Here is a 54,563-nt window from a genome sequence, read left to right as displayed (position 1 = left end):
GGGCACGGGGCTATGTCGCCTCGTGTCAGCCAAGGAGACTCCCCGTGGGTGAATATAAGGACAAAGCCAAGGGCCTCGCCAACGAAGCCATCGGCAATACCAAGCAGGCGATCGGCAAGGCGACCGACAATGAACGTCTGCGCGCCGAAGGCGAAGCGCAGGAGCGCAAGGGCGAAGCCCAGAATCTGAAGGGCAAGGTCAAGGGCGCGCTCGGCGACAAGATCTGACCAACGACGAAAAGGCCCCCGGACATATCGGGGGCCTTCTTCCTTCTTTGCGCTTACGGCACCCGCTTGAGCGGCGGCGGCGTCCAGCGTCCTTCGAGCGCCTCGCGCCGCGGCAGATAAAGCCGCAGGTTCATCGTGAACGGCCCCTCCGGCGCGGGCAGCCAGTTGGCCTGCTTGTCCGCGCCCGGATTCTCCTTCTGGATATACAAGTCGAGCGAGCCGTCGGCGTTGAAGGCCAGCTTGTCGCGGTCGCCGATCGCGAAACGGTCGATCGGGTTGGCGACGAAGAACTGGTCGGCGCCGTACATCGTCAGCGACCAGAAGGCGTCGGCGGGCGGAATCTGGTCCTTGTCGAAATGCAGGACATAGCGTGCCGCGCCGCTGAGCGGCTTACCCGCGCCGTCGAGCGGCACCATCGGATAGATAGCTTCCTCGGGCGGCAGCGCGCCGAGCCCGGCGTATGCGATGAAGGCGCGCTGCAGATAGTCGTTGCCATAGACGCCGAGCGCATTGCCGAGCGCGACCCAGCCGTTCCTGGTCAGATCGAGTCCCTTGCGGCGGTTCAGGATTCGCGCATGGGCGTCGGCTGCGGCGCGGGTGAGGCCGCGCTGCACCGCGGGGTCGGCGGCGGCGAGGTCGAAGCTCTGCCCCGGCACCAGCCCGACCCGCTCCATGCGCAGCAGCACCGCGTAATCGGTCGCGTGCGGCGGGTTGCGCTTCAGCGTCTCGGCGAATAGGGCGAAGAAGGCGCCCGGCGCCATTTGCGCGACCTGCTCGACCGGCGGCGTCTTTCTATCGATCGACGGATCGGCCTGCGCCTCTGCCGCGGCCTGCGGTTTGCTCCAACCCGAGAGTGGCGTCGCGGCGTAGCCCGCCTGCAACTGGTGGACATGGTCGTAATCGGCGGCGCTGTTGGTCTGGATGCGCCCGATGATCCAGCCTTGCTCGGTCGGACTGCGCACCATCCGCATCCCCTGCGGCAGACCGCCCTGCCAGTGCGGGCCGACGAGTGCGACGGTGCCGCCGTCGTTGCCGGTCGTGCGCGTGCCGAGCGTCGCGAACACCTCTGTCCACATGTCCATGATCGGCACGACATGATAGCGGCCCGCGGTGTCGGGCAGGGTCAGGATCAGCGGTTCCTTGCCGACGTCGAACCACAGGGTCGAATAGAGGGTGTCGGCGTTGGGACGCACCACGTCCCGGAAACTCGCGTCGGGATAGGTCTTCATGTGCGAAAAATGGTTCATCGGCGCGTGCAGCCGGCCTTCGCCGGCATTGGTCGACACGCGCCGCGTCACTTCCATCAGCACCATCGGATAGGCGTAGGTATAGGCTTCGAGGCCGATGGCGTAGGCGTCCTCCTCGGTTACCGGCGTCCCTTGGGGCGCTGCCTGCGCCGGGCCGGTCAGGAAGGCGGCCGCCATGGCCAGCAGTGCGAGCAGTGGTTTCATGCAATGACTCTCCTCTCGATCATTCCCTGCCGCTACGCCGTGCCGCGCCGCCCGTCTGTCATCCAGCCGACAATCTCTTGGGATTTTCGGACGCGGGGCATAGAAGCCGGCAGGGAAGGGGGAGGAAAGCCATGTCGACGAGGCCGCGCGCGGACAACTCGCCCGGGCAGTGGGGGCCGGACGAGCGCCTGCACGCGCTGCGCCTCTGCCCGCTGTTTCGCGACTGGCCGGAGGCGCGGCTGGTCGAGGTCGCGGCCATCGCCCGCGCCCGATCCTACGCGCGCGGCACGGATGTTGCCGCGCACCGGCGCGACGTGATCGTCGTCGCCGCGGGCGGGCTCGAGATCAGCAGCGGCTCGGCGGCGGGCAAGCGATTCGTTCTTGGCGTCGCGGGCGCACATGAGGCGCTGGCGCTGGTGCTGCTGCTGTCGGAGGTGCGGCTGCCCTATGATCTTCGCGCCTATGCCGACAGCGTGCTGCTCCACCTGCCGTGCGACGCGCTGACCGCGATCCTCGATGCCGAGCCGATCCTGTGGCGCGACGTCGCGCTGCTTCTCTGCACGCGCCACGGCGACAGCCTGCGCCTTCTCCACGATCAGACGCTTGGTTCACTGGAGCAGCGCATGGCGACGACGCTCGCCCACCTCGCGCGGATTCACGGCATAGAGGTGGAGGGCGGCATCGAGGTCGGATTGCGCCTGCCGCAGGAGCAGCTTGGCGCGATGCTGGGGGTGACGCGGCAGAGCGTCAATCGCGTGCTGCGAGACATGGCACGCGCCGGGGTGATCGACATCGACTATAACCGCATCACGATCCGCGACGCGGTGGCGCTGGATGGGATCGCCGCGCGGCAGGTGTGACCTTTACCGTCCGCCCGAAGCCACCAGGTCGACGTCGGTCATGCCGCCGTCGCGGCGGGCGAAGATGACATAGGCGAAATCGCCGTTGGTGCCGCCCAGCATATGCTCGTTGCCGCGGACGCGATGGTCGCTGGTGTAGCCGGCGCGCAGCGCCAGCGTGTTGTAATAGTCGAGCACGCCCTGCAGCGAGGCCGCGGTCTGGAAGTTGACGACGCGGATGTTGCACTTGCCGCCCTTGACGCCCGCTGCCTCGCGCACCGTCGCGCGCGGATAGACGCGGAAGGCGGCGGGCAGGCGATTCGCCCAGTCGTTCGAGTAGGTCAGCTTGGCGTCGCAGCTTCCTTTCGACTGCTCCTCGGCGAGCGCGCCGATAGTGGCGGGGCGCTGCTGTGTAGCGCAATTGCCGTCGCAGGCGGCCTCTTCGAAGGGGAGCGCCTTGGGCGCCTTGACCAGCTTGCCGGCCTTCAGCGCGGCGGCGGCCTCGGCGGCGATCGCGGCGCGACCGGCGGGGATGGCGGGGACGCCGCCGTCGACCGGACGGTTGCCGGGACCGGCGGCGTTGCGGTTTGCCTGCCCTGCCAGTTTCGGGTCGACCATGATCTTGTCTTCGAGCGCGCCCTTGATCGCGGGGTCGGCGGCCAGCCCGTCGTCGAGCGCCAGCGCAGCCTTGTCCGGGTTGTCGCGGCAGCCCCCGAGCCCCGCTGTCGCCACCAGCAGGCCGGCAACCAGCCATTTTCCGCGCACGATCATCGCTAACACTCCCTTAATCCATCCCCCGGACTAGCCGAAGTCTGGTTAAGAAGATGTGAGAAAAGATCGTTAATCGGTAAGGCTTTGTTAGCCGAAACCTGTCCCGGTGCGAGACGCATTCCTTACTGGAAGGGTGTGAGTCCTCAGCCGAACCCCCCGGTTTCCGCCGATCCCGGCGCACAGCGGATCAGGCGCGAGGTCTCGACCGCGGCCTGCCGATGGACCACGGCCTCGCGATAGACGGGGTCGGTGACCATCGCCATGAAGGCGCCGCTGTTCGGATATTCGGCGACGAAGACAGCGTCCCACGTCTCGGCTTCGGGGCCGATGACCATCGCTTCCATCGTACCGCGCCAGACGATGCGGCCGCCCAGGCGCTGGAAGACCGGACCGCTGTCGCGGCCGTAATGGGCATAGGCCTCGGCGCCGCTCAGCCCTTGCCCTGCCAGCGGATGATCGGGGAGATAGGCCGCCTTGCCGCGAAAGCGGACGAGGTTGAGCATGTGGATCACCGTGTCGCGCGGCAACGCCTTGAAGGCGTCGAACTGCGCGCGCTCGGGGTCGATGTGATGGTCGGTCACAGGCGGAACTCCTTGCGTTTGGCGCGCCAATGATCGGCGCTCTGCGTCCAGGCGTCGACGGGCGCGTCCTGGAAAGGGGCGGGGAGGCGGGTCGGCCCGCTGTTGGTCGCGCCGAGCCGCCGCGCGAGCGCCTGCGAGCGGCTGTTCGCGGGGTCGATACTGTGCATCAGCTCGTTCCATTTCAGGAATTCGACCGCGAAGTCGCACGCGGCGATCGCGCCCTCGAACGCATAGCCGCGCCCGGCGAATTTCGCGCGCACGCCATAGGCGATCTCGGGTCCGGGCCAGCCGTCTGGCTGCCATGGGCCGAGGCGGCCGACCCATTCGCCGGTGTCGCGCTCGATCACCGAAAACATCGAAAAGCCGCGGATGTGCCACGCGCCCGCGATCGTGGACCAGTGCCGCCAGGCCTGCGCGCGCGGACAGGCGCCGCCGAGATAGGTCATCGTCTCGGGTTCGGCGCACATCTCTGCGAACGCGTCGAAATCCTCGGCCGCCGGCGGGCGCAGGATCAGCCGTTCGGTGACGAGGAGGGGGCCGTTGAGCATCGCACATCCTTTCCGGCACGGGGCAGGCGATGCTTGTGGGACAGGATGGACGCGGGGGCAAGGGCGGGAAGTCGCATATAGCCCTCTCCTTCAGGGGAGAGGGATGGGAGACGGGGCCGTAACGCGCCCGTCCTGCCCCTCTCCACTTCGGCTAGCGAGCGAACTCGCAAGCCTGCGTGTCTCTCGGCAGCAATAGATCGAGGGCGCCGATCTTTCGATCGACGCCCTCTCCATCACGAGCCGCGGGTGGAGGGGTCTCGGACCCGCAACCGCAACGGTAGGCTGTCCCGCTCAGCGGCAGCGGTACTTGTCTTTGTCGATCTCGCGGCCGAGCAGCGCACCGCCCGCGGCGCCGAGTACGGTGCCGAGCAGCTTGTCGCCGTCGCCGGCGATCTCGTGGCCGGCAAGGCCACCGACCGCGCCGCCGATCAGCAGACCGGTGGTGCCATTGTCCTTCTTGCAGCGATAACGGCCGTCGCTGCCGCGCCAGATGCGGGTGTTGGAACTGACACGCTGGTCGCGCGAATAATTCCGGTGATGGCGCTTCTTGCGATAGAAGCCGGCATCCTGGTCGGCCTTGAACAGGCCTGGAGCCTGCGCCGGTGCGGCGGTCGAAAGGCCGGCATAGGCGGGGGCGGTGGCAGCGACGCTGATCGCGGCGAACGCGCCCAACAGGCCCTTGGTAAGATGACGCATGAAAAATCCTTTCCTGGTTCTACGCCGCAATGCCGTGGCGGTATCCGGCGCTTCGGTGGGGGAACGAGCCAAGGATGATTCGCGTTGCATGAACCCAAGGCAACAAGACGGAGCGAGTGCTGACGGCGACGAACCGAAAGGCTCTTGCCGGGCCCCGGACGCCGTGCGACATTGGCGCCATGCTCAATATCGCTTCGATCCTGATCGGCATCATCGCCCTGATTCTGGCCATCCCGGCCTTCATTCCCTTCCTCGGCTGGGCGAACTGGCTGGTGATTCCGATCGCGGTCGTCGGGCTCGCGCTCGGTGCGATGTCCGACCGCAACGCCGGGCGGAACCTCAACATCGTCGTGATCGTCGTCGGCGTCCTACGGCTGATGCTGGGCGGCGGCATCATCTGACCGCGACGAACGGACAGTCCCTCCCGTGACCCGATCCTCGGCCCCTGCGGCTGGCGAGCCGCACGGCGGCCTGCCCTATGCGCTCGGCGCCTATGTGATCTGGGGTTTCGTCCCGCTCTTCTTCAAGCTGCTCGATAGTGTGCCGCCGGTCGAGGTGCTGGCGCAGCGCATCCTCTGGTCGCTGCCGCTCTGCTTCGTCATCATGGTCTTCCGCCGCCAGATCGGCGACTATCTGGTGGCTCTGCGCGACCCGCGAACGCTCCGCATCCTGTTCGCCAGCGCGCTGCTGATCGCGCTCAACTGGCTCGTCTATATCTATGCAATCGTGTCGAACCATGTGCTCGCCGCCAGCCTCGGCTATTATCTCAATCCGCTGATCAACGTGATGCTGGGGATGGTCTTCCTCGGCGAGCGATTGTCGCGGTTGCAGATGCTGGCCGTCGCCATCGCCGCGGTCGGCGTCGCGCTGCTGCTCGCCGGCGCGCTCGATACGCTGTGGATCAGCCTGGCGCTCGCGTTCAGCTTCGGCCTCTATGGTCTGCTTCGCAAGGTTGCGCCCGTCGGATCGCTACCGGGATTGGCGATCGAGACGACGTTGCTGTTCGTGCCCGGCCTCGGCATCGCCGTCTATTATGTCGTGGTGGGCGATGGGGTCGGTTTCGGCGCCGCGCCGGACATCACCTGGCTGCTCGTGTCGGCGGGCGCGGTCACGGCGGTGCCGCTACTGCTGTTCGCGACCGCGGCGCGACGGATGAGCTACGCCGCTCTCGGTTTCTGCCAATATCTGACGCCCAGCCTGGTCTTCCTCCTCGGCCTCTTCCTGTTCGACGAACCGCTGCGACCGGCGCAACTCTTCTGCTTCCTGCTGATCTGGACCAGCATCGCGGTGTTCAGCTTCGATATGTGGGCCAAGGCGCGCGGCGCCCGCGTGCCGCCCGCCCCCTAGGACGGATCGATATTTAGTTCTGGCGGCCTGCAAATGGCGACTTTCCGCACTTCCGGTGCTCACGTGCCATCAGCACGCTGCGCTCCGGTTCGCGAAAAACCACCATTTTCGGCTCGCCATCTTCTAAATGTCGATCCGTCCTAAACGATTCGCCAGCCGAGCGTTTCGCCCGCATGGAAGGGCACGACCTCGCCGATCCGTTCGGGAACGCGCGTTTCCCCGCGCTCGAAGGTGACCGTGCCGTCGTTCAGCGGCAGGCCGTAGAAGCGCGGCCCGTGCTCGCTCGCAAAGCCCTCGAACCGGTCGAGAGCGCCATCTTCGTCGAAGGCGGCGAGATAGGATTCGAGCGCGAAGGGCGCGTTGAAGATTCCCGCGCAGCCGCAGGCATTTTCCTTCGTATCGACCGCATGCGGCGCGCTGTCGGTGCCGAGGAAAAATTTGGGCGAGCCCGAGGTGGCGGCGGCGCGCACCGCGAGCCGGTGCCGCTCGCGCTTGGCGACCGGCAGGCAATAGGCGTGCGGGCGGATGCCGCCGACCAGCATCGCATTGCGATTGATGTGCAGATGCTGCGGTGTGATCGTCGCGGCGACGGTCGCCGGCGCGTCGGCGACGAAGGCCGCCGCCTCGGCGGTGGTGATATGTTCGAGGACGATCTTCAGCGCCGGGAAATCGCGCACCAGCGGCGCGAGCGTGCGCTCGATGAACACCGCCTCGCGGTCGAAGATGTCGACGTCGGCATCGGTGACCTCGCCGTGGATCAGCAGCGGCATGCCGATCGCCTGCATCCGTTCGAGCACGGGCCGGATCGCCGCGATATCGGTGACACCGTGCGCGCTGCCGGTGGTGGCATGAGCGGGATAGAGCTTCGCCGCGGTGAACACGCCCTCGGCATGGCCGCGCGCCAACTCCTCGGGGTCGGTCCGGTCGGTCAGATAGGCGACGATCAGCGGCGTGAACTCCATCTCGGAGGGAATCGCGGCCGCGATACGCTCGCGATAGGCGCGACCCTCGGCTACCGTCGTCACCGGCGGTGACAGATTGGGCATGACGATCGCGCGCGCGAACTGCCGCGCGCTATAGGGCGCGACATGCGCCAGCATCGCCCCGTCGCGCAGATGGACGTGCCAGTCGTCGGGGCGGCGGATGGTCAGGCGGTCGGTCATGGCGGCTTTCGGACAGATCGTGGCTTGGCTTTGGCTGGGGCGTCCCTAGATTATCACCATGGCCAATACCACCCTCAACGATCGTGCCCTTGTCCGCCTGTCGGGCGAGGATGTCCCCGGATTCCTGCAGGGACTCGTCACCAACGACGTGACGGGCAACCTGCCGGTGTGGGCGGCGCTGCTGACGCCGCAGGGGAAGGTGCTGTTCGATTTCCTGATCTGGGGCGACGAGGACGACCTGCTGATCGATTGCGAGCGGGAGGCCGCCGACGATCTCACCAAGCGCTTGACCCTCTATCGCCTGCGCCGCGCGATCAGCATCGCGCGCGAAGACGGGCTTGCGGTGCATTGGGCGCCCTTCGGCGACCTCGGCGAACCCGATCCGCGACTCGCCGACCTCGGCCAGCGCTGGCTCGGCCCGGCCGATGAAGGGGAGGGCGCCGATGCCGACTGGCGCGCGCACCGGCTGCCGCTCGGCGTCACCGAGGGACGCGGGGAACTCGGCAACGGGACGACGCTGTGGCTCGAATGCAATGCGGCGGAACTGAACGGCGTCAGCTTCTCCAAGGGCTGTTATGTCGGACAGGAGAATACCGCGCGGATGAACTGGCGGCAGAAGGTCAACCGGCGACTCGTCGTGGTGCCGATCGCGGCGGCGGAACCGGCGCGGCAGGTCATCGCCTATCCCGAGCTCGGCTGGTCGGTCGAGCATCGCCGGGTCGAGGCGATCGACGCCGGACAAGCGCCCGGTTGGCTGCGCGAGGGGCTGGCCGCATCCGGTTCATGACCGATGCAGGCGGGCATGATAGGCTGACCGCCATGCGCATCCTTGCGACTCTGGCCTTCGCGGTTGCCGCGGCGTGTGCCGTTCCGGCGCAGGCGGCCTGCGACGCACCCGTGCCAGCCGTCGAACCTGCGAACAGCCAGCCGATCGTACCCGGCAGCGAAGCCGAGCCGCTGGCGCCGACCCCGCTCGCCGAGCTGGCGGCCGATTCGCCGTGGCGCGTGGGGTTCGAGGCGGCGGCCGATACGCTGTTTCCGGCGCTGCAATCGCGCGATCCGGCGCGCTGGCAGCCGCTGCTCGGCGGCCGGTGGCTTGGCGCGGGCGAGCGCGGGGCGGTTGCGGCGCTGCTCGCCGACCGTTGCGGCGTCTTCGCACCGCTTGCCGCCGCCGACGGCCCGGTCGCGCGGCGGATCATGGGCTGGCAGGTACCCGCGACCTATTCGCCCGCCGAGCGCGCCGGCATCGCGGCGCGGCCCGAGGCGGAGGCGCTCGTCTGCTGGTCGGCCGCGACCGCGCCCCGCTGGCCGCGCATCGCCGTCGAGGCCGACAATGCGCCGCGCCGCCCCTATGCCTGCGCGCGCATCGTCTATTCGGTGCGCGAGGGGACGCCGCGCTGGCGCGCCTTCGTCGAGACCCCCCGGCCCTAATCATTCCTCAACCAGAGTCTGCGATATCGAACGTCATGTTGGGGCGCATCCTGGGCATGGCCGCGGTGATCGCGGTCGCATCGATCGGCATGGCGAGCATCGCCAGCCGCACCAGGGATGCGCGCGAGACCGAAGTCGTTGCCGCCGCCGCCGATGCGAACAGCAACTGGACCACTCGGCCGCGGCAGAAGGGCGGCTGGTCGTCGGCGCCGTCCGCCACCGGCGCATCGGGCGATGTGCGCCTCGACCGCGCCGGGGATTCGCATTTCTATGCCGAGGCAGAGATCAACGGCCAGCCGATGCGGATGCTGGTCGACAGCGGCGCGTCGATCATCGCATTGACGCGGCGCGATGCCGAGGCGGCGGGGATCGACGTCGACGCGTTGCCGGTCGCGGGAAGCGCGGCGACCGCGGGCGGTGTGGTGCCGGTGCGCCCGGTGATGCTCGACAGCGTCGACGTCGGCGGCATCGCGGTGCGCGGCGTCGCGGCGGCGGTGCTCGACGCCGACATGGGCGTCTCGCTGCTCGGTCAGAGCTATCTCGCGCGGCTCGACACGGTGAATGTCGAAGGCGACACGATGACGCTGCGGTGAAAGGCGGCCTTGGGGTGGAGTCCGCATACGCACGCTCTGGATTCCCGCTTTCGCGGGAATGACGAAGGTATCAAATGCCGATCGTCGCCTTCCGATGGAAGAGAGGGCGCACGTCGTGGATGACGGTCGCTTGGCGATCCCCGGCTTTCGTCGGGGGTCCCGTCGGCTATGGCTGCAATCGGCCGCCTTCGGCCGTTCCCACCCTTCGGTCCGATCTGGCGACCGGGGCAGGCGATGACGTCCCGCCCTTGCCATCCCCGCCACTTTTCCCCACATCACCGGCCATGAACGCTCCCAATCCGCCGCTTCGCGCCGCCGTCGTGCCCGTCACCGCATTCCAGCAGAATTGCACCCTGCTCTGGTGCACCGAGACCAACAAGGCGGCCTTCGTCGATCCCGGCGGCGACCTCGACAAGCTCAAGGATGCGGTGAAGCAGACGGGAGTGGCGGTCGAGAAGATCCTCGTCACCCACGGCCATATGGACCATTGCGGGCAGGCGGGCGTGCTCGCGAAGGAGCTTGGCGTGCCGATCGAGGGGCCGCACGAGGACGACCGTTTCTGGATCGAGCGGCTGGGCGAGGACGGTGCCCGCTTCGGGATGAGCGGCGAGCCTTTCGAGCCCGACCGCTGGCTGAACGACGGCGATACGGTGACGGTCGGCCACCTGACCCTCGATGTCATCCATTGTCCGGGGCACACGCCGGGCCATGTCGTCTTCCACCACCCGCCGTCGAAGCTGGCGATCGTCGGCGACGTGCTGTTCCAGGGTTCGATCGGCCGCACGGACTTTCCGCGCGGCGACCACCGGCAGTTGCTCGATTCGATCACGCGGAAGCTGTGGCCGCTCGGCGGCGACACCGTCTTCCTGCCCGGCCACGGCCCGCACAGCAATTTCGCGCACGAACGGCGGACGAATCCCTTCGTCGGCGACGCGGCGCTCGCCGACTGAACTCAGTTCGGCGCGACGACCTCGGTTTCCTGCACTTCGGTCGCGACGATCCCCGTCGGGGTCGTATAGACCGCGGTGAGGGCCGTGATCGCCAGGCCGAGCTGGGTCAGCATGGTGATGATCGCGCCGGCCATCCGGCCCCACATCATCCCGTCCATGCCGATCGCGTGGAGGATGCGGCCGACCAGATAGAACGCGCCCGCGCTCCACAGCCAGATCGACGACCCCAGACCCAGCTCGACGAGAACGAGCAGGATCAGCACCAGCGCCGTATTCTCGATGAAATTGCTGTGCGCGCGCATCCGGCGGATCACCCGTTCGTTGCCGCCGTCGCCGACCCAGACCTCTTCCTGCCGGCGCGCGCGCGAGACCCGCATCGCAAGCCAGATGTTGAGCAGCGCCGCCCCCGCGGCGATCGTCAGGCTGATCGGCAACATCATCATCGTCTTTCCCCTGCTTCGCCCTGCGGCTGTTCCGTCGATGTGGCATTGTCGGGCGTGGCGGGCAAGCATTGCGGCGGCGAGATTGGAAACGGCGCCTGAATCGGTCTGCATTGTCACTTCGGACTCGTTCGGGGGCTCCGCTCGGCAACGTCGAAAAGCGGGGCCCCGGATCGAGTCCGGGTTGAAGAGGAGGGTGGCGCGATTTCCAAGGCCAAACCGCGTCGCCCCTCGCATCGCTCGGGGGCTTGCCTTTGCGGGCAAAAACGCTATAGCCGCGCCCGATCCGGCACCCGACACCATCAGGCGTTGAGGCACCTTCCGGCGGAAGATTTTCCCGCATATCCCAAGCGGGGCAGCCTTCGGCGCGGCGGGCGGGCCAGTCGTTTTCCGACACAGGGGAAGGCGACAAATCCGGGTTCGCCGATTCGATTGAACTTTTTGAGAATGCAGGAAATATCATGGCCGTCCCCAAGCGAAAAACCTCGCCCTCGAAGCGCGGCATGCGTCGCAGCCACGACAGCCTGAAGGTCGAAGCCTATCAGGAATGCCCGAACTGCGGTGAGCTCAAGCGCCCGCACAACCTCTGCAACGCCTGTGGCCACTACAATGGCCGCGAAGTGGTGTCGGTCGCCTGATATTTAGCCGGAGGGCGTCCAGATGAGCCTGACACCGCGAATCGCAATCGATGCGATGGGCGGTGACGTCGGCGTGCGCGTGATGTGCGCGGGCGCCGCGATGGCGCGTCATCAGCACGACGGCCTCCGCTTTCTGCTCGTCGGCGACGAGACGCGGATCAAGACCGCGCTCGACAACCATCCGAACCTGCGCGCGGCGTCGGAAATCGTCCACACCGACAAGGTCGTGTCGGGCGAGGACAAGCCCAGCCAGGCGCTCCGCAACGGGCGCGGCAGCTCGATGGGGCTCGCGATCGACGCGGTGAAGCGCGGCGACGCCGGCGGCGCCGTCTCGGCAGGCAACACCGGCGCGCTGATGGCGATGGCGAAGCTGGCACTGCGCACGATGCCGGGGATCGACCGGCCGGCGCTCGCGGCGCTGCTTCCGTCGCTCGGCGACAATGATGTCGTGATGCTCGATCTGGGCGCCAACACCGATTGCGATGCGACCAACCTCGTCCAGTTCGCGGTCATGGGCGCCGCCTATGCGCGCACCGCCATGGGGCTGGAGCGGCCGCGCGTCGCGCTGCTCAATATCGGCACCGAGGAATTGAAGGGCACCGACGAGATTCGTGACGCCGCGGCGATGCTGCGCGGCGCCGGACATCTGCCGATGGAATTCACCGGCTTCGTCGAGGGCGACAAGCTGTCGCGCGGTCACGTCGACGTCATCGTCCACGATGGCTTTTCGGGCAATATCGCGCTCAAGACCATGGAGGGGACGGCGCGCTTCGTCACCGACCTGTTGCGCCGCGCCTTCACCTCGTCGACGCGCTCGAAGATCGGTTTCCTGATCTCGCGCCCGGCGACCGAATTGCTGCGCCACCATCTCGATCCGAACAATCATAACGGCGCGGTGTTCCTCGGCCTCAACGGCGTCGTGCTCAAGAGCCACGGCAGCGCCGACGCGAAGGGCGTCGCCAATGCCGTCCATCTGTGTGCCGAACTGATCGAAAAGGATATCACGCGTCAGGTGACTGAGGATCTTGCCAATTTTCGCCGGGACAGCGCGGCATGACGCGTCGCGCGATCCTGAAGGGCACCGGCTCGGCGCTGCCGCGCACGCGCGTGTCGAACGACGAACTCGCGAAGCGCGTCGACACCAGCGACGAATGGATCGTCGAGCGCACCGGCATCCGTTTTCGCCACATCGCAGAGCCCGACGAGACGACCGGCACGCTCGGTGCCGACGCGGCGCGCGAAGCGCTGAAGGCCGCGGGGCTCGATGCCGCCGACATCGGCCTCATCATCGTCGCGACCGCGACCCCCGACAACACCTTCCCCGCGACCGCGACCAAGATCCAGGCGATGCTCGGGGCACCCGACTGTATCGCCTTCGACGTCGCCGCGGTGTGTTCGGGCTTCCTCTATGCCCTTTCGGTTGCCGATTCGATGCTGCGCACCGGCGCGGCGAACCACGCGCTGGTGATCGGCAGCGAGACCTTCAGTCGTATCCTCGACTGGGAAGACCGCGCGACCTGTGTGCTGTTCGGCGACGGCGCCGGCGCCGTGGTGCTGTCGGCTGAGGAGGTTGGGGACGACCGCGGCATCCTTGCGACCCGGCTCCACGCCGAGGGGCAATATTGCGACATGCTCTATGTGGACGGCGGTCCGTCGACGACCGGAACCGTCGGTCATGTCCGGATGCAGGGACGCGAAGTGTTTCGCCACGCGGTGACCAATCTCGCCTCGGTGCTCGGTGAGGTGATGGCCGACGTCGGGCTGCCGGCCGACGCGATCGACTGGATCGTCCCGCACCAGGCGAACAAGCGCATCATCGACGCGACCGCGAAGAAGCTGGGCCTGCCCGCCGAACGCGTGGTGCTGACCGTTGATCAGCACGCCAATACCTCAGCAGCGTCGGTCCCGCTGGCCCTCGACCTCGCGGTGCGCGACGGGCGTATCAAGCGGGGTGACCTCGTCGTGCTCGAAGCGATGGGCGGCGGTTTCACCTGGGGCGCGGCGGTGCTGCGGGTCTGATCTGGCCGCCGGGCTGCACTCGTCGCGTCAACTTCTCCATCCATCCGTTTCAGTTTGGCGGATTTCTTCGCTTTTGTTACAAAAAGGTTCGGGACTCGTGACGGTGGGGGCCTTCCGGGAACCGGCTTCGGCTGTCGCTTCAGGAGGGGAAGGAAAACAATGACTGCAGGAACGCTTACCAGGGCCGATATCGCGGCGCGGATCAACCAGCAGATCGGGCTGTCGCGCAACGAATCGGCGACGATCGTCGAATCGATCCTCTCGCACATGTCGGACGCGCTCGCGGGCGGGCAGAATGTGAAGATTTCGGGCTTCGGCACCTTCGTGCTGCGCGACAAGGCGCAGCGCATCGGCCGCAATCCCAAGACGGGCGTCGAGGTGCCCATCCTGCCGCGTCGCGTGATGACCTTTCGTGCCAGCCAGACGATGCGTAGCCGCGTCGCGGGCGGCTGATCCGGGACCGGGGCATGTCCGATCATAGCGAGGCGGAAGGCAAGATGGCGGGCGCGATGCTCGCCATCGGCGAGCTTGCCGAGCGCATCGGGGTGCCGACCCATGTGCTGCGCTATTGGGAAACGCGCTTTCCGCAGCTCAAGCCGCTGCAGCGCTCGGGCCGCCGCCGCTATTACCGGCCCGAGGACGTCGCGCTCGCGACCCGCATCCACCATCTGCTGCACGTCGAGGGCTTCACCGTCGAGGGCGCGCGCAAGGCGCTGGCGGGGCAGGGCGAGCGCGCCCCGCTCGACACCGCGTCGCCGCCGGTTCCGGCGTCCTCTAATGGTGTTCCGCTGCAGGCGCTCGTCGCATTGCGCCAGCGCCTCGCGACTGCGCTCGACCGGGCCTGACTATCTGTCATCTCCGTAGTCCTGAGCCTGTCGAAGGGCGCTTCTCGTCGATAGACGCCCTTCGACAGGCTCAGGGCTACGGTTCAGTCTGAACGGGACAGCCTCTAATCCGTCCCCGGCGACAGCGCGGGATCGAGGTCGCGCGGGCGGATGAAGGCGGCGAGGCGGGCGTGGCCCGCGTCCACCGCGCGCCAGTCGTCGATATCGAGGTCGAGCCGCGCCAGCGCCGCGGTCGGCAGCTTTTCCTCGACATCGGCGCGCAGGCGATCGCCAAGGTCTTCGGGGGCGCCCTCGGGGACGAGCATCAGCACCAGATCCTCCAGCCCCGGATTATGCCCCGCGATCAGCAGGTGCTCCGCGTCGCGCCCCGCATCGCGGATCACGTCGAGCAGCGTCGCCGCCGAGGCGAGGTAGATGCGCCGGTCCCAATGCGGTTCGAGGTCGTCGAGCCCCGCCGCGGGCCGGAAGATGTCGAGCGTTTCGACGACGCGCACCGCGGGCGAGGCGACGATGCGGTCGACCGCCAGCCCCTGGCGCTTCAGATACTGGCCGATCAGTTCGGCGCCGCGCCGCCCCCGCGCATTGATCGGACGGTCGAAGTCGCGCTCGACGGGCGCGTCCCAGCCCGATTTCGCGTGGCGCAGGATCGTCAGCGTCTTCAAAATCTCTCCCCACCGCGTCGGTGTCCCTGAATCACCTTGCCTTGTGCCGGAAACTCATGACGGTGGGAAGGCGGCATATGCCCGCTTGCGCCGTTCGGCGTTGGCGGCGGCGACATGGTTCACCGCCTCGTCGAGCGGCAGGCGGCGGATCGGCGTGCCGGCGGGAAAGGCGGAGAGCAGCCGCGAGGGAAAGCTGGGCGATAGCATCACGAACTGGCCGAAATCGTCGGCGCGTCGGATCAGCCGGCCGAAGGCCTGACCGATGCGGCCGCGGATGACCATGTCGTCGTAACGCGACCCGCCCTGCGCGGCGCGGCGCGCGGCGTGGAGAATTGTCGGGCGCGGCCACGGCACCCCCTCCATGACCACGAGCCGCAGCGATTCGCCGGGCACGTCGACTCCGTCGCGCAGCGCATCGGTGCCGAGCAGCGACGCATGCGGGTCGGCGCGAAAGATATCGACGAGCGTGCCGGTGTCGAGCGGGTCGACATGCTGCGCATAGAGCGGCAGCCCGGCCCGCGCGAGCCGGTCGGCGATCCGCGCGTGGACGATGCGCAGCCGCCGGATCGCGCTGAACAGCCCCAGCGCGCCGCCGCCCGACGCTTCGATCAGTCGGCTGTAGGCGCCGGCGAGCGCGGACAGGTCGCCGCGCGCGATGTCGGTGACGATCAGCACCTCCGACTGGCGCGCATAGTCGAACGGGCTGGGGACGGCGAAATGCCGGACGCCGCCCTCAATATGGCGCGCGCCGGTGCGGATGTCGGCGTCGTGCCAGTCGCTGCTGCTGCGCAGCGTGGCCGAGGTGACGAGCACCCCCTGCGCCGGCCGATAGACCGTCTCGGCGACCGGGCGCGCGGGGTCGAGCCAGTGGCGGTGCAGCCCGGCATCATATTCTCGCCCGTCGAAGCGGTCGACCGCGAGCCAGTCGACGAAATCGGGATCGGCCGGCCCGCCGATGCGGCCGAGCAGCGACAGCCAACCGCCGAGCGTGTCGACGCGGGTGCCCAGGCTGTGCCGCGCCCCGTCGACGCGTGCCCGCGCCTGGCCGTCAAGCCAGTCGGGCGGGGCCTCGACCAGCGCGTCGAGCCGCTTGCCGAGCGCCATCAGCGGACGCAGCAGCGCCTCGATCGCGTCGCTCGCCGCCGCCGCTGCGGCGACAAGCTCGGGGTCGGGATCGGCGAGCTCGGTTTCGAGGCCATAGCCGCTGTCGGCGTTCTTCGGGTCGGCGCTGCGCGCGTAGACCATGGCGCGCGCGGCAGCGAGAAGCTGCTCGACCGCGCCCCACGGCTGATTCTCGGCAAGTCGGGCGAGCCAGCCGTCGCCGGGAAGCTCGCCCGCGGCGCGGACCGCGGCGTCGATTGCTTGCGCCCCCGCCTCGTCATAGCTCGCGACGTCGGCGAGGCGCGCGGATAGCCCGCGGCGGCGACCGCGCGACTTGCCCTCCGGCCCCAGCACCCAGCGGCGGATCTCGATCGCCTCCTGCCCGGTCAGCGCGGCGGCGAACATGCTGTCGGCGGCGTCCCACAGATGATGCCCCTCGTCGAAGATCAGCCGCGTCGCAGGTGCGCCGCTGTCGCGCGGCCGCGCCGCCTGCACCATGGTCAGCGCGTGATTGGCGATGACGATATCGGCCTGCGCCGCCGCGCGCGCCGACCGCTCGATGAAGCATTTGCGGAAATGCGGACAGCCGGCATAGATGCACTCGCCGCGCCGGTCGGTCAGCGCGGTGGTGCCGTTGCGGCGAAAGAGGGCGGGGAGCCAGCCGGGCAGGTCGCCGCCGATCATGTCGCCGTCGCGCGTATAGGCGGCCCAGCGCGCCACGAGCTGCGCGAGCACCGCGGCTCGTCCCGAAAAGCCGCCCTGAAGCGCATCCTCCAGATTGAGCAGGCAGAGGTAATTCTCGCGCCCCTTGCGAACGACCACCTTCTCGCGATGCTCGGCGGGGTCGGGGTAGAGCCGGGCGGTCTCGCGCGCGAGCTGGCGTTGCAGCGCCTTGGTATAGGTCGAAATGCAAATGCTGCCCGCCGCCGCGTCGATCCACTGCTTGGCGGGGGCCAGATAGCCGAGCGTCTTGCCGATCCCGGTGCCCGCCTCGGCGACCAGCAGGTGCGGCGCGTCCCTGCGCTCGCGCGGCGCGAAGATCGCCGCGGCGCTGCGCGCATAGTCGCGCTGGCCGGGACGGCGCTCGGCCCCGTCGCCGGTCAGCCGGTCGAGCCGCGCCGTCACCGCTTCCTCGTCGAGTATCACCTGCCGCGGCTGCGGACGCGGCGGCTGTTCCTCCCATTCGGGCAGGCGCGCGAACAGCCAGCGGTCGGATCGGTCGGGGACATCGAGGCGCGGCTGGACCAGCGGCGCCCACGGCCAGCGTTGGCGTGCGAGCGCCTGCAGGCTGTGCCACGCGCCCTCGCGCTCGGGCCACGCCGGATCGTCGAGGCTTGCCAGCATCGCCGCGGCGGCGCGCGGCAGAAAGGCGGCGATGGCGTCCTCGTCCGTCGGCGGCGGCAGGCCCAGCACCGCGGCGAGTCCGGCCGGCGTCGGCACCGCGAAGCGCGCGGGGAAAAGGAAAGCGAAGAGTTCGAGCAGGTCGAGCCCCGACAACTCGGGATAGCCGAGCCGGTCGCCGGTCAGCGGCGCGCCGAGCAGCAGGTGCGGCGTGCCCGCCACCGCCGCGATCGCCTCGCCGCGCCCGACGCGCTGCACCCGCCCGCTCGCATCGGCCAGCCAGATGCCGACATGGCTCGCATGGATCGCGGGCAGGGAAAGCGGATCGGGCGTCATGGCCCGACGCTAGGGACAAAGGAGGAACGCGGCAAGATGAAGCAAGCACCCCTCCTCTTCAGAGGAGGGGCTTCAAAAGCCTCAGCTCAACCCCCGCCGTCCGAACCCCACGGGCCGCATCGCGCGGAAGATCTGCGCCGGGGCGGTCGGCACCGCGCCGCGCGCGTATTCGAGGGCGGCGTGGAGCGGCCCGTGGCTCAACTCGTAGGGAAAGCGCACCCCCATGCGGTCGAACTCGGACCACATGACCACCGCATAGATGGTCTGCCCGCCATAATGAATCTCGCAGCGCGACCGCGCGGGCAGGCTCGCTCCGTCGATCCGCGCGCCGCCTTCCGACAGGTCGGTGATCCGGCCATCGACATGATTGAGGACGCCGTTGACGATTACGTCGAGATCGACGGCGATACGCTTGTGGTCGCGCGCGACGCGAGGCGATGAGCTGGTCATACGGCGACATTAGCCGATCATGGTAAATATTCGGGTAACGATGATGGCTGGCCTCCGTCGTCACGCCGCATGGGGCGATTATCGGCGGCGACGTCATCGCGCTGTGGTGGTGGCGCAGTCTGGATCCGGAAGGCGCAATTCCCTGTCTCGTCACCCCGGATCAAGTCCGGGGTGACGAAGAAGGTAAATCACGCTCCTGCTTTCAAACTGCGTCACGGCTCACGACAGCGGACCTTATCATAAAGTCGCGCGGAATTCCGCCCTTCTTCCCATTGGGCCTTCTTGCCGCTATGGGCGCGCCATGACCGACTTGCATCTTCATCCATCGCTGCGCGAACCCGCGCAAACCTCCAAGGCCTGGCCGTTCGAGGAAGCGCGCAAGCTGGTCAAACGCTATCCCGACGGCAAGCCGGGCGGCGAGGCGATGCTGTTTGAGACCGGCTATGGTCCCTCGGGCCTGCCGCATATCGGCACCTTCAACGAAGTGCTGCGCACGACGATGGTGCGCCGCGCCTATGAGGCGATCACCGGCGGCGCGTCCACGCGGCTCGTCGCGTTCAGTGACGATATGGACGGATTGCGCAAGGTGCCCGACAATGTGCCGAACGGCGACATGCTGCGCGAACATCTGGGCAAGCCGCTGACCGCCATCCCCGATCCGTTCGGCAAATATGAAAGTTTCGCGCATCACAATAATGCGATGCTGCGCGAATTCCTCGACCGCTTCGGATTCGAATATGAATTCGTCAGCTCGACCGAGCGCTACAAGGCGGGCGCCTTCGACGATGCGCTGAAGAATGTCCTGCGTCACAATCAGGATATTCTCGACATCATGCTGCCGACGCTGCGAGCCGAGCGCGCGGCGACCTATTCACCGGTGCTGCCGGTCAGCCCGAAGTCGGGTATCGTGCTCCAGGTGCCGGTGACCGTCGTCGACGCCGACGCCGGGATCGTGTCGTTCGAGGACGAGGGCGAGACGATCACCCACAATATCCTGTCGGGTGGTGCCAAGCTGCAATGGAAGGTCGACTGGGCGATGCGCTGGGTCGCGCTCGGCGTCGACTATGAAATGTATGGCAAGGACCTGACCGACAGCGGCATCCAGTCGGGCAAGATCGCGAAGGCACTCGGCGGGCGCAAGCCCGAGGGGCTGATCTATGAGATGTTCCTCGACGAAAAGGGCGAGAAGATCTCGAAGTCGAAGGGCAATGGCCTCAGCCTCGAACAATGGCTCGACTATGGCAGCGAGGAAAGCCTCGCCTTCTACATCTATCGCGAACCCAAGTCGGCGAAGCAGCTCCACATCGGGGTGATCCCGAAAGCGGTCGACGAATATCTGCAGATGCGCGGCAATTATCCGGCGCAGGAAGCCGACAAGAAGCTCGGCAATCCCGTGCATCATGTCCATGTCGCGCGCGGCGAGGATATGCCGGAAGCGGTGCTGCCGGTCACCTTCGGCCTCCTCCTCAACCTCGTCGGGGTGATGGGCGCCGACGCGTCGAAGGATCAGATCTGGCGCTACCTCGGCCAATATGTCGCGGGCGCGAATGCCGACAGCTATCCCGAGCTCGATCGTCTGATCGACAATGCGATGGCGTATAACCGCGACTTCGTCGCGCCAACCTTGCAGCGCCGCAAGCCGCAGGGCGGCGAGGGCGCGGCCCTGCGCGACCTCGACGACAAGCTCGCGGCGCTCCCCGTCGACGCCTCGGCCGACGATATCCAGAATATCGTGTATGAGATTGGCAAGAACGAAGCTTATGGCTTTGAAAATCTTCGCGATTGGTTCAAGGCGCTCTACGAGACCCTGCTCGGATCGAGCGCGGGCCCGCGCATGGGCAGCTTCATCGCGCTGTTCGGGATCACCAACACGCGGCGGCTGATCGCCGAGGCTTTGGCCTGATATTGTTCGTCATTGCGAGGAGCGAAGCGACGCGGCAATCCAGAGCAGGCGCTGACTCGCTCTGGATTGCTTCGCTTCGCTCGCAATGACGAAGCGAAAACCCGGAAGGTTCATTCCATGATCGACATCTTCACCACCGGCGGAACGATCGACAAGGTCTATTTCGACGCCCTGTCGGAGTTCCAGATCGGCCCCGCGGCGATCCCCGACATGCTGCGCGAGAACAATGTCCACGTCCCGCACCGCGTCACCCAGTTGATGCGCAAGGACAGCCTCGAGCTCGACGATGCCGACCGCGAGGCGATCCGCGCTGCGGTGGCGGCGAGCGATGCGGCGCGCATCCTGGTCACCCACGGCACCGACACGATGGTCGTCACCGGGCGCCTGCTCGCCGCGATCCCGGGCAAGACGATCGTGATAACCGGGGCGATGCAGCCTGCGTCGGTGCGCGCCAGCGACGCCGAATTCAACGTCGGCTTCGCGCTTGCGGCGGTTCAGACGCTGCCCGCGGGTGTCTATATCGCGATGAATGGCCTGCTGTTCGATCCCGCGACGACGGTGAAGGACCGCGCCGGCGCGCGCTTCGTCGCCGCGGGATCGGAATAGGGTTTAGCGGTCGATCACCAGGCAGGACTGCCCGCCCTGCTTCATCGTCGCGCAAAAACTTTGCGCCTCGGCCTTGCTGGCGAAGCCGCCGGCCTGAAGGCGGGTGAGTTTGGCGCTCTTGACCAGATAGGGCTGGCGTGCCGCGAGCTTCGGATATTTCTTTTCGAGGCTCTTCCACAGCTTGCGGGCATTGCCGTCGACTGCGAAGGCGCCGAGCTGCGCGCGCCACGGGCTGGCGGCGGCGGGCGTCGAGGGCATCGGCGCGGCGCCGGCGTGCACCACGGGCGCCGCGGGGGCGGGCGCCGGAACCGGTTTGGCCGGGCGCGGCGCGACGGGGGCAGCCTTGGGCGGCAGCGGGCCGCTTTCGGGCGGCGGGGCATAGCTGGTGCCGGGCGTCACCGGCTGCGCCGGCACCTCGGCAACCGGTTCGGCCGCGACGGCCACCGCGGTATCGGCGGCGGCGGTCGCTTCGGCTGCTGCAGCGGCCGCCTGCTGAGCGGCGGGTGAGGGCAGCGCCTTGGGCGGTGCGGCGGGAGCCGGAACCGGCGCGGCAGGTGCGGGCGCCGGAGCCGGCGTCGGCACGATCACCGGCGGCGGCGCATAGGTTGCGGCCGGGACCGAGGCTGGCAGGCTGGCGGTCTGGATCGGCGAGGGTTTCGGCTTGGCGGGCGCCGTCGGCGCGCCGGCGCTCACCGCCGAGAGCCGCGTCTGCGTCTCGCTCTTTTCCATCGCGGGCAGCATGGCGAGTCCGCGCTGCCGCTGTTCGAGCGGGATGAGCTGGTCGAGCTGCGCGAGCCGCGCCGAGGCGAGTTGCAGACCGGCATCGCTGGCCCGCTTGGTCAGCGCATAGGCAAGCGGCCAGTCCTCTTCGGCCAGGTCGCCGTTGAAATGCGCGGTGCCGAGGACATATTGCGCTCGCGGTTCGCCGCGTGCGGCCGAATGCTCGATATAGGGCATGGCCTCCTGCCGGCGGCCGGCCGTGAACAGGACGAGGCCCAGATTGTCCTCGGCCTGCAGATGGCCCTGCTTTGCTGCGCGGCGATACCAGGCTTCGGCCTGGCCGAGATCGCTCGGGACGCCGCGGCCCAGCTTGTACGCCTGACCGAGGTTGAACTGCGCATCGGCGTCGCCGGCGATGGCGAGCGGGCGCCATTCGGCGACGGCCGCCTGATAGTCGCCGCGCTGCCACGCCTCGACTCCCGACTTCACGTCGGCATGGGCGGGCGCGGCGGCCAGCGTCGCCGCGGCGAGCGGCAGCGCCAGCAGGGCGGCTATACGGATGGATCGCATCGAAACTCTCTCCAATGACCTGATGTCGCCCCGGCGAGCGACCAGTCCCCGGGCAGCGCCTAACCCGAAATGGCTAACACCCCGTTAGCGAGAAACGCGGAAAAGCCGCTTTTGATCCGATCTGGCACAGAAGTGCATCAGCGCCATATTAACCCTGTTCGGGAACGAAGCGTTCACCGTCATTTTGTCATCGTTAACCCAATTTTAGCGCCCCCCGTGCCATTTCGACGCCCGATAGTGGATTTTCCGAGGGGGACCGTCGTGCGCGTTTTGGCATTGGCTTCACAGAAAGGCGGGTCGGGCAAGACGACCTTGTCGGGCCATCTGGCCGTTCAAGCCCAGCTTTCGGGCGCCGGCCCGGTCGTCCTCATCGACATCGACCCGCAGGGTTCGCTCGCCGACTGGTGGAACGAGCGCGAAACCGACCTGCCGGCGTTCGCCCAGACCACCGTCGCGCGGCTCGCCTCCGACCTCGAAATCCTGCGCCAGCAGGGCTTCAAGCTCGCGGTGATCGACACCCCGCCGGCGATCACCATGGCGATCCAGAGCGTGATCGGCGTCGCCGAACTGATCGTTGTCCCGACGCGTCCCAGCCCGCACGACCTGCGCGCCGTCGGCGCGACCGTCGACCTGTGCGAGCGCGCCGGCAAGCCGCTCGTCTTCGTCGTCAACGCCGCTACCCCCAAGGCGAAGATCACCAGCGAGGCCGCGGTCGCGCTGTCGCAGCACGGCACCGTGGCGCCGGTCACGCTGCACCACCGGACCGATTATGCCGCATCGATGATCGACGGCCGCACGGTGATGGAGGTCGACCCGAACGGCCGCTCGGCCGACGAGATCCGGCAACTCTGGACCTATATGAACGACCGGCTCGAAAAGAATTTCCGCCGCACGATCTTCGCCGCGCCGATCCCCACCCAGGGCAATTACGGCGCCGTTCGTCCGATGGGCGGAGGCTTCGGCCGCCGTATCGCCGGTCAGTGAAGGGGGAGGGTAGTATCATGGGCGAACCCAAACCTCTCGCATCGCTGAGCGCTGGCCTGCTTGCCCGCAAGGGCGCGGCGCGGCCCGCCATGCGCCGCCAGCCGCTCGGCAGCGGTCCCGGACCGCTCGTCGGCACCGGCTATGACGATCTCGGCTGGAACGACATGGGCTATGACGTCGATCCCGATCCGTCGGGCGAGCCGGCGCACATGGTCGACCTGAAGCCGCTGCTCACCGGATCGGTGCTCGCGCACAATGTCGAGGCCGAGCAGGCGGTCGAGGACAGCGCAGTCGAGCCCGCGGCCGAAACGCTCGTTCCGGTCGACGAAGCAGACAGCTTCGAGGCCGAGGTGCCCGAAGTCGTGCGCCAGCAGGAAGATCTCGCCGACCGCGTCGCTGCGGTGGCGCGTGCGGTCGAAGCGCGCCCCAAGCCCAGGGCAAAGGCGCCGCGAGGCCAGCGCGCCCGCGACAAGGCGGCCTTCACCCTGCGCCTCGATGCCGAACGCCATCTGCGCCTCCGCCTTGCGAGCGCGGTGACGGCGCGGTCGGCGCAGACGATCCTGACCGAATTGCTCGACGACTATCTGGCCTCGCTGCCCGAAATCGACGCGATGGCGAGCCGCCTGCCGGCGGCGCGTCCCGCGCGGCGGGCAAGCTGAGTTTTCAAGAGGGGGGACCGACAATGAACCGCACGCTGCTCGGCAAGCTGGCCGTTTCGGGTTTCGTCATCGGCGTCACCATGACCGGCTGCAGCATGAACAAGATGGCGAACGCGCCGTCCGACTATCTCGGCAAGCCGCAGACCGCCGCCAAATCGGCCCATGACGCGCGCGATGCGCTCGAAGCGGGCAAGGTCAGCAAGGCGGTGCGCCTCGCCGAACAGGCCGTTGCGGCGAGCCCGCGCGATGGCAGCTATCGCGCATTGCTCGGCCAGGCCTATCTGAACGACGGCCGCTTCGCTTCCGCTACCGCCGCGCTCGGTGAGGCGATGGATTTGGGCGTGAAGGACAGCAACACGGTCATCGCGCTGACCCTCGCGCATATCGCGCAGGGGCAGAAGAGCGAGGCGCTGGCGTTGCTCCACGACTATCGCGAAGTCGTTCCGGCCTCCGACGCCGGGTTGGCGCTCGCGCTGTCGGGCGACAGCGAAGCGGCGATCTATATCCTGACCGGCGCGGCGCGCCAGAAGGGCGCCGACGCCCGCACGCGGCAGAATCTGGCGCTCGCGCTCGCTCTCTCGGGCCGCTGGGCGCAGGCGCGTATCGTCGCGTCGCAGGATTTGCCGCTCGACAAGCTCGAAGGCCGCATGGCCGAATGGTCGAAGCTTGCCGAACAGCCGAACCAGCAGATCCGCGTCGCCAGCCTGATCGGCACCGAGGCGCAGACCGACGCCGGCATGCCGATCCGTCTCGCGCTGGCCAATTTCCCGGCCGACACGCAGATGGCCGCGGTCGCTGCGCCGGTGCGGACCGCCAGCGCCGATCCGGCGCCGGTCGAAAGCTTCGCGCCGCCGCCGCCGGTGCTCGCGAGCGCCGACAGCATGATCCGCACCGTCGAACTGCCGATGCCTCAGCGCAATGCCAATGGCGTCGTCCCGGTGACGGAGCTGCCGTCTCCGGCGCCCGCGCCGCTGATCAAGGCCGACGCCGCAAGCTATCGTCATGCGCCGCGCGTTGCCAGCGAAGCCACCCGTCCCGCGCAGCGCGAGGCGACCGAACTCGTCCGGCACCTGGTTCCGCAACGCTTCGATTCGGCGCGGCCGAGCGGCTGGGCGGTGCAACTCGGCGCCTATGACAGCCTGGCGATCGCCAAGGAAAAATGGGGCGTGCTCAAGACCCGCAACGACGTCCTCGCCGCCTTTCCGGCGTCGAGCCACGCCGCGACGGTGAACGGTCGCACCTTCTATCGCCTGACCGCCAACGGCCTGAAGAGCCGCGCCGACGCGATGAAGCTGTGCGGCGAGCTCAAGGCGGCCGGCCAGCGCTGCTTCGTTCGCGAAATGGGCGGCAGCGAAGCGATCCGTTGGGCCGCCGCGCCCAAGCCGGTGCAGTTCGCCTCGCGCTGAAACCTTCGCCGCGCCCCCTCCTTTTTGCGACGAACGGGGCTTCCGGCCGGCGCCCTGACGATTTAGGGTCCGCCCATGCAGGGGGTTCCGACAATCCGGACGGCAGGCGTCGCGGCGATGGCGCTGCTGCTATCGGCCTGCGCCGGCGGCGGCGATTTCCGGCCGGTTCGCGATACGCCGGTGCGGATCGGCAAACCGTACACCGTTCGCGGCGCCACCTATGTCCCCGCCGCCGCGCCCGCCTATGACGCGCTCGGCTATGCGAGCTGGTATGGTAGCGAGTCGGGGAACCAGACCGCCAATGGCGAGAAATTCCGTCCCGGCTGGATCACCGCCGCGCACCGGACGCTGCCGCTGCCCACCTATGTCGAGGTGACGGCGCTCGATACCGGACGCCGGATCATCGTGCGCGTCAACGACCGCGGTCCCTTCGCGGGCGGCGGGCGCATCCTCGACCTGTCGAAGGGCGCAGCCGAGGAACTCGGCATTCGCGCCAAGGGCATCGCGCCGGTGCGTGTGCGCCGCGTCGAGCCATCGGAAAAGGACCGCAAGCGCCTGCGCGAAGGCAAGCCCGCATCCGGCCTGTCGCCGTTGCCGCCGCGTGAACTCCAGCCGTTGCGCGCGCGACTGTCTGCCGGGGGGCGGTAAGGAGAGGGAGCATGACGAGGCATCGCATCTATTCGATCGCCGTCGCGAGCGTCTATCCCCACTATGTTGTCAAGGCGGAGAAGAAGGGTCGCACGAAGGCGGAGGTCGACGAGATCATGTGTTGGCTGACCGGCCACAGCCAGGCGTCGCTCGATGCCGCGCTGGCGAAAGGCACGAATTTCGAGGATTTCTTTGCGCAGGCGCCAGCGCTCAACCCGGCTCGTTCGGCGGTGACCGGCGTGGTCTGCGGCGTCCGGGTGGAGACGATCGATGACCCGCTGATGCGCGAAATCCGCATCCTCGACAAGATGATCGACGAACTCGCCAAGGGGAGGGCGATGGAGAAGATTTTACGGTCGTAGCGGTGCGCAAGCGCGGGATGGCTTGAAGCGGCCCCCTGTGTCCGTTCGTGTCGAGCGAAGTCGAGACACGAACGGGCGAAGATGTCCCGCTCTATAGCATCATGCATCAAATCTGAACCGTTCGCCCCCCGCCTTCGCGGGGGCGGGCTCTGAGCTTGTCGAAGGGCCGTTCTTTCTTCAGGTGCCGCAAGAAGAAGGACGGTGCTTCGACAAGCTCAGCACGAACGGAAGAAAGGGTTATAGCTCGCCGCTCTAGCGAATCCGCTGGCCGCCCTTCCACAGCATCGTCGCGCGGCCCTGCACCGGCATGCCGTCGAAGGGCGTGTTGCCCGCCCATGCCGCCATCTTCTTCGCATCGACCTGCCACGGCGTTCCCTCGTCGATCAGGATCAGGTCGGCCTCCAGCCCCACAGCGAGCCTGCCCGCGTCGAGACCGAGCAGCCTGGCCGGATTGGCGGCGAGCAGGTCGAAGAGGCGCGCCGCCGTCACATGTCCGTCGCGGACGAGCTGCAACCCCATCGCAAGCAGGGTCTCGGCCCCCGCCATGCCCGGCAGCGCCTCGGCGAAGGGCAGGCGCTTGTCCTCCGGCCCGCGTGGGTCGTGGCCCGAGGCGAGGACGTCGATCGTCCCGTCGGCGACAGCGGCGAGGCAGGCGTGGCGGTCGTCCTCCGACCGGAGCGGCGGCGACAGGCGCGCGAACGTACGGAAATCGCCGATTGCGGTGTCGGAGAGGAACAGGTGCGCCGGCGTGATGCCGCAGGTGACGGGAAAGCCTCTGGCCTTGGCCTCGCGGACCAGACCGAGCGCGCGCGCCGTCGTGAGCTGGCGAAAATGCAGCGCCGCGCCGGTTTCCTCGACCAGGCAAAGGTCGCGCGCGACCGCCATCGCCTCGGCGATCGCGGGGGCGGAGGACAGGCCGAGCCGCGTCGCCATTTCGCCGTCGGTCGCGACCGCGCCGTGGGTCAGTCCTTCGTCCTCAGCGTGCGCGATGACGGTCAGACCGAGCGACGCCGCATAGGCCAGCACGCGGCGCATCACGCCCGCGTCGGCGATCCGCGCCCGCCCGGTCGCGACGGCGCGCGCGCCCGCGCCTTTCATCAGCCCGATCTCGGCCAGTTCGCGGCCCTCCAGCCCCTTTGTCGCGGCGGCGAGCGGGTGGACCCACAGGCCTGGCTTGCCGCCCTTCGCCGCCCTCTCGACGAGACCGGGGTTGTCGAGAGGACCGCCGTCGGGCATCAGCGCGGCGCGCGTGATGCCGCCGAAATGGAAAGCGGGCTTGTCGGTCGCGAAGACGCCGAGGTCGATGATGCCCGGGGCGAGCCACTGGCCCTTCGCATCAATCCGCTCTGCGCCCTCGGGCGCCTCGGCGGGGTTCAGCGCCGCGATGCGGCCGTCCACGGCGAGCAGGCGGCCCGTCTCGCCGCCGAGCAGGCGGGTATTCTCGATCAGCAGGGGTTTCAGTTCCATCCCGGCACCTTCCGCGTCCGGCGGGTCAGGATGTCGAGGCACGCCATGCGCACCGCGACCCCCATTTCGACCTGTTCGGTGATCGTCGAACGCGCCGGGTCGTCGGCGACGCTGCTGTCGATCTCCACCCCGCGGTTCATCGGACCGGGGTGCATGACGATGGCATCGGGTTTGGCCTTTTCGAGCCGCTGCGGCGTGAGACCGTAGAGCGCGTGATATTCGCGCGCCGAGGGGAGGTAGGCGCCGTCCATCCGTTCGTTCTGGAGGCGGAGCATCATCACGACGTCGGCACCCGCGATCCCCTCGTCCATGTCGGTGAAGGTCGCCACGTGCATCCGCTCCATCGCGGGCGGGATCAGGGTCGGCGGCGCGACGACGCGCACCTCGTTGCCGAGCAGGGTCAGCGCGAGGATGTTCGAGCGCGCGACACGGCTGTGGAGCACGTCGCCGCAGATCGCGATGGTGAGGCCTTCGACCTTGCCGAGGCGGCGGCGGATGGTCAGCGCGTCGAGCAGCGCCTGAGTCGGATGCTCGTGACGGCCGTCGCCCGCGTTGAGCACGGGGCAGTCGACCTTGTCGGCGATGAGTTGCACCGCGCCCGAGGCCGAATGGCGGATGACGATCGCGTCGGCGCGCATCGCGTTCAGCGTCATCGCGGTGTCGATCAGCGTTTCGCCCTTCTTCACGCTCGACTGCGCGGCGTGCATGTTGACGACGTCGGCGCCGAGCCGCTTGCCCGCGATCTCGAAGGAGAGGAGCGTGCGGGTCGAATTTTCGAAAAAGGCGTTGATGATGGTCAGTCCGGCGAGCGCATCGTCATGCTTGGCCGCGCCCGAACGATTGAGGTCGACCCACTGCTCGGCGGCATCGAGGATGTAGGAAATTTCCCACGGGGTGAGCTGCGCGATGCCGGTCAGATGGCGATGGCGAAAGGCATCGCCGCCGGGCGGATAGTCGCTGGCGGGTCGGGTGGTTGCGTTTGTCATTAAAGGGCAGCGTCTAGGCGGCTGCGGTGATTTTCGCAAGCGTCGAGACGAGGAGCGGCTCCAATATTCCGAGCGCCCAAAGGACAAGCAGGATGATGTCGGTCCAGAGCCAGATCAGCATCCAGGTCGCGAAGGGCTGCTTGCGCGTCTTGTGGCGGACGATGCGCGCGGCGAGAACGGTGCCGAAGGCGCCGCCGAGGAAGGCCCAGAGGAGAAGGGTGGATTCGGGCGTGCGGCGCATGCCCGCCTCGGCATATCGCTTGTCGAGAACCATCTGGACGAACGCCATCATGTTCGCGGCGACCAGCCAGTAGAGGATATATTCGGCCATTGCGGATCGCGTAGGGGCAAAAGGTTAAAACCGGCCTTTGCCTTGCGCGTTCGGGCCCGGGTTCGATCACCGCACCAGCGCGTCGATCGCGCCTTGCAGGATGAAGGCCGCCGCGGCGCTGTCGACGCGTTCGGCACGCTTGGCGCGGCTGACGTCGGCGGCGATCATCGCACGCTCGACCGCGGCGGTCGACCAGCGCTCGTCCCACAGCAGGACGGGGAGGGCGAGGGGGGCGAGGTTGCGGGCGAAAGCGCGGGTGCTTTGGGTCCGTGGGCTGTCGCTGCCGTCCATGTTGAGCGGCAGGCCAACGACGAGGCCGACGACGGACTGCGCGGTGACGAGCTGGCGCAATGCTTCGAGATCGGCGGCGAATTTCCTGCGGAGGATTGTCTTGTCGGGGGTCGCGAAGCTCCACCCTGCGTCGCAGAGCGCCACGCCGATCGTCTTGGTGCCGACGTCGAGTCCCGCAAGGCGGCCGCCATCGGGGAGCGCTGCGGCGAAATCGGGGGCGGCGGTGGCGATCATCCTCGCCCCTTAGCCGTCATTGCGAGCGAAGCGAAGCAATCTCCAGCGGGCAACGGCGCGCAAGGCTGATGGCTGGAGATTGCCGCGTCGCTTCGCTCCTCGCAATGACGATCTCAGGACTTGGGCGTTGCGGCGTCCGACGCGGGCGTCGCCACCGGCGCTGCCGGCGGCGGGACCGGCGACGGCTTCCCTTCGAAGGTCGCCAGCCGCCGCAGCACGTCGGCGCGGACGTTCGCCCAGAAGAGGGTGATGTCGAAGACGTGATAATTATTGCCCGGCAGGACATAGCCGGGCGCGAATTGCTTCACCGCCTCGGCTTCGCCGATCATCAGGAAACCGCGCGCATCGTCGCATTTCGCGCCCACCTTGCCGGCGACCAGTTGTCCCGCCTTGAAGCCGCCCTCGGGCTTCAGCGTACCGATATTGGTCTCGGCCGGCGCCTCGGTGTCGGGAATGCCGGTGATCGGATTGGTGCAGAGCATCCGCGTCTCGCGGCGCGGGCGGCCGTCATAACCGATCGTGCCGTCATAGGCCTCGGTGACCATCGACGTGTCGGCGGGCTCGGCGAAGCTCGCCCAACTCAGGATGCAGTTGGCCTGTTCGGGCGTCTCGCAGGCGGGCAGGTCGAGTGCGGCGAGGTCGGTGTCGCGGCTGATCGGCCAGCCGACGACATAGGCCGCGACGATACGCTTCGCGAGCGGGGTGCCGGCGATGCGGTTCTTGATGAGCGTTTCGATATGCAGCGCGCCCTGGCTGTGGCCGGCGAGGATGATCGGCCGGTTCTTCGGCTGCGCGGCGAGGAAGGCGTCGAACGCCTGCTCGACATCGCGATAGGCGGCGTCGATCGCCTTGCCCGCGGTGACCCGGTCGGTGGCGAGGAAGGCGCCGAGCGTCGCCTGGCGATAGCGCGGCGCCCAGACCTCGCCCGCGTCGGCAAAGGCGCTCGCCATGCCGCGCATGAACAGGTCGGCGCGATAATTGGCGTCGGCGTCGTCGAGCGGGGCGTTCCAGCTCGACTTGCTGTAATAGCTGGTCGGGTGGACGAAGAAGATCGCGGCGTCGCCCTTTTCGATCGCGGGGGCCTCGGCCGATTGCGCGGCGTTGGCGGGCGGGATCAGTTGATCGTGCGACTGCGCCTCGGCACTGTCGGCCGGCGGTGCGGGCGTACCGGCTGGTTGGGGCCGCCACGCCGACGGATCGCCCTCGAGCCCCGGGCGCGCGAGCCACATCTTTGCATCGTCATAGGCATTGGACGCGATCGCCGCCTGCGGCTCGAACTCGGTCGATGGCACGAAGGCGACGCGGCCGAACCAGCCGGGCGCGAGCTGATAGGCGATGCCGACGCCGAGGACGAGGAGGATGATCGCGGCGATGAGGTAAAGGAATTTGCGGGCCAAGCGGGGCTCCATGCGGGGGGAGAGAAAAGGAGGGTCGAGCTATTTATCCGTTCGCCCTGAGCTTGTCGAAGGGCCGTTCTTTTCTTCGGGCGTCGCAAGAAAGGACGATGCTTCGACAAGCTCAGCACGAACGGGCTGAAAGGATCGCGCGTCGATTTCGCGCTCCCGCTATCTGGCTTGCGCATGCACCCGAAACAAGCCCAGATGTGGGGCATGACCGACACGCCCGCAACTCCGCCCGCCCCCGAGTCGCCCCGGCCCGTCTCGGCCCGCCTCGACGATATGGATGCGCCCTGGCCGCTGCGGCCGTGGGTCATGGCCGCGATCTGCGTGGTCGCCGGGCTGATCTTCCACCTCTTGATCGACCGGCCCTACGATGCGCCGGACGTCGCCTGGCGCGACGCGCTGGCGGCCTTCGTCGCTATTTCGGCGGTGGTGTTCGTGCTCGGGGTCGAGCTTCGCCGCTGGCACTGGGCGGCGGGCTTTGCGTTGCTCTGGGGCGCGGTGATGGGGCTGATCGTCTGGCATTCGGCGGGCTACAACCTCAATGGATCGCCGATCGAATGGCCCTTCTGGTCGGGGATTCTTGCGGTACTCGTCGCGACGCCCCTGTTCCAGACGCGGCGCGACGTCGCGCCCGACGCGCGGTTCTGGCGGCTGTGGCAGATGCCCTATGCGCGGCTGCACAGCCATGCGTGGACCGACGCGGTGATCGGCGCCGCGGGCCTCGCCTTCGTCGGCGTGACCTTCTTGCTCGTCACGCTGATCGGGGAGATGTTCCACCTGATCGGGATCGAGCTGATCCGCGATCTGCTGCGCGGCGAATGGTTCGGCTGGATGCTCGCGGGAGCGGCGTTCGGCGGCAGCGTCGGCCTGCTGCGCGAGCGCGACCGGCTGGTTTCGACGCTGCAGCGGTTGGTGATGATCGTGCTCGCGGTGCTCGCGCCGGTGCTGGCGGCGGCGCTGCTGCTGTTCCTGCTGTCGCTGCTCGGCACCGGGCTGCAGAAACTGTGGGATGCCGGCTTCTCGACCGCCGGGCTGATGCTCGGGGTCGCGGCCTTCGCGGTGCTGCTCGCCAATGCGGTGATCGGCAATGGGGCGGAAGATCGCTCGGCGAACCGGGTGCTGCGCGCCGCGGCGGCGGTGCTGGCGGTCGCAGTGCTGCCGCTCGCGATCATCGCTGCGGTGTCGATGGGCCTGCGGATCGGGCAATATGGCTGGACGCCCGAGCGCATCTGGGGCGTGATCGCCGTCGGTGTGGCGCTCGCGTACGGTCTTGCCGGGCTGTGGGCCGTCGCGAAGGAGCGGGGGGCGTTCGATGATCGGCTCCGCCCGCTTCAGCAAAGACTTGCGATCGCCCTGATGCTGCTCGCGGCCTTCCTTGCGTTGCCGGTCCTCGATTTCGGCACCATCTCGACCCGCGACCAGCTCGCGCGGCTGGAAAGCGGGGCGGTGAAGGTCGAGAAATTCGACTGGGCGGCGCTGGCTTTCGATTTCGGGCCGAGCGGGCGCAAGGCGCTGGCCGAGCTGGCGCGGTCGCCGCGGCCGGAGCGGGCGAATCTGGCGAAATGGGCACTGGCGGCGAAGAATCGCTGGGATCTGCACGATTCGGGCGACGGCATCGACGCGAAGGAAGCCGCCTTCGCTGCGAAGATGATTCGGGACCGGGTGCGCGTGTTGCCGGCGGACAAGGCGCTCCCGGACGAGGTCTACGCGCTGATCGACCGGCGTGGGGCCTGCCGCACCGCGATGTGCGTCGCCTATGTCCTGGCCGATGATCGTGTAGCGCTGGTTTCGCAGGTGTCCGGCATCGGCTTCTTTGCGCATAATCCGAAAAGCGGCGACTGGGCCGATGATTATCGGACGACGCGCCCCGCACGACAACCCGGCGATTCGGCCGCCGACCTCGCAACCGCGACGGTCGAGGTGCGGCCGGTGACGCAGCGGCAATTCTTCGTCGATGGGAAGCCGGCGGGCGAACCGTTCGAATAGGGTGCGCCCGCTTGATGCGGTCGCGGCGCGGTGCTAGCGGCGCAGCTTCTCCCGCAAAGGCAGGACTCAATGGCAATCGATCAGGCAACGGTAAGGAAAATCGCGTCGCTGGCGCGCATCGCGATCAGCGATGCGGAAGCCACCGCGATGGAAGGCGAATTGAACGGTATCCTCGGCTGGGTCGAGCAACTCGGCGAGGTCGACGTGACCGGGGTCGAGCCGATGACCGCGGTGATCCCCAACACGCTGCGGTTGCGCGACGATGTCGTCGACGCCGACCCGCTGACCGGCGGCAACCGCCGCGACGATGTGCTGGCGAACGCGCCCGAGCCGCAGCACGGCTTCTTCGGCGTGCCCAAGGTGATCGAATGATGGCTGACGCTATCCTCTCAGCCGTTCGTCCTGAGCTTGTCGAAGGACTGTCCTACTTCGACGCCAGCAAGGAAAGAACGGTGCTTCGACAAGCTCAGCACGAACGGGTTTTAGCATGACTGATTTGACCAATCTCACCGTCGCGCAGATCCGCGACGGCCACCGCGCGGGCGATTTCAGCGCCGTCGAGGTCGCCGAGGCGTTCAACGCCAATGTCGCGGGCGCGAAGGCGCTCAACGCCTTCATCGTCGAGACCCCCGAGCATGCGCTTGCCGCCGCGAAACAGGCCGATGCCGACCGCGCCGCCGGAACGCTGAAGCCGCTGTCGGGCGTGCCGATCGGCATGAAGGACCTGTTCGCGACCAACGGTGTCCAGACGACCGCCGCGAGCCATATGCTCGAAGGCTTCGTGCCGCGCTATGAATCGACCGTCTCGCAGAAACTGTGGGACGCGGGCGCTGGGATGCTGGGGAAGCTGAACCTCGACCAGTTCGCGATGGGGTCGTCGAACGAGACCAGCTATTTCGGCAACGTGATCTCGCCTTGGCGCCGCAAGGACGGCGGCCCAAATCTTAAAGAGGGGGCCGCGCTCGCGCCCGGCGGGTCCTCGGGCGGGTCTTCGGCGGCGATCGCGGCGCGGCTCTGCCCCGCGGCGACGGGGACCGACACTGGCGGCTCGATCCGCCAGCCCGCGGCCTTCACCGGCATTTCGGGGATCAAGCCGACCTATGGCCGCTGCTCGCGCTGGGGCATCGTGGCGTTCGCCAGTTCGCTCGACCAGGCGGGGCCGATGGCGCGTGACGTCCGCGACTGCGCGATCATGCTGCAAAATATGGCGGGGTTCGATGCCAAGGACGCGACGAGCCTCGACCTGCCGGTGCCCGATTGGGAAGCGGCTTTGTCGGGCGATCTCAAGGGCAAGAAGGTCGGCATTCCCAGGGAATATCGCCTCGACGGCATCGACCCCGACATCGACGCGATGTGGGATGCGGGAATCGCGATGCTCAAGGATGCGGGGGCCGAGGTCGTCGAGATCAGCCTGCCGCACACCAAATATGCGCTGCCGGCCTATTATATCATCGCGCCCGCCGAAGCCTCGTCGAACCTCGCGCGCTATGACGGCGTGCGTTATGGCCTCCGCGACCTGCCGCAGGGCGCGGGGCTGCAGGACATGTACGCTGCGACGCGCGCCGAGGGCTTCGGACCCGAGGTCAAGCGCCGCATCATGATCGGCACCTATGTGCTGTCGGCGGGCTTCTACGACGCCTATTACACGCAGGCGCAGAAGGTGCGGGCGCTGATTTCGCGCGATTTCACCGCGGCGTTCGAGACATGCGACGTGATCCTCGCGCCGACCGCGCCGTCGGCGGCGTTCGGGCTCGGCGAAAAGACCGCCGATCCGCTGGCCATGTATCTGAACGACGTGTTCGCGGTGCCCGCAAGCCTCGCGGGCCTGCCCGCCATGTCGGTCCCCGCGGCGCTGAATCGCGAAGAGCTGCCGCTGGGCTTGCAGATCATCGGCAAGGCCTTCGACGAGCAGGGCGTGTTGAACGCCGGGCTGGCCATTGAAGAGCGGGCCAGCTTCACGGCACGGGCGGAGAAGTGGTGGTAGGGTTCTCACTCCGTTTGCCCTGACCCCGGATCAAGTCCGGGGGAAGGGCCGTACTTTCTATCCGACGCTTGAAGAAGGGCGGCCCTTCGACAAGCTCAGGACGAACGGAATTTAGGGTAATGAGCAATTACACGATCAAGGGCGAAACCGGCGAGTGGGAGGTCGTGATCGGCCTTGAGGTCCACGCACAGGTTACCTCCAACGCCAAGCTGTTCTCGGGCGCCGCCACGGCGTTCGGGGCCGAGCCGAACACGCAGGTGTCGCTGGTCGATGCCGCGATGCCGGGGATGCTGCCGGTGCCGAACCGCGAGTGCATCCGCCAGGCGGTGCGTACCGGCATGGCGATCGACGCGCAGATCAACAAATGGTCGCGCTTCGACCGCAAGAATTATTTCTATGCCGATCTACCGCAGGGTTACCAGATTTCGCAGCTTTATCATCCGCTTGTCGGTGAAGGTTCGCTGACGATCGAGGCGGACGAGAAGGCTGGGATCGCCGAAGCGAAACGCATCGGGATCGAGCGCATCCATGTCGAGCAGGACGCCGGCAAGCTGATGCACGACCAGCATCCGACCATGTCCTACGTCGACCTCAACCGCTCGGGCGTCGCGCTGATGGAGATCGTGTCGAAGCCCGACATGCGCTCGCCCGCCGAGGCCGGCGCCTATGTGCGCAAGCTGCGCGCGATCCTGCGCTATGTCGGATCGTGCGATGGCAATATGGAAGAGGGCTCGATGCGCGCCGACGTGAACGTCAGCGTGCGCAAGCCGGGCGACGCGTTCGGCACGCGCACCGAGACGAAAAACGTCAATTCGGTGCGCTTCGTGATGGCGGTGATCGAGGGCGAGGCGAAGCGCCAGGTCGCGCTCATCGAAAGCGGCGGTACGGTGGTACAGGAAACGCGCCTCTACGACCCCGACCGGAACGAGACGCGCTCGATGCGGTCGAAGGAAGACGCGCATGATTACCGCTATTTCCCCGATCCCGACCTGTTGCCGCTCGAACTCGACGACGCCTTCCTCGACGAATGCCGCGCGAGCCTGCCCGAACTGCCCGACGCCAAGCGCGCGCGCTACATCGGCGAAGGCATTTCGGCCTATAACGCCGATGTGCTGACCGCCGAGGTCGAGGCGGCGCGCTGGTTCGACGCGCTGCTCGAAGCGGGCGCGAAGCCGGTCGCGGCGGCGAACTGGGTGACGAGCGAATTGTTCGGCGCGCTCAACCGGCTCGGCAAGGATATTTCGGAGTCGCCGGTGAGCCCGGCGCAGGCCGCCGAGTTGCTCGGACTCGTCGCTGACGGCACGATTTCGGGCAGCATCGCCAAGCAGGTGTTCGAAAAGATGCTCGAGAGCGGCGACGGGGCCGCGGCGATCGTCGACCGTGATGGCCTCAAGCAGACGAGCGACACCGGCGCGATCGAAGCCGAGATTGCCAAGGTTCTTTCCGCCAATGCCGACAAGGTCGCGCAGTATAAGGGCGGCAAGGAAGCGCTGTTCGGCTTCTTCGTCGGCCAGACGATGAAGGCGATGCAGGGCAAGGCCAATCCGCAGGTGGTGAACGAACTGCTGAAGAAGGCGCTCGGCTGAGCCGCAGCGCGGCGGCGCGTGCTGATCGCTTGCGCCGGGGTCAGTTCCCCGGCGCCCGCCAGACGCTCTTGCCTTCCTTGATCGTTTCCAGTGTCTCGATATCCTTGATTGCGTCAACCGGCGTCGTCAGCGGATTTTTGTCGAGGATCACGAAATCGGCGAGCAGGCCGGGCTTGATGCGTCCCTTGCGGTCTTCTTCGAAAATCTGCCACGCCGGGCCGGTGGTCAGCGCCTGAAGGCCCGTATAGGCATCGACGCGCTCGTCCGGCCCGCTGACCACGCCGGTGGGCGAAACGCGCGCCATCGACGTCCACAGCATGAACATCGGGTCGATCGGCGTCACCGGAAAATCGCTGTGGTTGGATATGATCAGCCCCGCGGCCTTCGCCGATTTCATCGGGCTGATGAAATCGACGATTTCCTTCGGAAAGTTGGTCCGGTGGACATCGGCCCAATACCAGGCGTGGTTGGTGAAATAGGCGGGGCCGACGCCGATCCGCTTGTAGGCGGCGAACTGGTCGCGGCGCTGGAACTGCGAGTGGATGACGATCGGGCGGCGGTCGTCCTCGGCCCTGATGCCCAGCGCGTCGAAAGTGCGGATCGCCATGTCGATCGCGGCGTCGCCGTTTGCGTGGGCGAAGATCTGCCAGCCGCGGTCGTTGACCTTGCGCGCGGCCGCCAGAAAAGCCTCGTCGGTCAGATTGGCCTTGCCGTGCCAGGGATGCGCGCCGTCGGGGCTGCCCTGCTTATAGTCGCGGGTGAAATAGCCGGTGCGCGCCTGCACCGACCCGTCGAGCACGAATTTGACCCCCTGCAGCTTCACATGGCCGCGATACTCGCCGAAGCGGATGTCCGGGTCGGCCAGCAAGGCGTCGAGCCCGGCGTAAAAGGGCAGGAGGGCAAGGTCGATCTTCAGCCGCTCGCGCACCGCTGCGCCGGTCATGAAGGGAAGGTCGGCGGGCATGGTCGCGCCGTCCTGCGCGTGGGTATAGCCCTTCGCGAAATAGCGCTGCTGCGCGACGTCGAGCGCGGCGAGTCGGTGCGCCTCGTCGGGTTTCGGCATCGCCCCGATCATCACGAAGGCGGCGGTTTCGAGCAGCGCGCCGTTGAGGTGCCCCTGCGCGTCGCGCAGGAACATGCCCCCCGGCGGCGGCTGGCTGGCGTCGGTCAGCTTCGCGGCGGCGAGTGCGGCGCTGTTGGCAACCAGCGCGTGCAGCGAGCGATGCAAGACGACGATCTTGCGGTCCGCCGCCACCGCATCGAGCTCGGCGCGGGTGATATGGCGCTTTTCGGGCAGCGCCTCATTGTCATATTGCCAGACCACCACCCAGCCGCCCGCGGGAATCGCGCGGGCGTCGATGAAGGCACGGATCGCGGCCTGCAGCGACGGGATGTCGGTGACCGGCGGTAGCGATGGATCGTCGAGGTCGAGCCCGCCCGCCATCTGCATCATCGCCGAGAAATGCGAATGGGCGTCGACGAAGCCGGGCAGCATCGTCGCGCCGTGAAGATCGTGGATCGCGGCATCGGCGCCGGCCGCGGCGCGGGCGCCCGCCTCGTCGCCGACATAGGCGATGCGGCCGTCCTTGGTGACGACCGCCTCAACCGTCTGCGGGCTGTCGCCGTCCATCGTGACGATCGGGCCGCCGCGGTAGATTATGGTGTCCTGCGCATTGGCGGGGACGGCAAGCAGCAGCAGCGCCGCCAGCGTGGCGATGGATTTCATGTGTTTCTCTCTCCCTCGTCCAACGCCGTGGCGGGGAAGAGGGGAAAAGGTCAAGTCTCTCTTTGCAACTATTTGGCGACCGCCTCCTCCATAACCCTCAGTCGTCACCCCGGACTTGATCCGGGGTCCCGCTTTCCGGCGTTGCTGAGCGCGACCCCGGATCAAGTCCGGGGTGACGAGAGGGCAAGCGGCAGTTCGTCGGGACCGCGGCCGGGTTCGTCGGTATCGCCGCCGCCGGGGTGACCGGGGACCTCGGGCGGCTGGCCGGCAGGGTCTTCCTGCGGCATCGGCGGCGTCGGCCGTTCGGGCGGCGATTGCGGCTCGATCTTGTCGGGTTTGGGTTTGGGATAGGGATCGGCCATCATAACTCTCCTTGTCCGATCAACGCCCCGCCGCGCCCGCCGTTCCGGCGCGCCGGCTATCGCGGCGTTCGCCCTTGCCCTCGGCTGTCCGTCTGCTATAGCGCCGCCCGGCCCGCACGGGCGTGCGCGGCACTAGCGCATGACTTTGTGCACCCGGCCGACAGCTCTGAGCGGGCGTGGCGGAATTGGTAGACGCGCTGGTTTTAGGTACCAGTATCGCAAGATGTGGGGGTTCGAGTCCCTTCGCCCGCACCAATCCGCCCGCGCAGGCCGGGACGTTACGAGATTTTGAGCAAGGACTAGACCAAGGCAATGAAGACCGTTGAAACGCTGAACGAAGGCCTGAAGCGCGAATATCGCCTGACCATCACCGCGAAGGACATCGACGCGCGGGTTGACGAGGAAGTGAAGGCCGTTGCGCCGTCGGTGCGGATGCCCGGCTTTCGCCCCGGCAAGGTGCCGCCGAATCTGATCCGCAAGATGCACGGCGAGGCGCTGTCGGCCGACGCGCTCAACAAGGCGATCGATCAGGGCGTCAAGGACCTGATGACCAAGGAAAAGCTGCGCCCCGCGCTGCAGCCCGCGGTTACCCTGGGCGACGACTATGCGCGCGGCAAGGATGCCGAGATCACCGTGGCGCTCGAGGTGCTGCCCGAAATCGCGGCGCCCTCGATCGACGGCCTCAAGCTCGAGCGGCTGACCGTTGCCGCTGGCGATGCGGCGGTGATGGCGAAGATCGACGAATTCGCCGCGCAGATGAAGCGCTTCGAAGATGCGCCGAAGACGAAGAAGGCGGCGGCCGGCGATCAGGTCATCATCGACTTCGCGGGCAGCGTCGACGGCACCCCCTTCGACGGCGGCACCGGCGAGGACATGGCGGTCGAGATCGGGTCGGGCCAGCTCATCCCCGGTTTCGAGGACCAGCTTGTCGGCGTGAAGACCGGCGATGAAAAGACCCTGAAGGTCGCGTTCCCCGAGGATTACCCGGTCGAAAATCTGAAGGGCAAGCCCGCCGAATTCGCGGTCACCGTCAAACAGGTGAAGGTGCCGGGCGAGACCAAGATCGACGATGAATTCGCGAAATCGCTCGGTCTCGAGAGCCTCGACAAGCTCAAGGAGCTGATGAAGGATCAGGTCGAGCAGGAGCACAACGGGCTGACGCGCACCTATATGAAGCGCAAGCTGCTCGATCAGCTCGCCGCGTCGCACGACTTCGAGGTGCCCCCGACGATGGTCGAGGCCGAGTTCGGCCAGATCTGGCAGCAGCTCGAACATGAAGCGAGCCACGAGGAAGATCCCGAGGCGGCGAAGGCCGAGCTCGAAAAGGATCGCGACGAATATCACGCCATCGCGGTGCGCCGCGTCCGCCTGGGCCTGCTCCTCTCCGAGATCGGCCAGGCGCATGGCGTGCAGGTCAGCCCGCAGGAAATGCAGCGCCTCATCATGCAGGCGGCACAGCAGTATCGCCCCGAGGACCGTCAGCGTTTCGTCGAATATGTCCAGCAGGATGCGCTCGCCGCCGCGCAGCTTCGCGCCCCGCTCTATGAGGACAAGGTCGTCGACTTCCTGTTCGACAAGGCCGAGATCAGCGACCGCGAAGTGACTCGTGAGGAACTGGAAGCCGCGATCGAGGCCGACGACGATCATGTCCACGGCCCCGGCTGCGGACACGACCATGGCCACGATCACAAACCGGCGAAGAAGGCCACGGCGAAAAAACCGGCCGCCAAGAAAGAGGCGGTGAAGGAAGAAAAGGCCGAGCCCAAGAAGGCTCCGGCGAAGAAGGCTGCCGCGGCGAAGGCCGAGGACAAGCCCGCGGCGAAGAAGGCCGCGCCGGCAAAGGCTGCGGACGAGAAGCCTGCGGCGAAGAAGGCTCCGGCCAAGAAGGCGGCGGCGAAGAAATAAGCCTCTTCGCTTGGCGAATGGATCGAAAGGCCGGGTGGAGGATGCTCCGCCCGGCTTTTTTCTGTCTCATGCAAAGACGCGAAGGCGCAAAGAAAACTTCAGTTCGAATCCGTTCGCGGAGCTTGTCGGAGCACCGGCCTTCCGTCGTTTGAAGGGAAGAACGGCCCTTCGACAAGCTCAGGGCGAACGGCATTATGTGGCGGCTCTTCTTCTTTACGCCTTTGCGTGAGCCGCGGGCGGCGGCCCGCCGTCAGATCACATCCATATTATAGCAATGCCAGCTGAAGATCGCCGCGGCGCCGCGATGGGGGCGCCAGGGTTCGGCAAGCTGACGCACCGTTTTTTCGCTCGGTCGCGTGTCGAGGCCGAGGATGCGGCCGACCGCCTCCTGCACCGCCAGGTCGCCCGCGGGCCAGACGTCGGGGCGCCCCTCGGCGAAGAGCAGATAGATTTCGGCCGACCAGCGGCCGATGCCCTTGACCTTGGTGAGCAGCGCGATCGCGTCCTCGTCGTCGGCGGGGAGAGCGGTAAAGTCGAGCTCGCCGTCGAGGACGAGCTGCGCGAGGCTCTTCGCATAGCTCTGCTTCTGTCCCGACAGGCCGCAGGCGCGCAGCGCGTCGAATTCCGCCGCCGCCATGACCTCGGCCGGACAGCCGGAGCCGAATGCGGCCTCCAGCTTGTTCCAGATCGAATTGGCCGCGGCTACGCTGACCTGCTGTCCGACGATCGTGCGCAGCAGCGTCGTGTATCCCGGCTCGCGGATGCGCGGTTCGGGATAGCCCACCCCCGCCAGCGCACGGGCGAAACCGGTCTCGATCCCCGCGAGCGCATCGATTCCCCTGTTTAGCTGCTCCTGGCTCAGACCCATCGGATATTCCCTTTTTGTTCCACTGATCTTTCCTTAGCAACGCTTGATTTGCCGCGCAACGCACGACATAGCCCCATGCGAATCGAACGATATGGGGATGAGCATGGCCAAGCTGATTGTGGTGACGCGCGACGGGACCGAGCATGAGATCGAAGGCGACACCAGCCTGACCGTGATGGAGAATATCCGCGATGCGGGGTTCGACGAGTTGCTCGCGCTGTGCGGCGGCTGCTGCTCGTGCGCGACCTGCCACGTCCATGTCGAGGTCGGAAACGCCGACGCGATCCCCGCGATGAGCGAGGACGAGAACGACCTGCTCGATTCGACCAGCGACCGCGACGAAAATTCGCGCCTGTCTTGCCAGATTCCGTTCAGCGACGCGCTAGACGGGCTGAAGGTGCGGATCGCCGAAGAGGATTGATCCGCGCGTCGCCCCCGCGCAGGCGGGGGCCGCAGCCCGCCTTGCGCCAAGTTTCCAGCGGCCCCTGCCTTCGCAGGGGCGACGTTAATTGTTATCGGCCGGCCGTCGCGACCGCATAGAGCGCGATTGCCGCGGCGTTCGAGATGTTGAGGCTTTCCATCCGCGGCGAAATCGGCAGCCGCGCGAGGACGTCGCAATGCTCCATGACATTGTGGCGCATCCCGTCGCCCTCGGAGCCGAGGACGAGCGCGACCTTGCTGTCGTCGAGTGTTTCGCCCAGCGTCGTTTCGGTATCGCCGGTCAGGCCGATGCGCCAATATTGCGCCTCGGCGATTTCCTCCAGCGCACGCGACAGGTTGACGACGCGCACCCAAGGCACGGTTTCGAGCGCGCCCGAGGCCGAGCGTGCGATGACCCCGCTCTCGGGCGGGCTGTGCCGATCCTGGGTGACGATCGCGGCGGCGTCGAACGCCGCCGCCGAGCGCAGCACCGCGCCGATATTGTGCGGGTCGGTGACCTGGTCCAGGACGACGATCGGCCGCTTGCTTCCCGCGCCATCCTCTTCCTGCAGGATATCGCCGAGGAACAGCCCGTCGAGCGGATCGACCTCGATTACCAGCCCCTGATGCGGCGCATCGCGCGCGACGAGGCGCGCGAGATCGGCGACGTCGGCATAGCTGATCGGCACCACCGGCGGCAGGTCGAACTGGGACAGCGCCTCGCGCGTCCCCCAGATGCGCTTGACGCGCCGTTCGGGGTTGGCAAGCGCCGCGAGCACGGCGTGGCGGCCCCAGAAACGGATGCCCTGGCCGCGCTGGTTCTGGCCCTGCGGGCGGCGATGACGGGAAAATTGCCTCATGCGCGCGCCTTTCCCATGACTGCCATTGACAGGCAAGCACCGTTTCGCCATTGGACCGCTTCCCAACGCGGACCCCATGGACAGGTGGCCGAGTGGTTAAAGGCAGCAGACTGTAAATCTGCCCGGGTTTCCCGTACGCTGGTTCGAATCCAGCCCTGTCCACCACCCTCCCTTCCGAGGGCATCCGCTGAAATCCCTAGAAATCGCAGAAAACCTAGCGTATAATCGCCAAATCCGTCCCCCCGCGTCCGGCGCCGTTCGTGTGCAGCCGAAGAAAAGTGTGGGGGGAATGTGGGGGAAGATTTTCTTACCCCCACACTTTGCCCCTCAAAATGTGGGGGAAGAATGTGGGGGAAGCGCGATGGGGAAACTCACAGCGATTGCGGTCAAGGCCGCTTTGGCGAATCCCGGAACTTATCAGGACGGCGAAGGGCTGTTTTTGAAGGTGGACAAGCGGGGCGGAGCTTCTTGGTTCCTCCGCTTGCAGCGCGATGGTAAGCGCCATGATATCGGGTTGGGCAGCGCCAAGCTGCTGACGTTGGCGGAAGCCCGCGAGAAATCGAGAGAGTTGCGTAAGGCGGTAAAGGTGGAACGGCGTGACGTTCTGGCTGAAAAGAAGGACGAGGCCGCCGCGAAGGTGACGTTTCGTGAGGCCGCGCGCCAATATCATGCCGAGAATAAGGCGGGCTGGAAAAGCCCCATCTATGCCCGCCAGTGGCTCGCCAGTCTGGAAAACCACGCCTTCGCGAAACTAGGTGACGTTCCGACGGGCGGAATCGGCTCGCCCGACATTATCGCGGTGCTGACGCCGATCTGGCAGGAGATTCCCGAAACTGCGCGCCAGGTCCGCAATCGGATATGCGCGGTGCTTGACTACGCTCACGCGAAGGGCTGGCGTTCCAGCGAAGCCCCATCGGGCAACGGCAGCCTGAAAGCCGGGCGCGGCCTGCCCCGGCAGGTGAAGGAACGCGCGAATCGCAAGGCCATGCCCTATGTCGCCGTGCCTGCCTTCATGGTGGCGTTGCAGTGTAAGCCGTCGTTTGGGCGACTGGCGCTGGAACTGCTCATTCTGACCGCTGTTCGTTCGCAAGAGGTCCGGCTTGCCACATGGGCCGAATTTGACCTTGAAGCGCGCCTATGGACGATCCCCGCCGATCACATGAAGCGGAATAAGGCGCACATGGTGCCGCTCTCCGACGCCGCTCTGGTGGTACTGGCGAAGGTGGCGGCGTTCAGGATGGCGGAGAGCGATGTCGTGTTCCCCGGTATGGCTGGCAAGCCGATGTCGGACATGACGCTATTGAAAGTGCTGCGCGACATGAGCGAGCCATATCACGTCCACGGTTTCCGTTCCGCCTTCACCGATTGGGCGGCGAACGAGGGCTTTGCCGACGTGGTGGTCGAGGCCGCATTGGCCCACAAGACGCCGGACGCGGTGCAGGCCGCCTATCGCCGCACCACCTATCTTGGCACCCCCGATAAGCCAGGCGCGCGCGTGAAGTTGATGACTGCATGGGGACGCTTTTGCTCGGGTGGGATCGCTGGCACAGGCAATGTCACGTCATTGGCGGGGGGCGAGGCAGATTAGCGCTCGCCTCTTCCTTTGGCGGTGCGATTACCTCGTCCTACCGGCACGACGAGCTTGCGCAGGCGGTCTGATCGCGCTGCTGAAAAGTGGTAAAAAGCCGCCGTGCTGCAAGGCTGAACGGCGCGGCCGACAGCAGAAACGGCACCCGAACAGGCCCGCCACGACCCATCTTGCGCCTGTCCAAATTGTGAATCATCCTCGCGCGCGAGGGTGAGGGACATGGTGAGACGGCATCGACAAATCGAATATAGCGCCGAGGACAGGGCGCTCGTGACCGGCCCCCACCGAGTGGTCCGTGCGGACTGTTAGTGCATTCGGCTGTCTTTGCGGCACCTTCAGCCCCTCGCGGCGCCAGATGCGCTCGACCCGCTTGCGGTTCACATGCCACCCCGCATCACGCAGCAACGCCGTCACCCGGCGATAGCCATAGCAACCATATTGCCGCGCCAGCGCGATGATATCCTCGGTGAGAGCCGCTTCGTCATCCGCCCCGCGGGGCGCCTTGCGCTGCGTCGATCGGTGCTGCCCGAGCACACGGCACAGCCGCCGCTCGGACACCGGCATCATCATTCTGATGTGATCGATACAGCGCCGTCGGCGCGCGGGGCTCAGAAGTTTCCCTGGGCAGCCTCCTGCAGGATCGGCTTGTCCAGCGTCAGGTCCGAGATCGCACGACGAAGCCGCGCATTCTCCTTCTCCAGATTCTTCATCCGACGTGCCTGATCGGTCTTCAGACCGCCATATTCCTTGCGCCACCAATAGTAGGTTTGCTCGCTGACCGCGATCCGACGGCAGGCTTCCGCCGCTGTCGCCCCCTGCGCCAGCAAAACCTCCGCTTCACGCAGCTTGCCGATAATCTCTTCGGCGCGATGCTTCTTGCTCGGCATTCCTTGTCTCCTTCGTAATCCAAAAATATCATCAATTTTGGACCACTCAGAAGGAGGCAGATCACGACCACATGTCGCGGACCGCATTCTCAATCACGTCGCGACCACTACCACCTCCAAGATCATGAGGGTTTATAACAAGTCCGAGCACTATGAGGCGCGGCGAAGCGCTCTCGTAGCATGGTCCGGGCTGCTGTCCGAGCGGGTCATTGGGCACCTGGTCTTCGGCGGGACGCGCGATGGCGACTCCTGAGAAGCTTGCGGCGCGCGCCAGGCTGGCATTGACCACCAAGGCGTGTCGGGGCCTCGCCGCCAGGGGATCGAGATATTGCGCCCACCACATAAATTATGATAGCACAACAGCTTCTGCTTTGGGTTTGTTTTGCGATTATGCCGACGACCTATGGCGACGAGTGGCAGGAATATTGCAGATTCATTTCTCTGGTTACGGACCCAAATTTCTTCTTCAAGATTAATCATTGCGTAGTATCGGAAAGTCATGAAACAGAAAATCATGCAGAAAAATACCAATATAGGTACATCGGTTTCAGGGCCGCACAAATTCCAGGCCACGCATCCTGCTTTGGAGCCACTGTTCAAGGGCGATATCGATTATCTTGTTCGAACCATCCGAATTCGCGAGGTCCGGGCCATTGAGATCATGCTTGCTCAACTCGGTCTGGCGGTTAGTGCATGGTACCCCCTTGCCGTCCTTCGTGCACAGGACGGTATGTCGCAGCGCGAACTCGGCAACCGGCTGGATTTGAAGGATGCGGCGATCGGCAAGGCAATCGATGCGATGGAAAGAGCGGGCGTCCTGGAGCGGCGCGCGGACAGTCAGGATCGGCGTAAGGCGCTGGTCTATCTGACCAAGTCGGGAAAACTGCTGGCGAAGAAAGTCGCGACGAGAAGGCAAAAATTTCTGGATGCCCTTGTTAATGGCTTTTCGGAGCAGGAAGTGGGCCAGTTTACCGCCTTCCTTGAGCGGTGCTATGTCAATATCGATAATTTTATCGACGAGCAGGGCTAGTAATAACTTCGCCGGCCTGCGGTAGGCAGCATAATGCGGAGTTTGTTTCGCGCCGGCAGCATAGCGATGCTGCCGGCGCTATTCGATTCCCGTTCAAAAAAATGTCGTCAGATTCTTGAAAAGCAGTTTGCTTTGATCAAGAAAAATGGACCGTTTGGCGATCAGGAAACCTGCGCCGACCGGACGCAGCACGTCGATCCGCTTTCCGACAAAAAGTCGAACCTCGCCCTCGCGCCGATTCACATAGACAATGAACCGGCTTTTCACGGTCAATTCCGTTTCCGCGGCGTTTTCAATGCGGGTGTTCGCCGTAATGTGCGTGGTGCGCGAAAAAGGTTCTTCGGCCCAATGATCGCCGCCCTTTAATTGCATCACGCGTTGTAGCAGGGTTTTCTTGTCCTCGTCGAACCAGGCCGCGTCCTGCTGTTCGCGGCTATATTCCTCTTCCAGATTATTATGCTCAACGTTCCGCGCGAGCGGCATCCAGTAACGAGCATCCTCGGCGAAAAGCTCAAGCCATTCGTCGAAGCGCCGTTCGTCCAGCAGTTCGCCTTCATAAGAAAGAAAGTCCTCGACCCGTTCCTTGAGCGTCGGGGCAGGGGCAGCGCCCTGCCGGCTGGGGTCGCCAATTGTTGCCATCATGCTCTCGTCCTTCACCGGCCGGTCTCCTGTCCGCTTACCGGACCGCCCATCATCTCCGCCCAATGGGCATAAAAAATGCGCTGGGCATGCTCAGACACGCCTTCGTCAACATAGGCTCCCTCGCCAAACCACGGCACGGGCCAGGCCCAACGCGCTTGCCCCATGTGGAGCGTGTAGTTCATAGGCAGCCGGTTGGCGGCTGCCGATTCCGCGCCTACCTGTGCCGAGGCCCAATTTTCTATGTCGTCTTGCTCGACCATGCCAGACGGGCCGCCGTATCGGAGCAGATAGTGGCGCAACGTGTCCTTGACCTTCTGCGGTGCGTTTTTTGGGACGAAGTACCATTTCCACACTTCGGTACGGTTGGGCGCGCGGGGGACCCACATGGTGATTTGCCAGCGTCCCGCCGAATTATAGGCGATGTTGGGAAAGACGATGCCACCGCGATTGAGTAGGCGGGCTTTCTCGCCCAGCCGCTCCTGACGCGCGTAGTGCGCCGCGCGGAAATATTCATCGACTTCGGGAATAACCGCCCATTGCGGATGATATTCACGCTGTTCGTCGTCATAAAGATTGACGCGCGCTGCGTGTCCTCCTGCGGGGTAGGCAACGTTCAATGTCTTGAATAAATGCTTGTCAGCATTCCAGACGTGGCGTCCACGCAGACCTGACAGCGCAAGTCCGACGCGCTGTACCGAATTGTGGCTCACATCATGATACAGGTCGCCGGCGTTGTTCTCGGCGCCAAATTTCCAGTTACTGTGAATTTCGAACTTCAGGATGCCGTCGATGACCTCCAGCCCGTCGTCCTCGCCATCCGGTCCCTGCATGAAGTCACGCAGCATCACCGCCATGTCGCCGAGCGTATCCTCAAACGGCGGCACGGTCTCGTCGAATGTCGCCCAGATCGATCCGTAATAAAGCGTCACGCGAGCCTGGATCAGGCCCCATTTCTTGCGGTCGAGCTGCCCGCCGTATCCTTCGGTCGAGAGCGGCAGCCCGCTGAGGTCGCCGTTGTTGGAAAAGGTCCAGCCGTGATAGGGACAGGTGAATCGCTTGGCATTACCTTTGTCATAACGACACACTGGCATGCCGCGATGGGTGCATACGTTCAGCATGACCCGCACCTCGCCGTCCGAATCGCGGGTGACGACAACCGCGTCGCGGCCAGCTTGCGACGTAAAATAATCGCCCTTGTTCGGTATCTGGCTTTCATGGCCGACGAACAGCCAGGATTTGCCGAACACCTGCTTCATTTCCTGCTCGAAAATATCCTTATCGGAAAAGATCCGTCGGTCGATCAGGCCCGACCCGGCGTCCACCAGCCGACCGTCAATCGTATCGCCGTCCATTACCTGCCCCTCTCACCAATTTGGGTCGGCCGGTGCTCTGTCCGCCGGCCTATTGCAACTACCACATAAGTTATGCTAGCAAAGCAAAATGCTGTCAAGCCCGATCGAGGCATCGAGCGCAGGACGGTAGGAAATTCGGTCAGCGACCGAGGGAGAGCAGAATGTCAATCGTGCTGGGCGTCGGCCTAAGCTATTCGCCGTTGATGTATCGACCGCAAAGCTGCTGGTCGGCCATTTCGGACTATCTGGTTGGCGACGTCGTCCAGCCCGCCGCTCGCGAAAGCGAGACAAGCGCTCTTTTGGCGGATTATGAAAGGCGGATCGCGTCCGCCTTCGATGAACTTGCCGGGATGATCGGCGCGGGGAATCTCGACGCGCTGATTCTGCTGCACGCCGATCGCGGCGATGTGTTCGACCTGTCAAACACCCCCCAATTGCACCTTCAGGTCGGTGGCGAGATCTGGAGCGATCTCGCTTTGTCCCGGCTTGGTGAGGAAGCGTCTGAGGCGCGCTTCACTTGCGACGAGGCGCCCGCAGAGTTGCTGGCCGAGGAATTGGTACGGCGGGGGTTCGATATTTCGGAGGGGCGCGCCTTGTTCTTGCCGCTGGGGGGCGCTGGACGAGGCGTGTCGCCGGCAGCGGGGGAGGCGGGAAGGCGGTTGGCGGGCGACCTTCCCCTCATTCCTCTCCACGTCAATTGCCATGTCGAGCCGACTTTGCCCGGTCTGCGCCTTCACGATTTCGGTCGGAACCTCGCGCAGGCTGCCGCGCTGACCGGGAAGCGATTTGGGCTGGTTGTTAGCGGGGGGCTGTCGGGTGACCCGGGCGGAGCGATGGGAGGCTGGATCGACGACGTCCTCGATCGGTGGGTTCTGACGCGCCTTGTGCGCGGCCAGTCGCGCGATATCGCGGGCATCTGGGATGCGCGATCGCGGACATTGCAGGGAAACTCAGCCGAAATCCGGCTTTGGACTGTTGCCGGAGCGGCGCTGGAGGAATCCGGCTGCCGGGCACGCCTGATCGACTACATGCCGGTGCACCATGGTGCGACCGGCATGGGATTCATGGCTTGGGAGACACCGTCATGCCGATAAATCTTGGGATGGCCTCGTCCCACTTTCCGAGTCTGTTCCAAGACACCCATGCCGGCTGGCAGCGCTATTGGAAGCTGATCAGCGACGGTGTGCCGCAGCCGCCGGAGGCCGAGCAACAGGACGCGCTATGCGTCGCCGACTGGGTTGGCCGACGGGAACGGGCTTTCGCCCGACTCGCGGGCGCTCTCGCCACCGCGAAACCTGCGGCGCTGATTGTTGTCGCGGGCGATCAGGACGAATGGTTTTCTGCCGCCAATCTACCCAATGTGATGATCTATTCGGGCGAGAAGGATATCGAGGGATTCCACAATTACGGCGATTTTGACGCTGATCCTCCGCTGCGCTTCTGGGAGAATCCGGATCGTTTCGGTGTGACTGTACGGTCGGCGTCCAGGCTCGCCGCCCACCTCCAGACGGAGCTGGTGCGGCGCGATTTCGATATTGCGATCAGCCGCAAGATCAATCCGCAAGGTCGTCCCGAGCGCAAGGCGCCGCACGCGCTCACACGGCCGTTACCGCTGATCATGCCAGCCCTCGATATCCCGGTGATCCCGGTGATCGTCAAAACGATCGAGCGATCGAAGGCGGTGCTCAGCGGTGAGCGATGTCTGGCGCTGGGCCGAGCGATCGCAGACATTTGTGCCGATCTGCCTGAACCGATTGCCATTTATGGTAGCGGGGGCATGTCCCATGACCCCTCCGGTCCCTTGTCGGGCTGGGTCGACGAACCGCTCGACCGTTGGGTGCTCGACTGCCTCGAACGCGGCGATGTCGAAGCCTTGAAGGCGCTCTTCTCCTTTCAGTCCGCCGCGACCGATTCGGGAACCGGTGAACTTAGGACTTGGCTCGTAGCCGCAGGTGCGATGCATGCGGCGCAAGCCATCTATCGTTGCGAAGTGGTCGATTATTTCCCCGCCCATATCGCGACCGCCGGCTGTGGTTGGGTGCTGTGGGACCAAGCGGACAAGCCATCTGCAACAACGGAATAGAGCCCCTGTTCGCAGGATAAAAATAATATTATGGCATAACTTATCATTGCATGACAAAAGTGGATCGCTATGGTGGCGATGAGACCAAGGCGAATCGAGCCTGCATACGGGCCGGGAGAGGGAGACAGCACATGTCCAAGAAAAGATGTTATCTAAGTGCGTCCGCCTTTGCGGCGCTCGCCGCCGCAAGTGTGGCGATGCCATCGACGGCCTTTGCCCAAGCGAGCGATCAGCCCGGTGCTGGCACGGAAAATGCCGAGATCATCGTCACCGCGCAGCGGCGCGAGCAAAGCCTGCAGGACGTGCCGATTTCCATCGCCGTCGCGAGCGGCGAGACGCTGCGCGAATCCCAAGTCTCCGATCTAAGCGATCTTGGCAACCGCATCAGCGGGGTCAAGATTAACTCGGCAGGGGCCTCCGATTCGCTCAATATTCGCGGCATCGGTTCAGGCTTCAACATGGGCTTCGAACAGGCCGTGGGCATCTTCGTGGACGGCGTTTATGTCGCGCGGTCGCAGGTCATTCGTGGCGGATTTCTCGATCTGGAACGGATCGAGGTGCTCAAGGGGCCGCAATCGACCTATTTCGGCAGCAATACCATTGCGGGCGCGCTGAGCATCGTCACCAAAAAGCCGAGCCAGAATTTCGAGGGCTATGTCTCGGCCCTCTATTCTCCTTCCGATGACGAATATGATGTGCAGGCGGCGGTCGGCGGCCCCCTGGCCGACGGGTTGTCGATGCGCGGTGCGTTCCGCTTGTTTGGAATGGGCGGTTATATCAAGAATCTCCGGCTCGATAATCGAGGGCCGAACAACTCCGACATACAGGCTCGCCTGGCATTGCGCTACGAGACGCCAGGCGCCCTCGATGTGAACCTTCGGATCGATTATGCGAAATATGACGATAAGCACACCGAGCTTCAGGAAATCGTGAATTGTCCGCCGGCGCCGGGATATGGCGCGGGTCCCAATTTCGATCAGCCTGCCGGTACCTGCGCCGGGATTCTCGTGCCCGGGGATCAGGACAATAAGCTCAATTACGTCACTGCGTCGGGCGATGCCAGTTTCGAATTGGAAGCGATCAACGGCGCGCTCGACATTGCCGTGCCGATCGGGGGGCATACGCTGACGTCGACGACCGGATATTATTATCATGACCTATTCCGGACGACCGTAAGCGGTGCCTCTTTCGCGCTGCCGGCTTTCAACCTCCCTGTCGGTCTGCCCCTCTCGCAGCCGGAAAAATTTCGTTCGTTCAGCCAGGAACTGCGCTTCGAATCCGACAAGGGCGGCCTCGTCGAATATATGCTGGGGCTGTATTACGACAATTCCAACATGAAGGGCGCGATCAACACCGGCTTTTATTTCTCCGATTTCGGCGCCCTCGCCAACGCGCGGGCCATGGCCACGGGGGCGGCTGTCATTCCCACTGCGACACCGGTCGCGCAGGAAGTCTATGGCGATCAGGATCAGTCGAATAGGTCGATATTCGCCGCGGCGACTGTCAATTTGTCGGATGCTTTCCGCGTCAACCTTGGCGCGCGATACAGCTCGATCCGGAAAGAGGCACACCGGACGACCCGGGCGGGCCGCGGCGACGCAATCGGGCAAGTCGCCGACGAGTTCTCGCCGGAGCAGTTCAACACCTGGGCGACCACGGTTGGACGCGTCGCGGGCGATTACCGGAACACGAAACGCACAGACGAGAAGTTCATGCCTTCGGTCAACATCCAATATGATGTGACGCCCGATGTCATGCTCTATGCTTCCTTTGCGACGGGTTTCAAGGCTGGCGGCTGGTCGATCGGCCAGAATCTCGACGAGTTCGATCCGGAAACCGTCAAATCCTATGAGGCCGGCATCAAGGCTTCCTGGCTGGATCGGCGACTGACGACCAACATCACGATATTCAACAGCGATTATGACGATCTGCAGGAATCGACGACGATCATCGATGCAAACGGCATCAATCAGTCGGTGATCGCCAACGTCGGCAAGGCGCGGGCGCGCGGTGTTGACCTGGAAATTGGCGTTCGGCCATTCACCGACTTCAGCCTGTCTGCCAATATTGGGTACCTCGACGCCAAATATCTTGATTATGCGAATGCGCCGTGCCCAATCCTGCCCACGGATCCTGCGCTGGTCGCACGAATTGCGCCGATCTGTCCGGTACCGAACCTCGGCGGGGGACGGAAAGCCTATGCACCCAAATGGAGCGGTAGCGTCAGCGCCAATTATTCAACCGATCTGTCGTCGGACCTCAAACTCAAGCTGGGCAGCTGGCTCTATTTCTCGTCACGCTATTTCCAGCAGGCCAATGTCGATCTGCTGACGTCGCAGCCCGGCTATGCCAAGCTGGATCTGCGGGCGTCCATCGGTTCGATCGACGACCGCTGGGAATTTGGGATCGTGGCCAAGAATGTCACCGACAAGGCGACGGGTAATTATCGCGCCGCGATGACGGGCTCGAATGCGGTCGCGGTCCGGGTCGACCGGTCACGATCGATTGCGTTCCAGCTATCGACCCGTTTTTGACATGCGCCTCTGCGGGCTGCGTGTCGCCCGGCGCTTATGCGGCCAAAGGAGTTCGATGAATGAATGGCATAATCGGTGCCTCCCGCTCTGCCTTCGATTATTCTCGCCAAATACGTGAAGGTGGCCTGAGCGCCCGACAGGGGCTGGTGCTCCTTATGCTTGGGCTGCTCGTCCTGTTCGACGGAATGGATAACCAGCTTCTCGGTCTCATCGCTCATGACATGAGCCAGGATCTTGGCGTACCGATTTCCGCTTTTGGCCTTGTATTCTCCTCGGCGTTGATTGGAGCCATCGCGGGCGCCCTGCTCTTGAGTGCGGCCGCCGATCAGTGGCTAGGCCGAAAGCGTGTTGTCATTCTTGGGATGAGCCTTGCGGGTACGGGCACATTGTTGACGGCGCATGCCGAAACGCTCGTTGAACTCATCGGTGTGCGCTTTCTTACGGGCATCGGTCTGGGCGCGGCCTTGCCCATTCTGATTTCGCTTGCGTCCGAATTCGCGCCACAACGCCACTCGCGCTTGGTCGTGTCGCTGATGATCGCCTTCGTTCCTTTAGGATCATTGCTGGGCAGTGTGATGGCGCGAGCGATCTTGCCGCATTCGGGTTGGCATGCGCTGTTATACGCGGCCGGTTGCGGAACGGTGGCGCTGACCGTGCTAACGGCCCTGATCGTACCGGAATCGATCGCCTTTCTCGTGCATCGTAAGCGTGATCAGCCTGCGGCGGTCGTGGCGGTACGGAAATTATTCGGTGTTGTCGGTATTGCTTCGGTCGTCGTCGACGAAGATCGGGAAGCCGAGGCGAATAGCAGGAAGCTGCCCGTTGCAAGGCTATTCGATGCAAATCTGAGGAAATTGACCATCCTGTTCTGGATCGCGTTCTTTATGGATCAGGCCATCCTGTATTTCGTCATGAACTGGACCCCCGCCTTGCTGCTCAAGGCAGGAATGTCGTCGACGGCGGGGATCAACGCAGCGGCCATGTTCGGACTAGGAGGCGCGGCGGGAACAATTGCGCAGGGTTGGCTGACGACACGCTTCGGCATCTACAAGGTGATGATTGCCGAAATATTTGTCTACATTGCTGCGATGATGTCGTTGCCGACCATGCTTGGTGACCCGGAAATGGCCTCCGCGCTGGTTTTCGTCATCGCCGCTACCATCTGCGCCTATCATGCGGGCTTGATCAATCTCATTCTCGAATCCTTTCCGGAGGCGATCAGAAGCACGGCCTTTGGCTGGGCATTCGGCATCGGCCGCATTGGTGCGGCCGGCGCCCCGGTTGTGGCTGGCGTTTTCCTCGGTTGGGGATGGAGCTCGGCGCTCATCTTCCTTTGGGCTGCCGTGCTGGGCATGATCACTGGTGCGGCGCTCCTGGGCGTGCGTCTCGTACTGTCTCGTCGCAGCGGAGAATCGCCTGCGGGAGATGGATCCGCGCTTGGTGCCGCATGAACCCGTCCTGGATCTTAGCCCTGACAGAAAAGATGAAGCCATGAAGACCCGCGCTGCCGTTGCGTTCGAAGCGAAGCAGCCGCTGGAGATTGTCGAGCTGGACCTCGAAGGCCCGAAGGCGGGCGAGGTTCTGGTGGAGATCATGGCGACGGGCATCTGCCACACCGACGCTTACACGCTCGACGGTTTCGACAGCGAGGGCATCTTCCCGAGCGTGCTGGGGCATGAGGGCGCAGGGATCGTGCGCGAGGTCGGCGCGGGCGTGATGTCGGTGAAGCCGGGCGATCATGTGATTCCGCT

General features: G+C 65.9%; 55 protein-coding genes, 2 tRNA genes and 1 pseudogene. 35 read left to right on the top strand and 23 right to left on the bottom strand.

The genetic code is table 11. The features are described 5' to 3' along the window. Positions 1 to 44: 44 nt before the first annotated feature. The gene (locus FHR21_RS18070; RefSeq protein WP_184100879.1) at positions 45 to 227 is read left to right on the top strand and encodes a CsbD family protein; all 183 of its coding nucleotides are present in this window, start codon (positions 45 to 47) and stop codon (positions 225 to 227) included. Positions 228 to 280: 53 nt separating this feature from the next. Here FHR21_RS18070 and FHR21_RS18065 read toward each other — a convergent pair whose 3' ends face one another. Beyond that, positions 281 to 1,678, bottom strand: coding sequence for a DUF1254 domain-containing protein (locus tag FHR21_RS18065; protein ID WP_184100877.1), 1,398 nt, complete (start codon positions 1,676 to 1,678; stop codon positions 281 to 283). A gap of 131 nt (positions 1,679 to 1,809) precedes the next feature. On the opposite strand from FHR21_RS18065, the gene FHR21_RS18060 reads away from it, so the two are divergent. After that, the gene (locus FHR21_RS18060; protein WP_184100875.1) at positions 1,810 to 2,538 is read left to right on the top strand and encodes a Crp/Fnr family transcriptional regulator; all 729 of its coding nucleotides are present in this window, start codon (positions 1,810 to 1,812) and stop codon (positions 2,536 to 2,538) included. A 3-nt stretch (positions 2,539 to 2,541) separates the two neighbouring features. Here FHR21_RS18060 and FHR21_RS18055 read toward each other — a convergent pair whose 3' ends face one another. From FHR21_RS18055 to FHR21_RS18040, 4 genes are all read right to left on the bottom strand, one after another. Further along, on the bottom strand, positions 2,542 to 3,288 hold the full coding sequence (locus FHR21_RS18055; RefSeq protein WP_184100873.1) for a hypothetical protein: 747 nt from the start codon (positions 3,286 to 3,288) through the stop codon (positions 2,542 to 2,544). A gap of 143 nt (positions 3,289 to 3,431) precedes the next feature. Then, positions 3,432 to 3,869, bottom strand: coding sequence for a DUF1330 domain-containing protein (locus FHR21_RS18050; protein WP_184100871.1), 438 nt, complete (start codon positions 3,867 to 3,869; stop codon positions 3,432 to 3,434). Beyond that, positions 3,866 to 4,417, bottom strand: a complete 552-nt coding sequence (locus FHR21_RS18045; protein WP_184100869.1) for a GNAT family N-acetyltransferase — start codon at positions 4,415 to 4,417, stop codon at positions 3,866 to 3,868. Before FHR21_RS18045 ends, FHR21_RS18050 begins: the two co-directional genes overlap by 4 nt. A 291-nt stretch (positions 4,418 to 4,708) precedes the next feature. Beyond that, a complete protein-coding gene (locus tag FHR21_RS18040; RefSeq protein WP_184100867.1) occupies positions 4,709 to 5,113 on the bottom strand; it encodes a glycine zipper 2TM domain-containing protein in 405 nt (134 codons plus the stop codon). A 179-nt stretch (positions 5,114 to 5,292) separates the two neighbouring features. Between FHR21_RS18040 and FHR21_RS18035 the strand changes: the two genes are divergently transcribed. Together FHR21_RS18035 and rarD are read left to right on the top strand one after the other, a co-directional pair. Next, positions 5,293 to 5,514 carry a hypothetical protein gene (locus tag FHR21_RS18035; RefSeq protein WP_184100865.1) on the top strand — a complete coding sequence of 74 codons (222 nt, stop codon included), beginning with the start codon at positions 5,293 to 5,295 and terminating at the stop codon, positions 5,512 to 5,514. Positions 5,515 to 5,539: 25 nt separating this feature from the next. Further along, entirely contained in the window at positions 5,540 to 6,460 is a 921-nt protein-coding gene (rarD, locus tag FHR21_RS18030) for an EamA family transporter RarD (RefSeq protein WP_184100863.1), read from the top strand. A gap of 140 nt (positions 6,461 to 6,600) precedes the next feature. On the opposite strand, the gene pyrC is transcribed toward rarD, so the two are convergent. Then, on the bottom strand, positions 6,601 to 7,623 hold the full coding sequence (gene pyrC, locus FHR21_RS18025; protein WP_184100861.1) for a dihydroorotase: 1,023 nt from the start codon (positions 7,621 to 7,623) through the stop codon (positions 6,601 to 6,603). A 58-nt stretch (positions 7,624 to 7,681) separates the two neighbouring features. Between pyrC and ygfZ the strand changes: the two genes are divergently transcribed. The 4 genes from ygfZ to FHR21_RS18005 all read left to right on the top strand — a co-directional run bounded on the left by ygfZ (position 7,682) and on the right by FHR21_RS18005 (position 10,597). Then, on the top strand, positions 7,682 to 8,410 hold the full coding sequence (gene ygfZ, locus FHR21_RS18020) for a CAF17-like 4Fe-4S cluster assembly/insertion protein YgfZ (protein ID WP_184100859.1): 729 nt from the start codon (positions 7,682 to 7,684) through the stop codon (positions 8,408 to 8,410). Beyond that, on the top strand, positions 8,407 to 9,054 hold the full coding sequence (locus tag FHR21_RS18015) for a hypothetical protein (protein WP_184100858.1): 648 nt from the start codon (positions 8,407 to 8,409) through the stop codon (positions 9,052 to 9,054). The genes ygfZ and FHR21_RS18015 overlap by 4 nt, the downstream gene beginning before the upstream one ends. Positions 9,055 to 9,089: 35 nt before the next feature. Further along, on the top strand, positions 9,090 to 9,647 hold the full coding sequence (locus FHR21_RS18010; RefSeq protein ID WP_184100856.1) for a retropepsin-like aspartic protease family protein: 558 nt from the start codon (positions 9,090 to 9,092) through the stop codon (positions 9,645 to 9,647). A gap of 284 nt (positions 9,648 to 9,931) precedes the next feature. After that, a complete protein-coding gene (locus tag FHR21_RS18005) occupies positions 9,932 to 10,597 on the top strand; it encodes an MBL fold metallo-hydrolase (RefSeq protein ID WP_184100854.1) in 666 nt (221 codons plus the stop codon). Positions 10,598 to 10,599: 2 nt separating this feature from the next. Here the strand turns inward: FHR21_RS18005 and FHR21_RS18000 are convergent, their stop codons facing one another. Further along, positions 10,600 to 11,040, bottom strand: coding sequence for an MAPEG family protein (locus FHR21_RS18000; RefSeq protein ID WP_184100852.1), 441 nt, complete (start codon positions 11,038 to 11,040; stop codon positions 10,600 to 10,602). Between the two features lie 458 nt (positions 11,041 to 11,498). Between FHR21_RS18000 and rpmF the strand changes: the two genes are divergently transcribed. The 5 genes from rpmF to FHR21_RS17975 all read left to right on the top strand — a co-directional run bounded on the left by rpmF (position 11,499) and on the right by FHR21_RS17975 (position 14,539). Then, a complete protein-coding gene (gene rpmF, locus FHR21_RS17995) occupies positions 11,499 to 11,675 on the top strand; it encodes a 50S ribosomal protein L32 (protein ID WP_184100850.1) in 177 nt (58 codons plus the stop codon). Between the two features lie 22 nt (positions 11,676 to 11,697). Next, positions 11,698 to 12,732 carry a phosphate acyltransferase PlsX gene (gene plsX, locus FHR21_RS17990; RefSeq protein WP_184100848.1) on the top strand — a complete coding sequence of 345 codons (1,035 nt, stop codon included), beginning with the start codon at positions 11,698 to 11,700 and terminating at the stop codon, positions 12,730 to 12,732. Further along, positions 12,729 to 13,694, top strand: a complete 966-nt coding sequence (locus FHR21_RS17985; RefSeq protein ID WP_184100846.1) for a beta-ketoacyl-ACP synthase III — start codon at positions 12,729 to 12,731, stop codon at positions 13,692 to 13,694. The genes plsX and FHR21_RS17985 overlap by 4 nt, the downstream gene beginning before the upstream one ends. Positions 13,695 to 13,853: 159 nt before the next feature. Beyond that, positions 13,854 to 14,147 carry an integration host factor subunit alpha gene (locus tag FHR21_RS17980; protein WP_184100844.1) on the top strand — a complete coding sequence of 98 codons (294 nt, stop codon included), beginning with the start codon at positions 13,854 to 13,856 and terminating at the stop codon, positions 14,145 to 14,147. A gap of 14 nt (positions 14,148 to 14,161) precedes the next feature. Further along, positions 14,162 to 14,539: a MerR family transcriptional regulator gene (locus tag FHR21_RS17975; protein ID WP_246427319.1), complete on the top strand. Its 378-nt coding sequence runs from the start codon at positions 14,162 to 14,164 to the stop codon at positions 14,537 to 14,539. Between the two features lie 104 nt (positions 14,540 to 14,643). Here FHR21_RS17975 and FHR21_RS17970 read toward each other — a convergent pair whose 3' ends face one another. The 3 genes from FHR21_RS17970 to FHR21_RS17960 all read right to left on the bottom strand — a co-directional run bounded on the left by FHR21_RS17970 (position 14,644) and on the right by FHR21_RS17960 (position 18,429). After that, positions 14,644 to 15,201 (bottom strand): SixA phosphatase family protein, encoded by a 558-nt coding sequence (locus tag FHR21_RS17970; RefSeq protein ID WP_184100842.1) that lies wholly within the window; start codon positions 15,199 to 15,201, stop codon positions 14,644 to 14,646. A 54-nt stretch (positions 15,202 to 15,255) separates the two neighbouring features. After that, a complete protein-coding gene (locus FHR21_RS17965) occupies positions 15,256 to 17,979 on the bottom strand; it encodes an ATP-dependent DNA helicase (RefSeq protein WP_184100840.1) in 2,724 nt (907 codons plus the stop codon). Positions 17,980 to 18,060: 81 nt separating this feature from the next. Next, positions 18,061 to 18,429: a PilZ domain-containing protein gene (locus FHR21_RS17960; protein WP_184100838.1), complete on the bottom strand. Its 369-nt coding sequence runs from the start codon at positions 18,427 to 18,429 to the stop codon at positions 18,061 to 18,063. Between the two features lie 301 nt (positions 18,430 to 18,730). On the opposite strand from FHR21_RS17960, the gene FHR21_RS17955 reads away from it, so the two are divergent. Both FHR21_RS17955 and FHR21_RS17950 read left to right on the top strand, forming a co-directional pair. Next, positions 18,731 to 20,332, top strand: a complete 1,602-nt coding sequence (locus FHR21_RS17955; protein ID WP_184100836.1) for a lysine--tRNA ligase — start codon at positions 18,731 to 18,733, stop codon at positions 20,330 to 20,332. A gap of 117 nt (positions 20,333 to 20,449) precedes the next feature. Further along, the gene (locus FHR21_RS17950; RefSeq protein WP_184100834.1) at positions 20,450 to 20,938 is read left to right on the top strand and encodes an asparaginase domain-containing protein; all 489 of its coding nucleotides are present in this window, start codon (positions 20,450 to 20,452) and stop codon (positions 20,936 to 20,938) included. Between the two features lie 3 nt (positions 20,939 to 20,941). Here the strand turns inward: FHR21_RS17950 and FHR21_RS17945 are convergent, their stop codons facing one another. Beyond that, complete coding sequence (locus tag FHR21_RS17945) at positions 20,942 to 22,228, bottom strand: SPOR domain-containing protein (RefSeq protein WP_184100832.1); 1,287 nt, start codon at positions 22,226 to 22,228, stop codon at positions 20,942 to 20,944. 261 nt (positions 22,229 to 22,489) lie between these two features. Here FHR21_RS17945 and FHR21_RS17940 point away from each other — a divergent pair, with 261 nt between their 5' ends. The 5 genes from FHR21_RS17940 to FHR21_RS17920 all read left to right on the top strand — a co-directional run bounded on the left by FHR21_RS17940 (position 22,490) and on the right by FHR21_RS17920 (position 26,287). Beyond that, positions 22,490 to 23,212 carry an AAA family ATPase gene (locus FHR21_RS17940; protein ID WP_184100830.1) on the top strand — a complete coding sequence of 241 codons (723 nt, stop codon included), beginning with the start codon at positions 22,490 to 22,492 and terminating at the stop codon, positions 23,210 to 23,212. Between the two features lie 17 nt (positions 23,213 to 23,229). After that, positions 23,230 to 23,871 (top strand): hypothetical protein, encoded by a 642-nt coding sequence (locus FHR21_RS17935; protein ID WP_184100828.1) that lies wholly within the window; start codon positions 23,230 to 23,232, stop codon positions 23,869 to 23,871. 23 nt (positions 23,872 to 23,894) lie between these two features. After that, positions 23,895 to 25,277 carry an SPOR domain-containing protein gene (locus FHR21_RS17930; RefSeq protein WP_184100826.1) on the top strand — a complete coding sequence of 461 codons (1,383 nt, stop codon included), beginning with the start codon at positions 23,895 to 23,897 and terminating at the stop codon, positions 25,275 to 25,277. 75 nt (positions 25,278 to 25,352) lie between these two features. After that, positions 25,353 to 25,925: a septal ring lytic transglycosylase RlpA family protein gene (locus tag FHR21_RS17925; RefSeq protein WP_184100824.1), complete on the top strand. Its 573-nt coding sequence runs from the start codon at positions 25,353 to 25,355 to the stop codon at positions 25,923 to 25,925. An 11-nt stretch (positions 25,926 to 25,936) separates the two neighbouring features. Beyond that, entirely contained in the window at positions 25,937 to 26,287 is a 351-nt protein-coding gene (locus FHR21_RS17920; protein ID WP_184100822.1) for a DUF2200 domain-containing protein, read from the top strand. Positions 26,288 to 26,539: 252 nt separating this feature from the next. On the opposite strand, the gene FHR21_RS17915 is transcribed toward FHR21_RS17920, so the two are convergent. From FHR21_RS17915 to FHR21_RS17895, 5 genes are all read right to left on the bottom strand, one after another. After that, complete coding sequence (locus FHR21_RS17915) at positions 26,540 to 27,754, bottom strand: dihydroorotase (protein ID WP_184100820.1); 1,215 nt, start codon at positions 27,752 to 27,754, stop codon at positions 26,540 to 26,542. Beyond that, a complete protein-coding gene (locus FHR21_RS17910) occupies positions 27,745 to 28,740 on the bottom strand; it encodes an aspartate carbamoyltransferase catalytic subunit (RefSeq protein ID WP_184100818.1) in 996 nt (331 codons plus the stop codon). The genes FHR21_RS17915 and FHR21_RS17910 overlap by 10 nt, the downstream gene beginning before the upstream one ends. A 13-nt stretch (positions 28,741 to 28,753) precedes the next feature. Further along, positions 28,754 to 29,071 carry a DUF1294 domain-containing protein gene (locus tag FHR21_RS17905; protein ID WP_221235247.1) on the bottom strand — a complete coding sequence of 106 codons (318 nt, stop codon included), beginning with the start codon at positions 29,069 to 29,071 and terminating at the stop codon, positions 28,754 to 28,756. 66 nt (positions 29,072 to 29,137) lie between these two features. After that, on the bottom strand, positions 29,138 to 29,596 hold the full coding sequence (gene ruvX, locus FHR21_RS17900; RefSeq protein WP_184100816.1) for a Holliday junction resolvase RuvX: 459 nt from the start codon (positions 29,594 to 29,596) through the stop codon (positions 29,138 to 29,140). Positions 29,597 to 29,709: 113 nt separating this feature from the next. Continuing rightward, a complete protein-coding gene (locus FHR21_RS17895) occupies positions 29,710 to 30,993 on the bottom strand; it encodes a DUF3089 domain-containing protein (protein WP_184100814.1) in 1,284 nt (427 codons plus the stop codon). Positions 30,994 to 31,206: 213 nt separating this feature from the next. On the opposite strand from FHR21_RS17895, the gene FHR21_RS17890 reads away from it, so the two are divergent. The 4 genes from FHR21_RS17890 (at position 31,207) to gatB (ending at position 36,555) form a co-directional block, all read left to right on the top strand. Continuing rightward, complete coding sequence (locus tag FHR21_RS17890; protein ID WP_246427318.1) at positions 31,207 to 32,985, top strand: DUF4153 domain-containing protein; 1,779 nt, start codon at positions 31,207 to 31,209, stop codon at positions 32,983 to 32,985. A gap of 69 nt (positions 32,986 to 33,054) precedes the next feature. Then, the gene (gatC, locus tag FHR21_RS17885) at positions 33,055 to 33,357 is read left to right on the top strand and encodes an Asp-tRNA(Asn)/Glu-tRNA(Gln) amidotransferase subunit GatC (protein WP_184100812.1); all 303 of its coding nucleotides are present in this window, start codon (positions 33,055 to 33,057) and stop codon (positions 33,355 to 33,357) included. A gap of 115 nt (positions 33,358 to 33,472) precedes the next feature. Then, on the top strand, positions 33,473 to 34,969 hold the full coding sequence (gene gatA, locus FHR21_RS17880) for an Asp-tRNA(Asn)/Glu-tRNA(Gln) amidotransferase subunit GatA (protein ID WP_184100810.1): 1,497 nt from the start codon (positions 33,473 to 33,475) through the stop codon (positions 34,967 to 34,969). A gap of 119 nt (positions 34,970 to 35,088) precedes the next feature. After that, positions 35,089 to 36,555 (top strand): Asp-tRNA(Asn)/Glu-tRNA(Gln) amidotransferase subunit GatB, encoded by a 1,467-nt coding sequence (gene gatB / locus FHR21_RS17875; protein ID WP_184100808.1) that lies wholly within the window; start codon positions 35,089 to 35,091, stop codon positions 36,553 to 36,555. 40 nt (positions 36,556 to 36,595) lie between these two features. Here the strand turns inward: gatB and FHR21_RS17870 are convergent, their stop codons facing one another. Both FHR21_RS17870 and FHR21_RS17865 read right to left on the bottom strand, forming a co-directional pair. After that, complete coding sequence (locus FHR21_RS17870) at positions 36,596 to 38,281, bottom strand: amidohydrolase (RefSeq protein WP_184100806.1); 1,686 nt, start codon at positions 38,279 to 38,281, stop codon at positions 36,596 to 36,598. A 161-nt stretch (positions 38,282 to 38,442) separates the two neighbouring features. After that, complete coding sequence (locus FHR21_RS17865; protein ID WP_246427317.1) at positions 38,443 to 38,643, bottom strand: hypothetical protein; 201 nt, start codon at positions 38,641 to 38,643, stop codon at positions 38,443 to 38,445. Between the two features lie 170 nt (positions 38,644 to 38,813). Here FHR21_RS17865 and FHR21_RS17860 point away from each other — a divergent pair. Together FHR21_RS17860 and tig are read left to right on the top strand one after the other, a co-directional pair. Next, positions 38,814 to 38,898 (top strand) — tRNA-Leu (locus tag FHR21_RS17860). Positions 38,899 to 38,955: 57 nt separating this feature from the next. Continuing rightward, the gene (gene tig, locus FHR21_RS17855) at positions 38,956 to 40,548 is read left to right on the top strand and encodes a trigger factor (RefSeq protein ID WP_184100802.1); all 1,593 of its coding nucleotides are present in this window, start codon (positions 38,956 to 38,958) and stop codon (positions 40,546 to 40,548) included. A 250-nt stretch (positions 40,549 to 40,798) separates the two neighbouring features. Here tig and FHR21_RS17850 read toward each other — a convergent pair whose 3' ends face one another. After that, complete coding sequence (locus tag FHR21_RS17850; RefSeq protein ID WP_184100800.1) at positions 40,799 to 41,416, bottom strand: DNA-3-methyladenine glycosylase family protein; 618 nt, start codon at positions 41,414 to 41,416, stop codon at positions 40,799 to 40,801. 103 nt (positions 41,417 to 41,519) lie between these two features. Here FHR21_RS17850 and FHR21_RS17845 point away from each other — a divergent pair, with 103 nt between their 5' ends. Then, positions 41,520 to 41,837, top strand: a complete 318-nt coding sequence (locus tag FHR21_RS17845; RefSeq protein ID WP_184100798.1) for a 2Fe-2S iron-sulfur cluster-binding protein — start codon at positions 41,520 to 41,522, stop codon at positions 41,835 to 41,837. A 91-nt stretch (positions 41,838 to 41,928) separates the two neighbouring features. Here the strand turns inward: FHR21_RS17845 and rlmB are convergent, their stop codons facing one another. Next, positions 41,929 to 42,696, bottom strand: a complete 768-nt coding sequence (gene rlmB / locus FHR21_RS17840) for a 23S rRNA (guanosine(2251)-2'-O)-methyltransferase RlmB (protein WP_184100796.1) — start codon at positions 42,694 to 42,696, stop codon at positions 41,929 to 41,931. A 78-nt stretch (positions 42,697 to 42,774) separates the two neighbouring features. On the opposite strand from rlmB, the gene FHR21_RS17835 reads away from it, so the two are divergent. Together FHR21_RS17835 and FHR21_RS17830 are read left to right on the top strand one after the other, a co-directional pair. Then, positions 42,775 to 42,861, top strand: a tRNA-Tyr gene (locus FHR21_RS17835). A 196-nt stretch (positions 42,862 to 43,057) separates the two neighbouring features. Continuing rightward, the gene (locus FHR21_RS17830; RefSeq protein WP_184100794.1) at positions 43,058 to 44,284 is read left to right on the top strand and encodes a tyrosine-type recombinase/integrase; all 1,227 of its coding nucleotides are present in this window, start codon (positions 43,058 to 43,060) and stop codon (positions 44,282 to 44,284) included. 315 nt (positions 44,285 to 44,599) lie between these two features. Here the strand turns inward: FHR21_RS17830 and FHR21_RS17825 are convergent. Then, positions 44,600 to 45,171: pseudogene (locus FHR21_RS17825) on the bottom strand (IS3 family transposase); the annotation flags it as partial. A gap of 499 nt (positions 45,172 to 45,670) precedes the next feature. Here FHR21_RS17825 and FHR21_RS17820 point away from each other — a divergent pair. Then, the gene (locus FHR21_RS17820; protein WP_184100792.1) at positions 45,671 to 46,201 is read left to right on the top strand and encodes a MarR family winged helix-turn-helix transcriptional regulator; all 531 of its coding nucleotides are present in this window, start codon (positions 45,671 to 45,673) and stop codon (positions 46,199 to 46,201) included. A gap of 93 nt (positions 46,202 to 46,294) precedes the next feature. Here the strand turns inward: FHR21_RS17820 and FHR21_RS17815 are convergent, their stop codons facing one another. Together FHR21_RS17815 and FHR21_RS17810 are read right to left on the bottom strand one after the other, a co-directional pair. Then, positions 46,295 to 46,858, bottom strand: a complete 564-nt coding sequence (locus FHR21_RS17815) for a 3-phenylpropionate/cinnamic acid dioxygenase subunit beta (RefSeq protein WP_184100790.1) — start codon at positions 46,856 to 46,858, stop codon at positions 46,295 to 46,297. Continuing rightward, positions 46,855 to 48,195, bottom strand: coding sequence for an aromatic ring-hydroxylating oxygenase subunit alpha (locus FHR21_RS17810; RefSeq protein WP_184100788.1), 1,341 nt, complete (start codon positions 48,193 to 48,195; stop codon positions 46,855 to 46,857). Before FHR21_RS17810 ends, FHR21_RS17815 begins: the two co-directional genes overlap by 4 nt. Positions 48,196 to 48,356: 161 nt before the next feature. On the opposite strand from FHR21_RS17810, the gene FHR21_RS17805 reads away from it, so the two are divergent. The 5 genes from FHR21_RS17805 to FHR21_RS17785 form a co-directional block, all read left to right on the top strand. After that, complete coding sequence (locus tag FHR21_RS17805; protein ID WP_184100787.1) at positions 48,357 to 49,289, top strand: class III extradiol ring-cleavage dioxygenase family protein; 933 nt, start codon at positions 48,357 to 48,359, stop codon at positions 49,287 to 49,289. Beyond that, positions 49,280 to 50,278, top strand: coding sequence for a DODA-type extradiol aromatic ring-opening family dioxygenase (locus tag FHR21_RS17800; protein WP_184100785.1), 999 nt, complete (start codon positions 49,280 to 49,282; stop codon positions 50,276 to 50,278). Before FHR21_RS17805 ends, FHR21_RS17800 begins: the two co-directional genes overlap by 10 nt. Positions 50,279 to 50,409: 131 nt before the next feature. Further along, the gene (locus FHR21_RS17795; RefSeq protein WP_184100783.1) at positions 50,410 to 52,812 is read left to right on the top strand and encodes a TonB-dependent receptor; all 2,403 of its coding nucleotides are present in this window, start codon (positions 50,410 to 50,412) and stop codon (positions 52,810 to 52,812) included. A gap of 59 nt (positions 52,813 to 52,871) precedes the next feature. Next, entirely contained in the window at positions 52,872 to 54,263 is a 1,392-nt protein-coding gene (locus FHR21_RS17790; RefSeq protein WP_184100781.1) for an MFS transporter, read from the top strand. 40 nt (positions 54,264 to 54,303) lie between these two features. Next, positions 54,304 to 54,563: alcohol dehydrogenase catalytic domain-containing protein (locus FHR21_RS17785; RefSeq protein WP_184100779.1), on the top strand; the 260-nt coding region annotated here is incomplete at its 3' end.

Origin of the sequence: Sphingopyxis panaciterrulae, assembly GCF_014199295.1 — a bacterium.
GTDB lineage: Bacteria > Pseudomonadota > Alphaproteobacteria > Sphingomonadales > Sphingomonadaceae > Sphingopyxis > Sphingopyxis panaciterrulae.
Note: the sequence above shows the minus strand (reverse complement) of the source record. Positions and strands in the feature narration are given on the sequence as shown.

Excerpts from the sequence above, each read along its gene's own strand:
- FHR21_RS18065 (WP_184100877.1), bottom strand. The coding sequence starts at position 1,678 with ATGAAACCACTGCTCGCACTGCTGGCCATGGCGGCCGCCTTCCTGACC.
- FHR21_RS18060 (WP_184100875.1), top strand. The coding sequence starts at position 1,810 with ATGTCGACGAGGCCGCGCGCGGACAACTCGCCCGGGCAGTGGGGGCCG.
- FHR21_RS18055 (WP_184100873.1), bottom strand. The coding sequence starts at position 3,288 with ATGATCGTGCGCGGAAAATGGCTGGTTGCCGGCCTGCTGGTGGCGACA.
- FHR21_RS18045 (WP_184100869.1), bottom strand. The coding sequence starts at position 4,417 with ATGCTCAACGGCCCCCTCCTCGTCACCGAACGGCTGATCCTGCGCCCG.
- FHR21_RS18040 (WP_184100867.1), bottom strand. The coding sequence starts at position 5,113 with ATGCGTCATCTTACCAAGGGCCTGTTGGGCGCGTTCGCCGCGATCAGC.
- FHR21_RS18035 (WP_184100865.1), top strand. The coding sequence starts at position 5,293 with ATGCTCAATATCGCTTCGATCCTGATCGGCATCATCGCCCTGATTCTG.
- pyrC (WP_184100861.1), bottom strand. The coding sequence starts at position 7,623 with ATGACCGACCGCCTGACCATCCGCCGCCCCGACGACTGGCACGTCCAT.
- ygfZ (WP_184100859.1), top strand. The coding sequence starts at position 7,682 with ATGGCCAATACCACCCTCAACGATCGTGCCCTTGTCCGCCTGTCGGGC.
- FHR21_RS18015 (WP_184100858.1), top strand. The coding sequence starts at position 8,407 with ATGACCGATGCAGGCGGGCATGATAGGCTGACCGCCATGCGCATCCTT.
- FHR21_RS18010 (WP_184100856.1), top strand. The coding sequence starts at position 9,090 with ATGTTGGGGCGCATCCTGGGCATGGCCGCGGTGATCGCGGTCGCATCG.
- FHR21_RS18005 (WP_184100854.1), top strand. The coding sequence starts at position 9,932 with ATGAACGCTCCCAATCCGCCGCTTCGCGCCGCCGTCGTGCCCGTCACC.
- FHR21_RS18000 (WP_184100852.1), bottom strand. The coding sequence starts at position 11,040 with ATGATGATGTTGCCGATCAGCCTGACGATCGCCGCGGGGGCGGCGCTG.
- rpmF (WP_184100850.1), top strand. The coding sequence starts at position 11,499 with ATGGCCGTCCCCAAGCGAAAAACCTCGCCCTCGAAGCGCGGCATGCGT.
- plsX (WP_184100848.1), top strand. The coding sequence starts at position 11,698 with ATGAGCCTGACACCGCGAATCGCAATCGATGCGATGGGCGGTGACGTC.
- FHR21_RS17985 (WP_184100846.1), top strand. The coding sequence starts at position 12,729 with ATGACGCGTCGCGCGATCCTGAAGGGCACCGGCTCGGCGCTGCCGCGC.
- FHR21_RS17980 (WP_184100844.1), top strand. The coding sequence starts at position 13,854 with ATGACTGCAGGAACGCTTACCAGGGCCGATATCGCGGCGCGGATCAAC.
- FHR21_RS17975 (WP_246427319.1), top strand. The coding sequence starts at position 14,162 with ATGTCCGATCATAGCGAGGCGGAAGGCAAGATGGCGGGCGCGATGCTC.
- FHR21_RS17965 (WP_184100840.1), bottom strand. The coding sequence starts at position 17,979 with ATGACGCCCGATCCGCTTTCCCTGCCCGCGATCCATGCGAGCCATGTC.
- FHR21_RS17960 (WP_184100838.1), bottom strand. The coding sequence starts at position 18,429 with ATGACCAGCTCATCGCCTCGCGTCGCGCGCGACCACAAGCGTATCGCC.
- FHR21_RS17955 (WP_184100836.1), top strand. The coding sequence starts at position 18,731 with ATGACCGACTTGCATCTTCATCCATCGCTGCGCGAACCCGCGCAAACC.
- FHR21_RS17950 (WP_184100834.1), top strand. The coding sequence starts at position 20,450 with ATGATCGACATCTTCACCACCGGCGGAACGATCGACAAGGTCTATTTC.
- FHR21_RS17945 (WP_184100832.1), bottom strand. The coding sequence starts at position 22,228 with ATGCGATCCATCCGTATAGCCGCCCTGCTGGCGCTGCCGCTCGCCGCG.
- FHR21_RS17935 (WP_184100828.1), top strand. The coding sequence starts at position 23,230 with ATGGGCGAACCCAAACCTCTCGCATCGCTGAGCGCTGGCCTGCTTGCC.
- FHR21_RS17930 (WP_184100826.1), top strand. The coding sequence starts at position 23,895 with ATGAACCGCACGCTGCTCGGCAAGCTGGCCGTTTCGGGTTTCGTCATC.
- FHR21_RS17925 (WP_184100824.1), top strand. The coding sequence starts at position 25,353 with ATGCAGGGGGTTCCGACAATCCGGACGGCAGGCGTCGCGGCGATGGCG.
- FHR21_RS17920 (WP_184100822.1), top strand. The coding sequence starts at position 25,937 with ATGACGAGGCATCGCATCTATTCGATCGCCGTCGCGAGCGTCTATCCC.
- FHR21_RS17915 (WP_184100820.1), bottom strand. The coding sequence starts at position 27,754 with ATGGAACTGAAACCCCTGCTGATCGAGAATACCCGCCTGCTCGGCGGC.
- FHR21_RS17910 (WP_184100818.1), bottom strand. The coding sequence starts at position 28,740 with ATGACAAACGCAACCACCCGACCCGCCAGCGACTATCCGCCCGGCGGC.
- FHR21_RS17905 (WP_221235247.1), bottom strand. The coding sequence starts at position 29,071 with ATGGCCGAATATATCCTCTACTGGCTGGTCGCCGCGAACATGATGGCG.
- ruvX (WP_184100816.1), bottom strand. The coding sequence starts at position 29,596 with ATGATCGCCACCGCCGCCCCCGATTTCGCCGCAGCGCTCCCCGATGGC.
- FHR21_RS17890 (WP_246427318.1), top strand. The coding sequence starts at position 31,207 with ATGACCGACACGCCCGCAACTCCGCCCGCCCCCGAGTCGCCCCGGCCC.
- gatC (WP_184100812.1), top strand. The coding sequence starts at position 33,055 with ATGGCAATCGATCAGGCAACGGTAAGGAAAATCGCGTCGCTGGCGCGC.
- gatA (WP_184100810.1), top strand. The coding sequence starts at position 33,473 with ATGACTGATTTGACCAATCTCACCGTCGCGCAGATCCGCGACGGCCAC.
- gatB (WP_184100808.1), top strand. The coding sequence starts at position 35,089 with ATGAGCAATTACACGATCAAGGGCGAAACCGGCGAGTGGGAGGTCGTG.
- FHR21_RS17870 (WP_184100806.1), bottom strand. The coding sequence starts at position 38,281 with ATGAAATCCATCGCCACGCTGGCGGCGCTGCTGCTGCTTGCCGTCCCC.
- FHR21_RS17865 (WP_246427317.1), bottom strand. The coding sequence starts at position 38,643 with ATGGCCGATCCCTATCCCAAACCCAAACCCGACAAGATCGAGCCGCAA.
- tig (WP_184100802.1), top strand. The coding sequence starts at position 38,956 with ATGAAGACCGTTGAAACGCTGAACGAAGGCCTGAAGCGCGAATATCGC.
- FHR21_RS17850 (WP_184100800.1), bottom strand. The coding sequence starts at position 41,416 with ATGGGTCTGAGCCAGGAGCAGCTAAACAGGGGAATCGATGCGCTCGCG.
- FHR21_RS17845 (WP_184100798.1), top strand. The coding sequence starts at position 41,520 with ATGGCCAAGCTGATTGTGGTGACGCGCGACGGGACCGAGCATGAGATC.
- rlmB (WP_184100796.1), bottom strand. The coding sequence starts at position 42,696 with ATGAGGCAATTTTCCCGTCATCGCCGCCCGCAGGGCCAGAACCAGCGC.
- FHR21_RS17830 (WP_184100794.1), top strand. The coding sequence starts at position 43,058 with ATGGGGAAACTCACAGCGATTGCGGTCAAGGCCGCTTTGGCGAATCCC.
- FHR21_RS17820 (WP_184100792.1), top strand. The coding sequence starts at position 45,671 with ATGAAACAGAAAATCATGCAGAAAAATACCAATATAGGTACATCGGTT.
- FHR21_RS17810 (WP_184100788.1), bottom strand. The coding sequence starts at position 48,195 with ATGGACGGCGATACGATTGACGGTCGGCTGGTGGACGCCGGGTCGGGC.
- FHR21_RS17805 (WP_184100787.1), top strand. The coding sequence starts at position 48,357 with ATGTCAATCGTGCTGGGCGTCGGCCTAAGCTATTCGCCGTTGATGTAT.
- FHR21_RS17800 (WP_184100785.1), top strand. The coding sequence starts at position 49,280 with ATGCCGATAAATCTTGGGATGGCCTCGTCCCACTTTCCGAGTCTGTTC.
- FHR21_RS17795 (WP_184100783.1), top strand. The coding sequence starts at position 50,410 with ATGTCCAAGAAAAGATGTTATCTAAGTGCGTCCGCCTTTGCGGCGCTC.
- FHR21_RS17790 (WP_184100781.1), top strand. The coding sequence starts at position 52,872 with ATGAATGGCATAATCGGTGCCTCCCGCTCTGCCTTCGATTATTCTCGC.